Raw genomic sequence first — 57,671 nt, forward strand, 5'->3', positions numbered from 1 at the left:
TTTCGGAAGCATTATCCACATACTGTTAGTAATTGCCATTATTGCAGTACTTCTTAGACTTATTAAAGGTCGAGAAATTTAAAACTTTAAATCAACAAATTATAAATATTAATCCAATTTAAAATTAATTATTATGAAAACTAGCACAACAATTTTAGGAATTTTAGGAGCCGCAGCGGCGGGAGCAGCAATAGGTGTTTTATTTGCACCAGACAAAGGATCAAACACAAGAAAAAAAATCAAAGATAAATCGAAAGATTACGGAGATAACATTAAAACAAAATTTGATGGTATTGTTAGTACAATTAAATCAAACGGTAAAGAAATTATCGAAGATGGAAAATCTAAACTAGCTCAAGTAAAAGATGACTTTAACACGTTAAAAGACGATGCTAAAGCAGTAAAATCAAATTACTAAAAAGCTAATCAATTAGAATTTTTCAAACCATAAAACCCTATATCATGGAACCAAATGCAACAACAAACGAGAATCTTAATCTTTATGAAAAAGCTGAAAACTATGCTAAAACAAGTTTAGAATTACTAAAACTAAAAACAGTATGTTCAGTTGCTGACGGTGTGTCATCGTTGGCATCAAAGATAGCAATCGGGATTGTTGTTGCATTTTTTACCTTGTTTTTAAATATTGGGATCAGCTTATGGATTGGTAAAGAACTTGGAGAATATTACTATGGTTTTTTTGTAATGGCATTGTTCTATTTGATCGTTGTTATTGTTGTGGTAAAATCACACCATAAAATCATAAAAACACCAATTGGTAATACGATTATTTCAAGTATTCTGAAAGAAACTAAAAAGTAAGATTTAATTATTAATACAAAAAACTAACCTATGGAGGCTATTATCAATATTGATCAATTAAATCAAAAAATTAAAGAATTAGAAGTTCGTCAAGATACAGAATGGTGCGCTATAAAAGATCATATCGATGATTTGAAAGAGAATTTAAAGCCAATCAATTTAATTCGAAATACTGTTGAGGAAATTAATGAAACGGTAGGTTTTAAAAGTCATTTAGCACAATCTGCCATTAGTATCGGAATTGGTTATCTAGCAAAAAGATTCATAGTCGGAAAAGGCGATTCTATGTTCAAGGGAGTTTTAGGCTCAATTGTACAGCTTATTGTAACCAATCTGGTTTCTAAACCGCAAAACGAAACTTCGAATGAAACTTCTGAAGAAGAAGAATCATCACACTATTAAACATCTCAAGAGTAATTTGTCAAACTAAATTTATGTATTATGGAAAAGTTAAGCGAAATAGTATTAAAAAATGGTGTATACGTTTACTCGAACCTATATAAATGTTTTGAATACACAAGAGTATTTTTAGGTGTCTAACTTTCATTATACGCTTTTGGGGGAAGCGGTTAATGAAGACCAGAACTTCATATATATTTACAAAAAAGGCCAAATATACTTTGAGTATAATTGGCCTTTTTTTTTAGGTACAAAGTAACAGAGGCTGAAAGGGACATAGGTCCAAAAACTTTACAACTTTGTACCTTTGTTACTTTGTCACTTTGCACCTCTAATTATAATTCTGATAAATCGGTAATTTCAAACCAACGTACACATTTGCACCTTTGGAGTTGTTTGAAAACAAATTAGAAATCAAAGTTCCAGAACCGATAAAAATTGGACCAGCTCTAAAACCAGTTCCTATTTGAGTGCCACTATATTCCATATACGTTACTGGGAGATAAAAACTAAACTGTCTTGTTTCGTATCTTGGTGTAAATGTAACCGAATTAGCAATTGTAGTTCCGTTAACTTTATTCGCATCTACTAAACTGAAATCACCGCTCAGATTCAAGTAAAATCTATTGTCGATATTCCAGTCAAAATTAGTGTGCAACGCTGTTGGAAGATTGGCTTTAACCGCTTTTCTTGATGATGTTTTAGTATAATTTTGATCAAAAAACTCGAAAATGTCCTCTGCATCATCAATATCCTGTTGTGTTACTCTTCCGTTTAAGTTATACGTGTTCTCTGTAATGTTATTATAGTTTAGACTTCCAATATCCGTTACCGAAGCTGCTACTTTAAACTTATAACGGTTTCCAATACAAGTATGGCAATTTGTACGGTATTCATAAGTAAAACCTAAATCTACTCCTACTCCAGCAGATGACGGATCGAACTTCATCTTTTCTCCGTTTTCGTAATCATAACTTGCTGCAGTTCTTAAAGTTCCTGTCGAATAATATTCGCTCAACGCCGGATTTGCATTATTTTTATTAAAAGCGATGCTAATGTCATTTCCGTTAATATAACCGTTTGCACCTGCCATTAAATACTTTAAAGTGATTCCACCTTTTACAAAATGTTCGTCGCGGTCTAATAAAACGGTTCCGTAAGAAGCACCGATTTCTGCCCACGAATTCGTAACTCCGTTTGGATTGCCGCCTGAAATCATAAAACTGTTAGAAGCGTCAATATCTTTATTGACCTCATCGATTAATTCTCCGTTTACATTCACCATATTGGTAATGCTTCGCACGCGCGAAAAAAGCGCAATACTATGCACAGGCGTAATATTAAGCGTAAACGACGGTCCTAGGATATCTAGGTTTAGGTTTCCTCTGTTATTGCTTTTGAAGTTTTTGCTCGCATCTACATCCAGATCATAATCTCCATCTAAAGCGTCTAAAACGTTTATTCCGTACAAATCATTTTGACCTGTTCCGCTCATAGAAAAAATCGTAACATCCGATCTGTACTTAGAATCAACAACTGCCGACGGATTAAATAAAACTCCTTGAATTCCAGCATAATTGTCGTCCCGAAAACCAAAATAAGATTGCGATCGCGCATAAAAAAAGCTTCCAAAGAAGCAAAATAATAGTAAAGTTTTCTTCATAATTAGATTTTAAGGTTGGTTGGTTTACAAATATGAAACAAAAAATGTTAAAAAAAAACTCCTCGAATCTGACGATTCGTGAAGTTTTTTTTTAGGTACTGAGATGCTAAGACACTAAGAGACTAAGTTTTACTAAAAGTTCTTATAAATCTTACTGCTTAAATACTTGCTGTAGTATTGCCCTTAATTTAAAGCTGAAAAAAATCGGCAATATTGATTTTTAAGGATGTTAAACTTTACATTAATTTCTTGAAAAAATAACTTTTTTAGAGAGGTTCAAAGGAACAGAGTTACAAAGAGACAAAGGTTACTCCTTGTTTGTCATCTTGACGAAGGAAAGATCACACTAGAAATTTCACAAAGATTGGCAGTTTTTGTTTCCCGCAGATTGAGCAGATTACCAAAATATATACTCTAATACCACACTTTGCGTTCCAGTGGTTGAAATCACTGGCTATGTTTTTTTATAGATGCTAAGATTCTATCCCGACAGTTATAAGGACTGAGTTTTCCCCCATAAAAAAAGCCGAACAAAAGTTCGGCTTAAATATATATGCTCAAGAGAAAAAACTTAGTCCCTTAGTATCTTAGCATCTCAGAAACTCAGATTAATAAACTTCTGACGCTTCCTTCAATTTCTCCATATTGTTAACCAACTGAAGCTCAGAAACAATTTTTTGGATATCACCATTCATGATGTTTCCTAAATCGTAAAGCGTTAAACCAACACGGTGATCCGTTACACGACCTTGTGCGTAGTTGTACGTACGAATCTTAGCCGAACGGTCTCCAGAACTTACCTGAGAGCTACGTTTTTTAGCATCCTCTTCCTGCTTTTTGGCCAATTCCATTTCGTACAAACGAGAACGTAATACCATCAAAGCTTTATCTTTATTTTTGTGCTGTGATTTCTCATCCTGACATTGTGCTACCAATCCTGTTGGAATGTGCGTTAAACGTACAGCCGATTTCGTAGTATTTACCGACTGTCCACCAGGTCCAGACGAACAGAAGAAATCCACACGAACATCGTTCATGTCTACTTGTACATCAAATTCTTCCGCTTCTGGTAATACCATAACTGTTGCAGCCGATGTATGTACACGTCCTTGAGTTTCAGTCTGTGGTACACGCTGTACACGGTGAACACCAGCTTCAAACTTCAAAGTTCCGTACACATCTTCTCCTGTCACTTCAAAAATAACCTCTTTGAAACCTCCAGAAGTTCCTTCGTTCATATCTACAACAGATGTTCTCCATCCTTGTGTTTCACAGTATTTGGTGTACATTCTGAATAAATCTCCTGCAAAAATACTCGCTTCGTCCCCACCCGTTCCGGCGCGGATTTCCACCATAACGTTTTTCGCATCTTCAGGATCTTTAGGAATCAACATGAATTTGATTTCTTCCTCCAATTCTGGCAGGCGTTCTTTTGCTTCATCCAACTGCATTTTGGCCATTTCCACCATTTCAGCATCACTTCCGTCAGCAATAATTTCGTTTGCTTCGTCGATGTTGGCCAAAACTATGATGTACTCTTCTCTCTTTTCAACAAGCGCTTTAATACCTTTATATTCTTGGTTAAGCTGCTTATAACGTTTTTGATCAGAAATAACATCCGGCTGAATAATCAAATCCGAAATCTCATCAAAACGCTGCTTTACATATTGAAGTCTATCTAACATTTTCTAATTCCTTTTATTGGACGGCAAAATTACAAAATTTTTGTGGAAAATTCTAGTGGTTATTTTTTGAGGGATTTAAGTTGACTGTTTAGTGGAATTATGTTGGTTTTTAGGAGCTTTTTCCTGCTATCTGTTCCAATCTTTTGTGTCTCATTAAAAAAACGAGACACAAAAGAATTTTCGATTCTATCAGGGCTAGGGGGTTTCGTTTTTATAATTACGGATTTCCGTAAAACCATTGGTTTAAAACATTTTACATTTAACAAAACAAAAAAACAGGTATTTTTACGTGTTGAGCAAATTAAATTAAAAACGATGTTTGCTTATAAATGTAATTACCAATTTAAAATGTAAAATAAACTTAAATAAATCTTATGAGTGGATCAGGAGGAGGTTATGAACCACCACAACGAACAAAATTTGACTGTGAAACGAGCATTATTATTACTAATGTTTCTTCTGTAGATATGTTGGTGCTTGAAAAACACAAAAAAGGAAATACTTTGGAAGTTATACTTGGATCCAAAGAATCTTTATTACTCGAAGATGGAGACGGAGAAATACTCGGTGCAGTTCTTCATATAAATACTTCAGACATCATTGATTGTATAAAAAATGGAGCATCATATGAAGCTGAAATATTAGATATTAACTCGCCTGCATGCCGTGTGCGGATAAAAAGACCCGAAATATGATTAAAGTTATTGGTGGGACTTATAGAGAAATCGATTATGACGATATTTCAATTGAAATTTATGGCTCAGGTTTTCGTGCAGCAAAATTTCTTTTAGAAAATAATTGTATGGTAAATTTTAGTACAGTTGCAAATAATGACGTTATTGAATACCTAAAAGAAAATCAAAAAGTTTATAAAAATTTCACTTTTGAGAATAACGAGTATAATGAATTAATAACATTTAAATACAGCTTTTCTCTCGATTACCCAAGTATATTTCCAAATTTACTTAATATTTCAAAAGCGGAAGAAATAAATGTAAGTTCCGAAAATATTATTGCGTTTGGTATGCTTGAAGCAGATTTCGCATTATCTGGAAATAAAGTCGTTTACGATCCTCAAACACCAATAAAACCAAAGAAATTTAGTGAGTTCGGCAAAGCAGAAGAACTTGTTTATATCGTTAATAAAAATGAAGCGTTTTCAATTGCTTCATCTGAAAATATTGAAGAAATTAAAAATTACTTTTTTAATTCTGAACAAGCAAAGGCTTTTATAATAAAAGACGGTCCTTTTGGAGCAATTTTACATTTAAAAGATAAAGAAGTTAAAATTCCATCGTACATTACCAACAATGTATACAAAATTGGTTCTGGTGATATTTTCACCTCAAGTTTTGGTTTTTATTGGTTAGAAAAAGGTTTATCTCTAGAAAAGTCTGCAATATATGCATCAAGATCTACAGCGATTTATTGTGACAAAAAAGTTTATGTAGACACATCAATCCTTGATTCTTTTAATTATAGAGAATTTAACAATAAAACATTTTCCGAAAAACAGGTTTATTTAGCTTCTCCTTTTTTCTCTATTTCCGAATTGATTTTAATAGATAAGATACGTTCTGCTTTTTTATCATTTGGGATAAAAGTTTTTTCACCTTTTCATGATATTGGACTAGGTGATGAGATATCAATAGCAAAAAAAGACTTAGAAGGAATAGAAAAATCTGATGTGATTTTTTGTGTTTTAGATAATTTTGATTCTGGGACACTTATCGAATCAGGTTATTCATTAGCAAAAGGAAAAAAAATAGTTGGCTATCATAGAACCTGTAGTGATAGTGATCTGTTAATGCTTAAACCTGCTAATATTCTATTTTACCAACATCTAACAACTGCCATTTATCAAACAATATGGAATCTATAAAGAAAGCAATTTTATTATCAGGCGGAATTGATTCAATATGCTTAACATATTATCTTAAACCAGATATTGCGTACACAATTGATTATGGTCAAATACCAGCAGAGAGAGAAATTTATGTCTCTAATTTTATATGTCAAAAATTAGGGATTCGACACAAAGTTATTAGTGCTGATTGTAGAAGTTTAGGAAGTGGCACATTAGCTAATTCTGACAATTTAAGTATTTCTCCTTCCGAAGAATGGTGGCCATTCAGAAATCAGTTATTAATTACACTAGCTTCTATGCAAGCAATAAAAGACAGTATTTCTGAACTTTATTTAGCTTCAGTTAAATCTGATGATTTTCATCGAGATGGAACAAATAATTTTTATAAACTATCAAATGAACTTGTCTCGTTTCAAGAAGGGGGAATTCAAATATTATGTCCAACTTTGGAATATTTCAGCCATGAATTGGTAACTAAATTTAATGTTCCACTTGAATTATTAAGCATTGCCCATTCTTGCCACGTCTCAAATATCTCTTGCGGGAAATGTTCGGGCTGCTTAAAGCAACTTAGAGTCAGACATGAAATTAATATGTTCTAAAAACTTAAAATTATAAACCTTTTACTAGCTCGTGCCAACTTAACATTCAAGAGCGAAACGCTCACACTAGCAGATAGAAATCGCAAAAAAGAAAATCAAAAAACTTAAAATAAGAAATTATGTTTACAGTAACAATAAATTCGGAAAACAGAAAAAGTAGCTACGAACAATTCGAAAGTGAATTTTTAAAAATATGTGATGAACATAGGGAAAATGATAGAGCATTAGTTTTTGCTTTTATCTTGTACGATTTTGAAAATGAACACATTGGTAAAGTTTTAGAAGATCCACACTATTGGCTTAGTTTAAACTCAATTTCGGGTAACTATTTGACAGTCTTTAGTCTTCATTATAAGGCCGCAGATATGAAAGAAAAATTCATGGAAATGATAAAACAAAGAATGGATCAAGACGTACACAAGGAATTCAATATGATCCCAACAGATCAAAACCCATCTCTTGAAACAAATCAATTCATTCAAAAATATTTCGGTAAAGATTTTAAAATAAAATATCCCTCAGTTTTATTTTTTCAAGTAAAAAACGATGTTGTTTCAGATAGTCGATTAATTCAATTAGATCAAGAAGGAATTGAGGCTTCGTTTTTAGAATTAAAGAAGTATATCAAAATTGCAGCGGAAGCTTTACACAAAGTAAATCGAGAAAATAAATATAATGTAGATGAACTATTTAGTTTAGTTGAGCAAAGTGTTTCTGGACAAAGGCAAAAAATACAAATCAAAAAGGGAATCAAAACTGTAACATCAATAGCAGATTTAGCTGCAACGGTTACGGGACTAAATCCATCATGATCTCTAGCCATTTTACACATTAAACTTACGAAACACATGAAACATTTATTATCAATTCGTCACCGCTCCCCAAAGTGTTCAACTGAAAAGCTACGTAAATGTCTCTGACTTTGTATAATGTTTTATTTGTTGTAAATTCATAAACTTGCCAAAAGTCTCTCGACTTTGAACTATTATTTTAAAAACAAAAAATATGATCAAATTTTTCATAGAAAATAAAGAACTAATTACAGTTTTACTTGGTATTATCATTGGATTTATTCCAACAGTTTTTGAGATTAAAAATAAAACAGAAAAAAAATCTAAGTTGACTATTGCTGGATATTTTTTCATTCTATTTGTTGTTAGTCTTATTTCGCTTTCAATTTTTACAGTTGCATATGAAAATGGAAATTTAACACAAGATAAGATTTCAATTAATTTTAGTTTAAGAGCCAATAAAACAGATATAACTGAAGCAGAAATTAATAAACTTTTACCTAACCAAATACCAACATACAATATAAGATTTGGTGAAGCACAAACTTCCGGGATATTTAGACTCAAAAAAACCTTTGATGGTAAAAGTCATTCTTTTCCATCAAAGTTTGCAGAATATAATTGTGATAATTTATTGGTTACTGATATTGAAAATTTTCCTAAAAGAATTGAAGAGTTAGCTGGTACTAGTGTCACAATTAACTTTCCTATGAGTAATTTTTGGAAAGACTTTTCGATTAATAGTCAACCAACTCTTAAAATTGATGGAAAAGAATATAATGGAGAAATATATGAAGATAAAATATATTTTAACATTAAGTAGCCCTCCACTCTCTAAAGAGTTCCTCAAAACCACTGCGCAAATGTCTCTGACTTTGCGTTTTTTTGTTTCTTATAAATCGTAAAACCCGATCTTCGAAATTTTCAACTAAAAAGCTACGCAAATTTCTCCAACATTTGCTTTTCTCACAAATCTCCCTCCAAATAAACCTTATGTAAATCATCCAGCAATTCCATTTCTTCTTCGGGTAAGAGCTGCAGAGCGATTTCAAGTAAAGTCATTACATTAATATTTTGGTCTTTTGTAAAACTGGAAAAACTTTTGGTTTCAGGATTAAGCAGAATAATACTGGCTTTAAGCAAATCTGAAACCATCATGTTTAATTCGTTATACGAAGATACTTTTAGCGGTATCGTAAACGAATCGTCTTTTTTATGCTCTGGTTTTAGTTTGGTAAAATAGTTTGATTTTGTCATTAATTCTAGTAATGCTTCCCATTTTTCTTCATTTTGCACTTCCATTTTATATAAGATTTAATTTACAATTAAAAACAAATATATAAAATATCGGTTGAAAACAATCGATTTTTAACAATCATATCAAAACAATCCATTACTTGTAATTTCATTTCTATGAAAAGAGAAAGAAAAAGTGAAATTCCTCAAGTAGTAAAAGAACTTGGAGTAAAGATAAAAGATGTGATTAACAGCAATGAATTAAAGACAAGAGAAGTTGCTCATGATGCTGAAATGGATGTAGAAAATTTAAGGAAATACCTTAAAGGTTCTCAGGAAATGAAAATAGGAACTTTGTTTAAAATCGCTCAAGCTTTAAAAATTCATCCAAGTGAATTAATCAAGGATTTGTAAATCTTACATCAAAATTCAGAATTAATTATTAAACCGTTTAAATATGAACTTCATTTATTTTGTTGATTTAACAGACCCTCTTGTTTGTTATAACATTATCAATACTAATCAATTAATTTCTCCTTCAATTATCCATTTAGACACATTTAAAGAAATTTATCCCTTATATACAATAAGCCCTGATTTAATATTAAACAATTTAGAATCAGTCAGTATCGGTTTTATATCTCCAAGATTAAAAATTGTCACTCTCTCAAATTGGGCTAGAAATGGAATAAAGATTGGAATTGGTAATTATTATTATTCTCAAGAAGAAATTGATAGATTCCACAGAATTGCTGAACTAGAAATAGAATTTGAAAAGATACGTAGACAAATAAATAAAAATCATCCCAGTAGACTTTCTTGCATTTTTTTAGCCGAAGATAATCAAGACGGAAGGACAATGTTAAAAAACATGTTTCCATATAAATTAAATTTTCATATAGTTAATATTTCAATTACTTTAAGTACACAATTTCATAAAGCCGATTCGAAATGGATTGACAATTACATAGAAACTAACAATACAACATCAATAATTAATTATTGGAAAGGAATTCCATTTGATAATTTCCCAGAATATGAATATTTATTAGAAGGTAAAATAGAATTGGTAAATAAAAGTGACCAAAATTTTATAGAAACCAATTTTGATACTAGCAAATATGCTTAAAAATCAACAAAATTACCCTCCGGCTGACGCGAGCGTCTCGCTCGTGAACGCAATCTTTACAAATGGAATACAGTCATTAATAATGTACTAATGAAAATAGAAATTAATAAAAAGTACCTGTCAAGTTTAATTGCAAATACTGATATTCATGCTGGTGGTTTGTTTTTTTGTATAATCTACCAAAATCAACTTGAGTTCTTTGAGAATGGTAAAGTTGAACTAACAAAAAAGGTTGTTGATGCCTTTCGTTCTATGGATGAGCATGAAGTTAAAAATTTACAAAATTATAAGAGTGTCGGAGAGTACTCATTTAATGATAGAGGCTATTTGGTTTGTAAGTTTGAGGATTTGTTTTGGACATTTACCGGATTTTCTACCGAAAAAGATAGCTCAATTATTCCCTTTAACATTTATGATAGTCGCTTACTAAATAAATGGGGAGAAGTTTATAAACTTGAAGAAATTATTTAGTGACAACCAAATAGCGAGGATTTGCAGTTATGGTTCAGAAAATTTGACTAAAATTTGAATACTCACCTAAAACATTACAACTCCTATGAAAAAGAAGAAAAACTGGCTCAAAATATTTCTAGACAACTTACTTGATTTAATTTTAGGCTGAAAATAATATTTCCTAGCGAGCGTCTCACTTCTGAACGTAATCTAAATCAATTTTGAAAAACTATTGGTTTAGATATTGAACGAGCAAAAAGCATTCTTGAAAAGACAAACACAATCATAAACTTAAACTTAAAACCATAGTAGAAATTGCTAGATTCCGTAAAGAAATACACAGGCATCGACCTGACTAATAGAATAAATCTACTTTGGTTTGAATTAGAAAAACAATGCGCAGAATTCAACAGTAATGAATTTGAATATTCTTGGGAAATGTGGGGTGTAATGTGGATGCCTTGGTTTATAATGATTGATCACAAACTTTTAAATTTTTCAGCCAATGATATTTCAAGCAATGACCTAGAGATTTTAGTAAAACAAGGAAAAATCGAGGTAATTAAAATTTACGAAACACATGAGAGGAAAGAAGAATTTGAGAAAATAAGATATAGAATAATAAAATCCCAAACCACAAAACACCAATCAGAATTCCAGAAAAATTTGTAAGAATACGTTTTGTTTCTATCTTTAGTCTTTAGAAAACTAAAAATACATGAATAAACCCAACAGAATTTATTTTTTAGGAAATCCTTATCCAAACGGTCACGCTTTAGAAGAATTTGAATGGAGCGGCAGAATTGAAGAAAACGAATCTATTTGGTTTGATTTTCATTTAAAAACCGAAAATTATTACGCTGAAGACGACACAGACCTTGATGACGAAGAAGAGGAAGAAGACGTTGATAGCGACTGGGATTCTAAAGTAGTCTGGGGAAATTTCCATCGCTGCACGATGTCTTCGACTTTTTGGGGAGATAACGGAATTAAAATCAATACTTCATCTGAAAAAGTCTCTTTTAATGCTATTATAAAAGAAGCTTTACTCGTAGACACTTTCCCTCTTGATGACGATTATGATTACGATGATGTCGCATTCGGGATTTATTTATTAGGACACGACAGCTGTGCCAATCATCGTATTCAAATTACTCCAACAGCTTCCAACCAATTTGATATTGACTGGTCTGGAAAAATCGCTTTGACTTATGTTGGAGACGACGAATTTAGATATAATTTTAAACTGCATCTTCAAAACGTCGAATTCGATGGTTTTTATTATCCAAAAACTTGGTCGATAGAAAAAGCCAGCGAGTTCTTTAAAAGTCGTTTCGCAGATTTTGAAGATTACGAATTTGTAGATCTTAATCCAAAAAGTAACAAACGGGAATATAAGTTTAAGAAGAAGTAGTTTATGAAAAAGAATATTACACGTTCATTTTAACGAAGTAATAACTTTATAGCTCAAAATCTGGACCCTTTCAAACCATTTAGAAACTTTAAATATTCTTCAATTGAAAAAAATAATCTTCCTTCTGTTCATAGCTTTATTTTCATCCTGTAAATAAAACAGTGAAAGTCAAAAACTTATGTACAATCAACTCATAAACTATAGGGATGAATTAAAAACGAATTCAACTGCCTTAGATCAATATATCGATATTCGTTTAGAAAATGATAAAGCGTACAAAAACATGATTGGAGACAGAAAAAGAATTTTTCTCGAATATGAAAAATCTTTTGAGAAACTTAAATTTAAGGAAAGAGATAAGATTGTTAAGCTCCGTGATTCATTTAATGAGAAACATGAATTGTATCTACGTTTTGATGCTTCCAATTACGATGGCAATATATCGGATACGCTCTTTAACAGATTAATGGAAATTGACTTTTATCGTATAAAAACTAGATTTCAAAATAAATATTTACTCATACATGGATGTATTTAAAATTCAATTTCTAATTAATAAAAAATGGAAAACTTCGACTGGACTTCTTTAACCAAAAAAAAAGTCAAAATTAACAAACTTGAATATGTGTTTAACAAGAAGTAGTTTATGAAAAAAAATATCAAATCCCAAATCAGTTATTAATCAATAAACAATATCATTTTCCCTTATGATGAGCCCCATGCTAATTTTTGCATTATTTATCGTTTTAGTTCTTTTCTTGACGCATCAGGCAACCAAAAAATCTCCTGAATTTTTACAAAACGAAAAATTGCAGATGGAGGAAAAAGTCAAAAAATTAAAGAAAGATATTCTAAACTGGAAATCCGATTCTTTAAAAAACGTGACCAATGGAATGGATTATTCTTTCGTAAGAAGTATGACCAATAAACTAACCGGAGTACTAAACTCAAATGATGGCACACCGATTATTGCTTTTCAAAGAGTAGACAGAGGTATTTTTGTGAACAGCAGAATATTGGCAAGCTCTACCGATTTTAAAATTTATTGTGAGTTTAAAAATGAGGAAAAAATATTCTATTTTAATGATGTGTATCTAGGAAAAATAGTGAAGCACTTTGATATTCTAGATGCATCAAATAATAAAATTGGAAGATGTAACCGAAAAACGTCCCAACCTAGTTTTACTGTAGACTTTAGATTTGGAAAAGCAGCAGAGATACTCAAAAACTCCGATAGAAAATTCATGGTACAGAGACGTTATCGCAAACGAAATCAATGGGAATCTGAAATGGTTTTTCGCGATCTTCCGCCTCCTACCAATCTAATACTATCACTGAATACAACCGATCCTGAAGAATTAAAATGGGTTATTTCGCTGACAGTATTTGAAGCGGTTTATTATGGATTTAGTTTTGTTTCTTAATAAAAAACAGCCATTTGCAAGAGAATTATTAACTTTATTAAAATAATATTGTTCTGCTGTACAAATACTAAAAACCAACCCATGGAAAACTTTGACTGGACTTCTTTCACCAAAAAAATAGCCGTTAAAGCTAAAATCAGCGATATTTATAACGCTTGGACAATTGCGAATGAACTGGAAAAATGGTTTCTGGAAAAGGTTTCTTTTTTTGATGCCAATCAGGAACCAATTGTCAAAAACCAAAACATTACAGAAAATGGTTCGTACGAATGGCTTTGGTATTTGTATGATGATGCCATGAAAGGAAAAATTACTTCCACAAATGGAAAAGACTTTTTACAGTTTACATTTGAAGGAAATTGCTTGGTTGATATAAAACTGAGTGAAACAAATGGTTATACGATAGTTGAACTTCGTCATCATAATATTCCAACAGATGATAACTCAAAAAAATACATTAGACTAGGTTGTTCCAACGGCTGGCATTTTTATTTGACCAATTTAAAATCGGTTTACGAAGGTGGACTGGATTTGAGAAATAAAGATGAGAATTTGAATCCGATGATTAATAATTAAAAAATTAATAACTTCATAATGATCAATTCCATATTAAAAAGATTTCCTTCAAACAAAAGATTATATAAAAGTAGTAACTCTCCATACGAATCTTGGCTCAATAATTCATGCATATTTGGAATAGCACATCATAATAATCCGCTTTCTTCAATAGATATAATACCTTTCGATGTAACAAACTTTTATTCATTTTTTGGCGAAGCGAGCTATGACTTTTTAAATTATATGATTGAAAATGGCATTCATGAAAATTTAGAACACTTAACTATTGGCTTCGAGCATAGCAATTCAGAATATGGATATAAAGACTATTCTAAAATCTCCAGTCTTCTTTCAACTGCAAAATTTCCAAAATTAAAAACATTTGAATATGGGACTGATTTTCTAATAGTTAATGAAGAGCAATACTATCCTCATTTGGGTGATCTGACACAGGTTTTAAACAATATGCCTCTTCTTGAAGAACTTGATGTATCTGGTAGTTTCCAATTACAGAGCAAAGTAGATCTAAAGAATATCAAAAACCTTTACATAATGGACTATTATACTGAAATTACTAATGGTACTATCAGCAAAGACACAATTAATTTTTTGACGGATTCAAATTTGGAGAACCTAGAAATCTTTGAACTCTCTTTAGGTGCACAGAATGATTATGTTTATCAATTAAACAGTAAAATTTTTTTAAAGAATATTGACAAATTAAAGTTGTTAGCAATTGATGGTAAATTTGAAAAAGGGACAAAAGATAAACTTCAAACACTTTTAAACCCATATATAGAAAAACTATTTTTAAATGACACCGAAGAATAGAATCTGATTGTGAATAAAAAAACATCCCAAAAAAGCAAAACCTTTCTGGGATGTTTTTATTTATTCTAAAGCGGCAAACAATATTTAAGCCTCTACTTCTACCTTCAAAATTTCGAGTTTCAAATTTCCTTTTTTAGCCGGCCATTCTACAACATCGCCTACTTTGTAACCAATCATTGCAATACCTTCATCTGAGAGTACAGAAATTTTGTTTTTGCTTACTTTTACTTTTTCGGGACCAACCAAAAGAATTGTTTTTTCTTCATCTTTGATATGGTCTTTATAAGTTACTTTTCGGTTTACTGAAACGATGTTTTCTGGCAGATTTCTTCGTAATACCTGAGTGGCATGTTTTAGCTCACTTAATAAAAGTTCTTCTTCGTGCGGAGTTACTTTTTTTCTTCTTACGTGGTCTTTAATTAAATCGTATGTTCCTGTAGTTAAAATAATATTTTGTGACATGACTTTCTTGTTTGCTTCATTTCCACAGATAAAGACATTCAACTCTTCACTGAATATCCTACAGCCCAAAATATAATTCAATGATACCCTATCCTGAATGAAAATGAAAGTTTAATAAAAATGAGCTTTATACAAAAGAAGATTCCCTGTCTAGAGTTATGACAGGGCAAAAGGAATAAAGTCTTTTGAGCTTTTTAAGAAAGCATCGTCATGCAAATACAATAAGGTGTGCATTAAGCACATCAAACAGCTGTTTACTAAAAATAAATTGGCAGTTTCCATTATTGTAATAATTGTAATCTTTGGACAAGATACAGCTATTTTTTTAGTAAAAATTAAATTTAGCTAAAAATTAAGATTATTCCCATCAAGACACAGATCTTTAGTTTTTTAACATGAATTCAATACAAACTTTTAATTAAAATTTAATAAATACGGTTTTACGTAAGGATATTGATTCTAAAGAAGTTACTTTTGAAAAAAGCTTTCAAAAATACCAAAAAACAAAACCAATGAAACTTATATTAACCGCTTTACTTCTAATTTTCAATCTCATAACAGCAGTAGCTCAATCCAATCCGGTTGCGGGCGATTACACACGTTCACTTTCAGATACTGAAAGAAAACATATAATCGAATACAAACTAACTTTAAATCAAGATGGAACATTTGAATTTCATTCGTATTCTAAAGTGCAAGGCGGAATCCCGCCAGAAGGTAACAAATACGGAAAAGGAAAATGGACTGCAAAAGATAATCTAATTACTTTTTCATCAGACAAAAAAGAAGATCTAAATGAAAAATATACGTTAGATTTTAATAATTCTACTGCACGATTTGTAACTAAAAACCCAAGAGACAAAAGCGATAAAGTGGTTCAAACCAAACTACAATTTTTAGAATCTGGACTTTTTTGGATGAAGAGAATTGATATTTTTAAAATATAAAAAATAGTACTGTATAAATAATTGCCCAAATCTGTTTTTAAATCTTCTAATTAAACTGAAAAAGAGAATTTAAACTCATGAAAAAAATCATTTTTATAGTCTTAGTTTCCATTTTATTATCATCTTGTTTTGGTTTATACGATTACGGCAGTGATACCATTGTAGACGATTATGAAACACTGTGGATCGATATTTACGAATCCCGATCTTTAAAAAAAGGAGAAATTTTAGTTCCCGCTTATGTTTTTGCTGTTGGCTATGATTCGAAGTATATTTATTCGAAACAGCATCCGCTTGTAGAAAACTCAACTGATAAAATAAATCGAGATGTAATCAATTATTACATTATCGAAAGGACAGAAAGCGGTTTTCAGGATAAACCTATTTTTGGTCCTTTCAATAAAACTGGATTTGAAAAAAAATGCACCGAACTGACCATCAAAAACCCAGAATTTAAGTTAACTTTCCCAACAAAATGGCATTTTGACTGATTCTGTTTTTCTAAACTGTAACACACTTCATATTATTTTCTTCCATAATTCGCAAATCGATTATTTTTTGAGCAACAGTTCCTTTTTCAAATAACCGAATGAACTTGAAAATAGCGCTAACATAATATCCTGGATTTGAAACTAAACGTGCAATTTCTGTAATTCTCTTATCTCTTTCTTGTATGCAGGCTTGTGTTTTATTTTCGGGAAGCGCGACAAATTCATTTGCAAATTGCCAAGCGCCATTTCTAGCAGTTTCCATACTAAAATCAATAAAAAAATTATCGGCTTTACCTGCTAATTTTAGTAAAACAGTAAGAGTTGGCCAGATTTTGATTAAGCATTTTTCTACGCCTTTTACCAAACTGCTGAGTATTGAATTTATCTTGTCAAAATCCGCTTTTAAGTCTCCAATATTCTCGGCTGTACTTACCTGTGCGGCTGCTATTCCCAAATCCAGATTAATATGTGCATTCATTCCGAGCAGTAAATGCTGTATTACAATTGGCCAGAATTTTTCGGCCTGTTCAAAAGAAAACGCCCAGCATTCCGAAGGTTTTTCTTTGGCTTTATACAAATAATAAGCTTCAATGTAACGATTGGCAAAAATAACATCCAGTTTTTCCATTCGTTCTCCGTTTTGAAAAGAACCGTCTGCAATTCCCTGTTTTATTCTTACCGTGACTTCACGATATAACATGGCAAATAAACCAACTGGACTTTGTTCTAATTTTGAGGTTTCAATGATTTCATCCAATATCTGAATAACCTCATTTATCGTAGATGCTTGTCTTACACTCATTTTAATCGTTTTTGGTTAAACGAATATACTTATTTTAATCCTTTAAAAATCAACATTTTGAAGCAATTATCTTATATTTTTTCGCTTCTTGACAAATTAAACTCAACAACTCCGTAGAAACCTAATTTTACTAAGAAATAAAAAAACTTAGCATCTTAGTACCTTAGAATCTTAGCAACTTTCTCATAAAAATCCTAACTTCGCTCCTCAATAAGAAAAGGAAAAAATGAAGGTCTGTATTGCTGAGAAACCAAGTGTAGCACGCGAAATAGCATCCGTTTTGGGCGCCAATACCAAACATGACGGCTATTATGAAGGCAACGGTTATGCCGTGACCTACACTTTTGGGCATTTATGCACCTTAAAAGAACCCAATGATTACAAACCGCACTGGAAAAGCTGGGATTTAAACAATCTGCCTATGCTGCCTGAAAAATTCGAGACCAAAGTAGTTCAGAATTCCGGAATCCAAAAACAGTTTAAAATCATAAAAACCCTTTTCGAAAAAGCCGAAATGGTCATTAACTGCGGGGATGCCGGGCAGGAAGGAGAATTAATCCAGCGCTGGGTAATGAATGAAGCGCATTATAAAGGCGAAATCAAACGTTTATGGATTTCGTCACTTACTACAGAAGCCATCAAAGAAGGTTTTGACAATCTGAAACCTTCTGAAAACTACGATAATTTATTCTATGCCGGATTTTCGAGAGCAATTGGTGATTGGCTTTTAGGAATGAACGCTACTCGTTTGTACACCGTAAAACACGGCGGTTACAAACAGGTTTTGTCTATTGGACGCGTGCAGACACCAACGCTCGCAATGGTTGTGGAAAGATTTAAAGAAATTGAAAACTTTAAACCGCAGCCCTATTGGGAATTGCAGACTTTATATAGAGAAACGCTTTTTAGTTATGAAGAAGGCCGTTTTTTAAAAAAAGAAGATGGAGAAATTCTGGCCGAAAAAGTTAAAGAAAGTGATTTTGAAATTGTTTCTGTAGACAAAAAAAACGGAAACGAATATGCTCCAAAACTATTTGATTTAACAGGTTTGCAGGTTTATTGCAATCAAAAGTTTGGATTCTCGGCAGAAGAGACGCTTAAAATTGCACAGACTTTATATGAGCAGAAAGCCATCACGTATCCAAGAGTTGATACGACTTTCTTACCTGGAGATATTTATCCAAAAGTACCAGGAATTCTGCAAAAACTGACCAATTATTCTCATTTGACAGAACCGCTTTTAGGCAAAAAAATCAAAAAATCGCCAAAGGTTTTCAACGACAAAAAAGTAACCGATCACCACGCGATTATTCCAACAGGAATTGAAATCAATCTGCCTCATAATCAGCAGCAGGTTTATGACATTATTGTAAAACGTTTTATTGCTGTTTTTTATGATGACTGTCTTGTTGCCAATACGACAGTGATAGGAAAAGCAGCCGATGTAACTTTTAAAGCCACTGGAAAAGAAATCCTGAAGAAAGGTTTTAGAGTAGTTTTTGAAGATCCGAATGCGAAGGAAAAAGAACCAGATTTATTACCGAGTTTTGTTGTTGGCGAAAAAGGCCCGCATGAACCATCATTTCTTCAAAAAGAAACCAAACCACCCAACTATTATACCGAAGCTACTTTGCTTAGAGCAATGGAAACAGCAGGAAAACAAGTCGATGATGAGGATTTACGTGAATTGATGAAAGAAAACGGAATCGGTCGTCCGTCAACTCGTGCTAACATTATCGAAACGCTTTTTAAACGTCAATATATTGTTCGTAATAAAAAACAGATTTTACCAACCATTGCAGGAATTCAGCTAATTGATACGATTCAAAATGAATTGATTAAGTCGGCTGAACTTACGGGTTCTTGGGAAAAACAGTTAAAAGACATTGAAAAAGGTACTTTTACCGCTGCTGCTTTTATTCGGAACATGAAAAAAATGGTGGAAGCTTTAGTTTATGAAGTTCGAAGCGAGACTACTCGTGCTAATATTTCGTATGCAGCATCGGTTCAGAAACCTGTTGTTAAAGCAGAAAAAAAGAAAGCTTCGGGAATTTTAGCTGAAACTTGTCCAAAATGCCAGAAAGGGAATTTTATAAAAGGAAAATCGGCTTTTGGTTGCAGCGAGTATAAATCGGGTTGTGACTTTGTACTTCCATATGTTTTTCATGATAAAAAAATTACAGAACCGCAGTATTTGAGATTGCTTCAAAAAGGCTCAACAGTAAATATAAAAGGCTTTAAAACAGATGCAGGAACAGTTGAAGGTTTGATTCGTTTTGAAGAAAACTACAGACTCAAATTAGAACCTAAGAAAACAGCACCTAAAACAGCTGTAAAAGAAGAAACTTCAGATTCTTTAGTATGTCCAAAATGTAATAAAGGAACGATTTTGAAAGGCAAAACAGCTTACGGCTGTGCAGAATACAAATCGGGCTGTGATTTTAAAGTCACTTTTGATGAAGTAAGAGCCAAACTTCAGGATCAAAAACCTACCAAGGAATTGGTGTATTCAATTTTGAAAGAAAGTGTTTAAATTCTTTTTTTTAGCCACGAATTCACGAATTAATTAAAAAAATTCGTGAATTCGTGGCTAACATTTTTTTCATACATTAGTACAATCAAAACCTTACAAAATATGTTTCAGAAAATTACTCTTATTGCACTTATCATTGCTTTCGTTTCCTGCCAGAAAAAAGAATCTGTAGAAAAAGATAAAATCAAAGTCGCAGATTGGCTTATTGGCAACTGGGAAAATGCTTCTCCAGAAGGTGTTCTAAGTGAAAACTGGCAAAAACTAAACGATAGTATTTTTAGCGCTTCTTCTTATTTTATAAAAGGAAAAGACACACTTCATTTTGAAACTATTATCCTGGCACAGCTTGGCGAAACACTAACTTATAAAGCGACCGTAAAAGGACAAAACGACGATAAACCTGTTTTCTTCCCTTCTACTTTGGAATCGGATAAACAATTGGTTTTTGAAAATGTGAAACACGATTATCCGCAAAAAATTACGTACACAAAAGGTGCTAATAATACTTTGACAGCTGAGATTTCAGGGAATTTGAATGGAAAACCGAGTTCGGAGAAGTTTGTGATGACGAAGAAGTAGTGATATAAAATGTACCGTTCCTACGGAACTTTTGATTCGCCGTACGTTTATTCTTCAACGGATTAAAATCCGTTGCTACAAAATAATTCATTCCTAAGGAATTTTAAATACCAAAAAAGAACCATCGGTTCTACCAATTTTGTAGGGCCGGATTTTAATCCGGTTGTAACGAGATTATTCTAGTTTTTTAAAGAGCCGTAGGTTCGGTCAATTTACATGGAATAGAATTGTAAATATTGAGTTAGCAATCATCCAAAACCAATACAACAATCTAAAAAACAAACATTTAAATTACCTTTATAAATATTTTTTCTAATAAACAAATCATGAAAACAAAAGTTATTCTTTTTTCCTCAATTTTAACTTTAGTAGTTTTATCTTCTTGTAAAAAAGAAATCAAAACCGAAGCTTCTGTAAAAACATATCCAAATCTTGCCAAAGCAGAATGGTTTATTGGCGAATGGGGAAATAAATCGGCCGAAGGCGAACTTACCGAACGCTGGAAAAAAGAAAATGATTCCGTTTATCTTGGTGAATCCTATTTTGTTGTTGGTCAAAATGATACTGTTTTTGCAGAACAGGTTCGTTTGGAAGAAGCCAACGGAAAACTCTCTTACATCGTAACCGTTCCTAGACAGAATCAAGAATTACCTGTAAGTTTTGAAATGGCCTCTGCAACCGAAAATCAAATTGTTTTTGAAAATCCAAAACACGATTATCCAAACAAAATCATTTATAATCTTGTCGCAAAAGATTCATTAATCGCAGAAATCTCTGGTTTGAAAAAAGGCAAACCCAATACAGAGCGATTTGTCATGAAAAAGCGATGATTGTGGATTAAAAAATGGCGCATTTCCAAAGTTTTTTAGACTTTAAAATTTAAAAAAAACTTTGTGCCTTACTGCCTTTGTGGCAAAAAAACTTATCAACTCAGTATCTCAGAATCTCAGAACCTTAAAAATCACTCATTCTCCCCGATCTTATTCACCATAAAAATCATAAGTGTACCTAAGATTGCCATAACTAAAAATGCCCATTTCATACTTAGATATTCAGAAATAAAACCAACCATAGGCGGTACCAATAAAAATCCTAAATAACCAATTGTAGAAATAGAAGTTAAAGCAGAACCACTGCTTAATTTGGAAGATCTTCCAGCTATGCTAAACACTAACGGAACTACACAAGAAACTCCAAATCCGATTAGTACATATCCGAAAATAGTAGGATAAGCATAAGGCAGAATAAAACAAATTCCAAAACCTACAGTAATTAAAATCCCGCTGTATAGGAGGATTTTTTTAGTTCCAAACTTCATCACACCATAATCTCCAAAAATACGTCCTAAAGTAACTGCTGAAGCAAAAAATACAAATGCTGCACTGGTTAATTTCGGTGAAGCTTTTAAAATATTTTCAAAATAGATCCCGCTCCAATCGTACATCGTATTTTCGCAGGCCATAGAGACAAAACAAATCAAGGCAAACTTAACCAAGTTTTTTTCCGGCATCGAAAAGAATTTCTTTTTGACTGGTACTGGTTCATTATGAATACTCATTGGATAAAAACAAGCTGTCAGCGCCAGCATAAAAACACTCACTCCTAATAAGTGATGAGAGGGTGCTATTTTCTGCGTTACCATTACATACCCCAAACCTGCTCCTGAAAAAACCGCAATACTCCAAACCGCATGAAAACGAGTAATAATCGATTTTGGATATAATTTCTGTACTTCTAAAGACTGCGCATTAATCGATAAATTGAAAATATTACGAGAAGCACCAAAAATTAAAAGCACAATCACCAACTGCCAGACAAAAGCGACTAGTCCGGGCAGAGACAATACAATATTAAACATGATTGCTCCCAACAGCATAATATAACGACTGCTGTATTTATTTAAAAGCTTTCCTGTAAATGGCATTGTCAGCATTAATCCGATTGGAAAAGCAAATAAAACAGCTCCGAATTGAGCTTCTGATAAATGCAATTGAGCTTGAATATGTGGAATTCTCGATACCCACGAAGAATATCCAAAACCTGAAAGAAAGAAAAAAACTGTATTGGCAATACGATATCCTCTAGGTGTATTTTGAATTTTTTTAAAGAAAGATAAAATCATGAAATTGTGTTTCTGACTGCAAAATTAAGGCTTTTTTAGGGGGAAGCATTCTACTTTCTTCTTTTTTCACAAAAACTTGAATCTCTCTTCCAATTAAGACCTAAAGAATATTCTTTCTTTTCTTAAAATAATCTTAACAAATGCTTAGTGAATCCTTAAAAATAATATTTGGCAAAAAAAATATTATATCTACATTTGTATTATTTTTATTTATTCTAAATAAAATATATTTATAAACCAATTTTACAAACCAATGAAATATTTTAATCCGAAGAAATTACGTCTTCTATTTACAATTAGTTTTGTCTTTTCGTTCTTAATCGTATCTGCCCAACAAAATGGAAAAATTAAAGGAACCATCACTACTTCAGACGGCGAGTTAGCAGCTGGAGTTAATGTGATCTTAAAAAACTCAAAATATTGGACTGTTTCTGATGAAAACGGAAACTTCGAATTCAACAGAGTTAAACCAAGCACCTATACTTTACAAGTTTCCTTAACGGGTTACGAAACTTCAGAAAGTGAAGTAATTGTAGCAGAAAGTGAAACATCAAATATTAATTTACAGCTAAAAGTTTCCAACAAAGAATTAAAAGAAGTTGTTGTAAATGGCAAAAAAAGCATATTATCTAAAAAAACAGATTATGTTGCCAGAATGCCTTTAACCAACATTGAAAACCCGCAGGTCTACAGTGTAATCCAAAAAGAACTTTTATTACAGCAGGTTGCCGTAGATATCAAAGGCGCTGTTATGAACGCACCTGGAGTTGTATCAATCAGTTATCCTTCTGGTGGAGTTGGAATGATTTTTAGAGGATTTTCTATTGGAGTTAATGCTCGTAACGGAATGGAAACAGTTTCTGGACGTTCTTCTGTTGATCTTGGTAACGTAGAGCGTATTGAAATCTTAAAAGGTCCTTCTGGAACTTTATTCGGTTCTTCAGTATCTTCTTTTGGAGGTGTTGTGAATCTTGTTACGAAAAAACCTTTTGAAACTTCTGCTGCCGAAGTATCTTATACAACCGGAAGCTACAATTTAAACCGATTAACAGTAGACGTTAATACCCCTTTAAATCAAGAAAAAACAGTTTTATTCAGAATCAATATGGGAGTTCACAGGGAAAAAAGCTTTCTTGATTATGGTTTCAACAATACGCTTCTTTTCGCTCCTAGCTTAACTTACAAAGCATCGGACAAACTTACTTTTAACTTCGATGCGGAACTTTATAATGTAAACAACACCAGACGTACATATAATACTTATGACGCAAATTCTGGGATAACAAACCCTAGCCAACTTCAAATCGATTACAAAAAGTCTATGTTCCATGATGATAACGATGCCAAATCAACGGCTACAAAATTCTTTGGGCAAGCTGAATATCAAATCTCTGAAAACTGGAAATCGACAACTGTATTCTCTTTTGTAGGTGAAGATGTAGAACGCAGTTATCAAAGTTATGCAGTATGGAGCTCACCAACACAAGTTGCCCGAAGAGTTGGACTTTGGGGACCTATCTTTAATAACTATACTAATATTCAGGAAAACATTAACGGACAGTTTTCAACTGGAAGCATCAAACATAAATTCCTTGCTGGTGTAAACTACAGACTTTACACTTCAAACTTCTCAGGCGGATCAACTTTTACACTTGATAATATCGATATTACAACTCCTTTTGCTCCTATCAGAAGAAAAGCAGTTGATGCTGGTCTTAACCTAACAACTTCTGCTGTTGCTGACCAAAAAACAATTAGTGCTTATGCTTGCGACGTAGTGAATTTCACAGACAAGTTCTCTGCAATGTTAAGTTTACGCCTGGATAATTTTGAAAGAGCTAAAGTGGGAACTGTTGAAGGTTACAGCCAAACAGCACTTTCTCCAAAATTTGGTTTAGTGTATGAATTCGTAAAAGATCAGGTTGCTGTATTTACAAATTACATGAACGGTTTCCAGAATATGGCACCTGTAACACAACCCGATCAGACTTTATTAGTTTTAGATCCAATTTATGCGGTACAATATGAAGGAGGTTTAAAAGCAGAAACGTCTAATAAAAAATTAAGCGGTTCTATTAGTTACTACAACATTACTATTGATAATGCTACAAGAGTTGATGCTGGATATACTATCCAAGATGGTAAACAAGTCAGTAAAGGTGTTGATTTTGAATTAATGGCAACTCCATTTAACGGACTTAGCATTGTAAGTGGATATGCTTATAATGACAACCGAATTGTACGAGCATCTGATCCAAGTATTGAAGGAAAAAAAGCGACAAGTTCTCCTGAGAATGTAGTTAACTTCTGGACGACCTATACTTTCCAAAATAAATTGAAAGGATTAGGTATTGGTGCAGGTGCAAACTATATCGACAAAAACTACTTTACAGCAAATAATTTAGTTTACATGCCATCTTATACCGTGTATAATGCAACTGTATATTACGAAAAACCAACATGGAGATTAGGTTTAAAATTCAACAATATTACAAACGAAAAATACTGGGATTTCTGGGGTTCATCAATGGCACCAGCCAACTTGTTAGCAAACCTGACAATCAAATTTTAAGACCTAAAACAATTAAACTGACGCCTCAATTTATAAAATTGAGGCGCTTTTAATTATAACAATCAGAATTACTTTTATGACTTTTAAAAAACTCATTCTTAAAATTCACTTATGGCTGGGATTAGCATCTGGCTTAATTGTAGTTATATTGGGTATTACGGGATGCTTGTACTCTTTTGAGGAGGAATTACGCCCCATTGTTCATGATTATTATTACGTAGATCAGGTAAAAGAAAAAAAACTGCCTCTGAGCCAGATCATAGAAATTGCAAAAAAAGCCAACAAAAATCCAAAAGAATCTATTTCAGGATGCCGAATACTGAATGAAGATGACCGCACCATAATTATCTGGTTTTATGAAGAATTAAATCCAGATGCCTTTTGGTATTGGAACCAGTACCAAAGCACTTATCTTTATGTAGATCCTTACAGTGGAGTGGTTAAAAAACAGGAAAATGTCAATTTTGAGTTTTTTGTTTTTGTCCGAATGCTGCATCAGACATTATGCCTTAACAGCAAAATTGGAGATCCTATTACTGGAACGGCTACGATTATCTTTATCATTTCCTTAATTACTGGGCTTATTCTTTGGTGGCCAAAAAACAAACAGGCTGCTAAACAACGTTTTTGGTTTCAATGGAAAGACAGCACGAAATGGAAACGAAAAAACTACGATTTACATAATATTCTTGGATTTTATTCCATGCTTTTCGCCTTACTAATTGCACTTACAGGATTGGTTTGGGCATTTCAATCTTATGATAAGGGCGTTCAATGGTTACTTAATGGAGGAAAAACATTTAAAAGAGAAAGAGTAGTTTCAGATACTACTCAATACAGCAAAAACAGACCGCTTGATAAAATTTACGCTTCTGTAAAACAATCACATCCAAAAGCAAAAAGTTATTATCTATTTCTTCCAAAAGAGAATGATTCGCTTGCGACTTACAATACATTTATCAGATACAAAAGTCGCTTTGATGATACCGCTACAGATTATGATCAATATACAGCCAAACCTCTTAGATCAATAAAATATAAAGACAAAAACAATGGCGAGAAATTTAGATTCCTAAATTACGATCTGCATGTTGGCAGCATACTAGGTTTTCCAGGTAAAGTACTTGCCTTTTTTGCCAGTTTGATTTGTGCTAGTTTACCGATTTCAGGCTTTCTAATTTGGTGGGGAAGAAATAATAAAAAAAAGAATGTAACAACTAGTAAATAATGATTGCTGAAAAAATTATAATTTCTATTTTTGCCCTGTTTTGATTTATTCTAAATAACAAACAAGTCCAAAAAAAAAGAAATACCATGAATTATTCAAATTTTGGCTTTAAACAGGTCCTTACCAAAATCTGTTTATTGCTGTTTTTCTCTTGCAATGTATTTGCACAACAAAACTTAGGAAAAATTAAAGGAGTAATTACAACATCAGAAGGCGAATTGGCTGTTGGAGTGAATATCATCCTTAAAAATTCAAAATATAGCACTATCAGTAATGAAGATGGTGCTTTTGAATTTAACCGTTTAAAATCAAACCGTTATACTTTACAAGTTTCATTAACTGGATATGAAACAGTAGAAAAACAAATAACGGTTACAGCTGATGAAACCACCATAATCAATTTAAAATTGACTGTTTCGAATAAAGAGCTAAAAGAAGTTTTTATTAATGCGAATAGAGGAAAATCTTTTCCGAAACAAAGCAACTACGTTTCAAAAATGCCTCTCAAAAACATTGAAAATCCTCAAGTTTACAACATCGTTTCATCTGAATTGATGAAAGAGCAAGCCATTACGAATTATGAAGATGCTCTGAAAAATGTTCCTGGAATCCAGAAATTATGGGAATCGACGGGACGCGGAGGCGACGGAGGCTCCTATTATTCGCTCCGCGGATTTGAAGTTCAGGCAAACATGGTAAATGGTCTACCAGGACTTACCAGCGGAACATTAGACCCTGCCAATATTGAAAGAATTGAAGTGATCAAAGGACCATCTGGAACTTTATTTGGAAGCAGTCTAGTTAGTTACGGGGGACTTATTAATACTGTTACTAAAAAACCTTACAGCGGTTTTGGAGGCGAAGTTTCCTATCTAACAGGAAGCTTCGGTTTAAATCGAGCTACAGTAGATTTGAATACTTCTTTAGATAAAACCAATTCTCTTTTGTTTAGAATTAATTCTTCATTTCAAACAGAGAACAGTTTTCAGGATGCTGGTTTTAGAACTTCTTATTTTATTGCTCCAAGTTTATCCTATAAAGTAAATGAAAGACTTTCTTTTTTAGTCAATACAGAATTTATGACAGAAGAAAAAACAACACCGTCAATGTTGTTTTTAGGAAGAGATGCTCCTTTGCAATTTGCCAATTTAGCTGAACTGAACTATAATACCAATTTATCTTTTTATAGTAATGACCTGCCTATAAAAAATCCTCGATTTAATTTACAAGCCCATATGAATTATAAAATTTCTTCAAAATGGACTTCGCAAACTGTTTATTCCAGAGGAACTTCTAAGTCAAAAGGATATTACTCTTATATTTATGATAATGAAGACGGAAACGGAGATTTTGCTTTATGGATTACCAATGAAAATTCGCAAACGGCAACTACAGACATACAGCAGAATTTTATAGGAGACGTTAAAATCGGTCCCATGCGAAATCGAATTGTTGCTGGTCTTGATTATTTCAAAAGAGATGTCACTTTTAGAGGTACAGGCTATGGAAAACTTTATAATCTGACACCACAAGGAGAAATTAGGCAATTTGATAATCTTAATCCAAATTACCTGACTGTTGCTTCTGTCGATAATTTACTTGCAGCAGAACCTGGACCAGATTATCAATCTAAAGATGCTACTTACAGCGCTTATGTTTCAGATGTACTTAATATATTTCCCACTTTTATGGTAATGGCCAGTTTAAGAGTCGATTATTTTGATACAGAAGGAAACGTTAAAACAGATAATGATAATTATACACAAACAGCTTTGTCACCAAAATTTGGAGTAGTCTATCAACCAATTAAAGACCAATTGTCTGTTTTTGCTAATTATATGAATGGTTTTAAAAATATAGCACCTAGTGCAATCTACGATAATAATGGAAATTTCATTGGTTCACAAACTTTTAAACCTGAGCATGCGAATCAACTAGAAGCAGGAGTAAAAACTGATTTATTTTCAGATAAATTGACTACAACAATAAGCTATTATACTATTAATGTAGCTAATTTGGTAACGAGTAATCCAATGTATAGCGCTCAAGGCGGAGAAGCAAGAAGCAACGGTTTTGAAGTCGACTTAAATGCTTCACCAATAAAAGGTCTAAGCATTATTGCAGGCTACAGTTATAATGACAGCAAAATTACCAAAGGAGACGAAAACAATGTTTGGCTAGATCAAGGAAAAAGACCGTTTTGGGCTGGTCCTAAAAACTTAATAAACTTTTGGACAAGTTATAAATTTGACGAAGGTTTATTAGAGAATTTTGGTCTTGGTTTTGGAGGAAATTATGCCAGTGATAATGCCATTTTAGACAGTGAAGTGACAGGGAAATTTATTCTTCCTTCTTATACTGTCCTTAATAGTTCGGTTTTTTACAATGCAACTAAATTCCGCATAAGCTTAAATGTCAATAATATTACAAACAAAGATTATTTTAACGGAGGCTGGTCAACAGTAAATCCTCAAAAACCTAGAAATGTCGTAGCAAGTTTTGCCTACAAATTCTAAATAAAATTTAAATCACAAAAAAGCCTCAAAGCCATTTAATATTTTATGGATTTTGAGACTTTTTATGCTTTTTAATTTTTAATTATTCTAAATAAGGTTTATGTTTGTAAAAAATATCATTCTACTAATTTTAAACTTGATCGTATGAAATCAAATACACTAAAAACATTAACTTTTTTATTTTTAATGCTTTTTGCTGCACCTCAAATCTTTGCTCACGCACTTTGGATCGAAACTAAAGCAACTGGAACAAAGGGAAAAGCTCAGGAAATTTCTATTTACTTTGGAGAATTCTCTGATAACGACATTACAAAAGCCGATAAATGGTTTTCAGATTTAAAAGATTTCACTTTAGTAGTTATTTCTCCTTCAAAAAAAGAAACTAAACTTACTTCTAAAGCTTTAGACAATAAATATCAAGCTTTCTTTACTCCAACAGAAGATGGAGTTTACACTATTGTAATGCAGCATACTGTAAAAGATATTTATGGCACAATGAAATTAGATTATAACTCAAGTGCAACTGTAGTTGTCGGAAACAAAGCTTCAGGAAACAATATTACAGCCAATACAAACAAAATTGCTGTTTTCTCAGAAAATGCAGATTTAGCTAAAAAAGACACAAAAGTTACCGGAGTAGCTTCTTACGAAGGTGCTATTGCCAAGGAAGCAAAAATTAAAGTTATCGCTCCAAACGGATGGGAAAAAGAATTATGGACAAACGATAAAGGAGAATTCTCTTTTACACCAATCTGGTCTGGAAACTACATGGTAGAATATGCTCATACTGACAAAGCTTCTGGAGAACATAATGGTAAAAAGTACGATGAAATCTGGAAAATGGCTACTTACCAAATCGTTGTAAAATAATTCCATTAAAATATATTCTTAGATTTAATTTCGATTGAAAAAACCTTGCTTCACGGCAAGGTTTTTTTTAAACATTAATACAAAATTAAAATATCATTAGAAAATTCTTAAGCAAATCTTAAGAAAGAACTAAGCAAGGTTTAAGTAAGAAAACCACTTCATAATTTCCTGTTAAAGAAGATGTGTATTTATATTTGCACTCGATAATTTTTATTGAATCTAAATAAATACCATGAAATATAATTTACTATTAGCACTAGGATTATTGAGTTTTGTCTCTTACGGTCAGGATTATTCAGGTAGGGAAACTACTTCATCAGTCACCGATACTGTAAAAAATAAAAAAGGAGAAACTCTTAATGAAGTTTTAATCACCGCAAATAAACCTAAAAAACCAATTGAAGCTGCCCGTTCCGGAATTAAAGTAATGGACTTGCCACAAAGTGTTCAAATCGTTGGCAGCGAAATTATAGAACAACAGCAAGCTATCAGATTAAGTGAAGTAGTAAAGAACTTAAATGGTGTTTATGTTGGATCTGCTCGTGGTGGCGCGCAGGAATCTTTCTTTTCAAGAGGATATGATATGAGTACCAATAACATGTTTAAAAACGGTTTCCGCTATAATGCGGGTTCAATTCCTGAAGTTTCTTCTTTAGAGAAGGTAGAATTCTTAAAAGGAGGTTCTGCTTTATTGTATGGAAATGTAGCTCCGGGGGGAATCATGAATTTGGTTACTAAAACACCAAAATTTACTCAGGGTGGTGAAGTATCTATGCAATTAGGAAGTTACGCTTATTACAAACCTTCTATTGATTTTTATGGTCCTTTAAATAAATCTATTGCATACCGTTTTACAGGATCTTATGAAAACTCTGAAAGCTTCAGAGATTATGTTAAAAACGAACGTATTTATGTAAATCCTTCATTTTTATTTCATCTGTCAGATAAAACCCAAATTACTTTACAAGGAGATTATTTAAGTGCCGACTGGACTCCGGATTTTGGTACCGGAATTTATGGAAAGACTATTTTAGACCTTCCTCGTAACGAATTTTACGGAGCACTTTGGTCAACTGCAAATACTAAATCTTCCAGTGCATCTATGTTATTTAATCATGAGTTTAATAAAAACTGGAAATTAAATTTTAATTCTTCTTATCAATACTATAGAAGAGCACAAACTTCTACTGCACAATTAAGTACAATTGACGCTAACGGAAACTGGAAACGCGGTTTAACAAAATCAGATGCTGCTGAAAACATTTTTGGTGATCAATTAAGTCTTCAGGGAACTTTTAATACAGGATCAATCAAACATCAGATATTTACCGGGGTTGATTATGAAGATTCTATTGCTCCTAGTTATACTTTTGGATTCTATGCTCCTGGAAAACCTGCAGACCTTTTAACAACAGAAGCTACCGCTATAAACTTATATAATTACGATTATAGCACGCAAAGTACTGTTATTCCTTATCCAACAAGAACTACTCAATTAACGAATACAGAAACTCAACGTTTTGGAGCCTATTTTCAAGATTTAGTTTCAATAAATAAATACATAAAAGTTCTGGCAGGATTACGCTGGTCATGGCAAGAAAGCGAAGCTACCACTACAAAAGAAGTTATAGAGAAAAAGAATAATGTAAATGTCATTACAACTACTTACGAAAATGCAATACCTGTAACAGGAGCAAAAGCAATAAATAAAGCTTTTTCACCAAAAGCTGGATTGGTTGTACAGCCTACTAAAGACTTATCTTTATTTGCAAGTTATTCTAATTCTTTTACTCCAAACACAGGAACAACAGTTGATGCAAAACCTTTAGATCCATCTATTATAGATCAATATGAAGCAGGTGTAAAAAAAGATTTCTGGGGAGGTCTTTTGAGTACAAACGTTACAGTTTATCAAATTACAAATAACAATTTAGCACAAACTGCTCCTTTTTTAGCAGATGGTGTTACACAAAATGCTAACACTTCTATTAAAGAGTTAGTAGGAGCTACAAAAGGAAAAGGTGTTGAGATTGATATTACAGCCTATCCTGTAGAAGGATTAAATATTATCGCTGGTTATAGTTTTAACGAAACTAAAGTATCAAAATCATCAGGAACAAATGGAAGTCTTGTTGTTGGAGATGTTTTAGCAAGAACTCCAAGAAATACTGCTAATTTGAGCTTTTTCTATAAATTGCCTAGCGGTTTATTTAAAGGATTAACTTTTGGAGCTATTGGTAACTATATTGGTGATCGTACTGGAGGATGGAATGATGATTATCTTTGGACAGCAGTTACTCCTACTCCAACGAATCCAAAGCCAGATCCAGCTTACACTATAACTATTAGAGATCGTGATATTCCGTTAGAAGGATACGTTACTGTGGATGCTTCTCTTGGTTATGAATGGAGAAAGTTCTCAATCTTATGCCGATTATCAAACATTACAAACGAGTTAAACTATACAGTTCACGAAAATTATAGTGTAAACCCCATAGCACCACGTCAGGTTATGACAAGTCTTCGTTATAAATTCTAAAATATTGAATTAGATTTTTGATTAATCCCAAGATTTTCTGTAAAAAAAGAAAATCTTGGGATTTCTTTTTAAACAAAATAATACTTCAATTAATACTACTACTTTTACTGAAATTAATATTCAGATGTCAGATTCCACACAAAACCAATTAAAGAAAACATTAGGTCTAAGTTTTAATATTGCCGTATTAATTGGCGGAACAATTGGAGTTGGGATTTTACGTACTCCAGGTTCCATAGCAGGATTATTAGATAATTACTGGCTAATTCTTGCTTCTTGGCTTTTTGGCGGTTTATATGTTTTATTGGGAGCGAATTCTTATTCTGAACTGGCAACAATGTTACCAAAAGCCGGCGGTTCTTATAATTACATCAAAAGAGCTTTGGGTGATTATGCAGGTTTTCTTTCGGGTTGGTACGATTATATCGTCAATGCTATTCCGCCCGCATTTTACTGTATTGTGATTAGTGAATATACTATTATTTTATTTCCAGAATTGACTAATTATTCTACGGTAATATCAATTTCTTTACTCGTTGCATTTATTTTATTACACTTAAGCGGAGTGAAAAACGGAAGCGTAATTCAGCAGATTACCAGTTTTTTAAAAGTGATTTGTTTTGTGGCTTTGGTAATTGCTTGTTTTATGTATTCAGGAGTTGAAGTTCCAAAAATCAAAACCAATAGTTCCTTCTTTCAAATCGGAATTATTTTTGGCTTTTTTAAGTCATTACAGCTTATTATAGGAACTTATAACGGCTGGAACGCCGTTTGTTTTTTGCTGAAGAAAATGATGATCCAAGCAAAAACATTCCGAAATCTTTATGTAGCGGAGTTTTGCTCGTTGTCGTAATTTATATTCTAGTAAATGCTGCCTTTTTTCATGTTTTACCAATCGAAACTTTAGCCAAATCAAATTTGGCAGCAGCCGATGTTGCTAAAATACTTTTTGGAGAAAATGGTGCTAAAATCGTTACTATAATTTCTATTTTCTCTTTAATAAGTATTCTGAATGCTTTTATGATGATTCCACCAAGAATTCTTTACGGATTGAGCCGAGACGGATTTTTCATCAAAGAGGGAACACAAGTCAATAAAGGCGGAACACCAATTGTAGCGCTTTTGGTTTCATCTCTTTTCAGCTTGTTTTTAATCTGTATTGGTTCTTTTGAAGTATTGTTTTCTTTCGCCGCTTTTATCTCTATAATTGTTTGGGGACTGGCCTATTATTCACTTTTAAGACTAAGAACAACTGAACCAGATTTACCAAGGCCTTATCGTTCTTTTTTGTACCCTTGGACCACTATAATAGCGATTATTATTTCGATTGGATTATTATTAGGCTTTATTTATAGCGATCCTATTGCTTTTGCTCTAATTATTGGAATTACATTGATTTCTTATCCTTTGTTTTTGGTTTTGAAGAGAAAAAAATAGCCACGAATTCACGAATTTTTATTTTTATAATCTATGTGTTTAGAAATTCACGAATTACAAAGATTGAAAAAACATGATACGTCACCCGAGCGATAGCGATATACGAACTAATTTGTGGTGGAACAGCTTAAAACCATAAATTCAACAAGTTTCTTTCGATTTATTTTTCTTTTCAAAAAGAAAAATATGACATTTACAATTCAGAAAAACACATAAGACAAGAACTTATCCTACTATTCAAATAATAAACTTAATGAAAAAACTAATTCCATTTATTGGGGCTATACTACTAATTTTAACATCTTGCTCAAATAATGAAACGACAGATGAAACTGATGTACCCAACGAAAGTACTAATACTCCCAAAGAAAACACTAGAGCTTTAATTAAAACAATTCAAGAAGTAAGCTCTTCTCCAGATTCACCAACGAAGTTTAGTTACGATGGTTTTAAAATCACTGAGGCAAGCGCTGATAAGCTTTATGTTGGCATTTATAAAATTAAATACACATATACAGGAGATTTAATTACCAAAGAGGAGGGATACGTTAATGATGACTTGCGTGTTAATAATGAATATTCATATGAAGACAATAAACTAAAAACTGCAATATTTAAAAACGGTAATGGACTTTACGCTCCTCTTAATGAAACCAAATTAGTTTATAATTACGTTTCTGAGAATATTGTAGATATTGATATTTATTCTTATAGCTTAGCTCTTAACGTCTGGTATTTGAGCGATCCATTTCCAAAAGCAAGACTTTATTTTAAGGACGGTAATATAATAAAAAGAGAGAAGTTTACTGCAGACGGAAAAATATATTCTACTATTACACAAGAGTATGATAAAAATCCTAATATTTATAAAAACATCACAGGGTTTGATAAATTATTTTTTGCTTATACTTTTCAAAACGTTTTTAACAGACATCTTGACATTTTTGACATTAGCAATTCTAATAATGTAATTTTTTTCAGCGAACAAATAAATGGATTCTTTACTGAAGTTTATCGATATAGTTATGATCTTAATATAGATGGTTACCCAAAAGAGCAGCGCGATCATTATAGTACTAACCAAATGCTATATCTTATCAAAAAAAATTATACTTATTATTAATTTTTCATAATCCAATAAAAAACAAAAAATCCCAATACTATAATTTCAGTATTGGGATTTATGTTATAAAGAAACTCTTATTTCAATCCAGCTAAACTCTGCTCGATCGTGGCAATTTTTGCCAAAGCATCAGCTTGTTTTTGTTTTTCTATGTTTAAAACTTTTTCAGGAGCTCCGTTTACGAATTTCTCGTTTGAAAGTTTTGCTTCTACTGATTTCAAGAATCCTTTTGTATAATTCAATTCTTCTGTCAGTTTTGCGATTTCAGCTTCAACGTCTATATTTCCTGTAATCGGAATGAAATATTCATTTGATTTTACACGGAAAGATAAAGCGCCATCTACTTTTTCAGAAACATATTCGAAAGCAGAAACGTTTCCTAATTTCGTAATGATTGAATCAAAATAAGTCGAAACATTTTCGCTGTTGATTCCTTTTAATTCGATTGCATCTTTAAACGGAATATTTTTATCTTTTCTAATGGTTCTAATTCCAGAAATCACTTCAATTGAATTTTCAAAATCAGCAATTAATTTAGCGTCAAAAGGTTTTAACTCTGGCCAAGTCGAAACGATTAAAGCTTCCTCTGGAGTTCTTTCTGCAATCAATTGCCAAATTTCCTCAGTTAAGAAAGGCATAAATGGATGAAGTAATTTCAAATTACTTTCTAACATTTCGATCGCTTTCGCGAAAGTTACGCTGTCAATTGGTTGTTGATACGCTGGCTTGATCATTTCTAAGAACCAAGAACAGAAATCATCCCAAACCAATTTATAAATTGCCATTAGAGAATCTGAAATTCTGTATTTCTCAAAATTATCTTCGATGTCAACTAAAGTCTGCTGTAATTTCGCTTCGTACCATTCGATTGCTACTTTTGATGATTCTGGCTGCGCGATAGTTTCTGAAACCTCCCAACCTTTAATCAATTTGAATGCATTCCAAATCTTGTTTGAGAACGCTTTTCCTTGATTACACAATTCTTCGTCAAACATGATATCGTTTCCTGCAGAAGCGCTTAAAAGCAATCCTACACGAACACCATCAGCACCAAATTTATCGATCAAATCTAGAGGATCAGGAGAATTTCCTAATGATTTAGACATTTTACGACGTTGTTTATCACGAACTAAACCTGTCAAATATACATTTGTAAATGGTTTTTCGCCAGCATATTCATAACCTGCAATAATCATTCTTGCAACCCAGAAAAATAAAATATCCGGACCTGTAACCAAGTCATTTGTTGGATAGTAATATTTGAAATCTGGACTTTCTGGATCCATAATTCCACCAAAAACAGACATTGGCCATAACCATGATGAAAACCACGTGTCTAACGCATCAACATCTTGTTTAAGGTTGTCGGTTGTTAGTTGTTGGTTGTTGGTTTTTTCTTTTGCTAAAGCTAATGCATCTTCAATATTTTCTGCTACTACGAAATCTTCTTTTCCGTCTCCATAATAGTATGCTGGAATTTGTTGTCCCCACCATAACTGACGAGAAATATTCCAATCGCGAATGTTGTTTAACCAATGTGCATACGTGTTTTCAAAACGTTTTGGATGTAATTTAATATCTCCTGTTTCTAAAACCGATTTAATTGCTGGTTTTACCAAATCGTCCATTTTAAGAAACCATTGATCTGATAATCTTGGTTCGATTACGGCTTTAGTTCTTTCAGAAGTTCCTACTTTATTTAAGTGAATTTCTGTTTTTGCTAAAGCTCCGATTTCTTGAAGTTCTTTTTCGATTTCTTTACGAACCACAAAACGATCTTTTCCTTGATAATGTAATCCGAAGCTGTTTAAAGTCGCGTCTTCATTAAAAATATCAACGATTTCAAGATTGTGCTTTTCACCTAAAGTTTTATCATTCATATCGTGCGCAGGCGTTACTTTCAAACATCCTGTACCGAATTCTACATCTACATATTCATCTTCAATAATTGGAATTACTCTTCCGCAGATTGGAACAATCGCTTTCTTCCCTTTTAAATATGTAAAACGCTCATCGTTTGGATTAATACAGATAGCAGTATCTCCAAAGATAGTCTCAGGACGTGTCGTTGCAATGGTCAAGAAATCTTCTGAACCTTCGATTTTATATTTTAAGAAAAATAATTTTCCTTGTTGTTCTTCGTAAATTACTTCTTCGTCAGATAAAGTTGTTTTAGCTTCCGGATCCCAGTTAACCATACGGTATCCTCTGTAGATTAATCCTTTGTTATATAAATCAACAAACGATTTAATTACAGATGCCGACATATCCGGATCCATTGTAAATTTAGTGCGTTCCCAATCGCAAGAAGCTCCTAATTTCTTAAGTTGTTCCAAGATTGTTCCACCATATTTATCTGTCCATTCCCAAGCGTGTTTTAGGAATTCTTCACGAGTTAAATCATTTTTATTGATCCCTTCTGCTTTTAATTTTGCCACCACTTTTGCTTCAGTAGCGATAGAAGCGTGATCCGTTCCCGGAACCCAACAAGCGTTAAATCCTTTAAGACGCGCGCGACGAATTAAAACATCCTGAATCGTATTATTCAACATATGTCCCATGTGAAGGACTCCAGTGACGTTTGGCGGCGGGATTACAATTGTATAAGGTGTTCTATGATCAGGTTCTGAATGAAAATAGTTATTTTTCATCCAATACTCATACCATTTGTTCTCAATCGCTTTAGCGTCAAATTGTGCTGGAATTGTCATTTATATATGTTTAATCGTTTATTTGTTTAACCGTTTAACGGTTTTGATTATTAAAATGCAAAATTGAATTATTTAATTATTTTTCTGTTCTAAAAGCATCATTTATAATTCAATCCCAACGATCAAACAAATAAACGATTAAACAGTTAAACAAAAATTTGGTTCAATTTTTGTAATTATAATTGACAGCAAAAGTAAATAATTAAGTAGACTATAAAAAGAGAAATAATAATTTGTGTGTTAATTAAAAGAATGTATATTTACTTACAATTAAAAAACGATTTCATATGAAAAATGCAGCCTCTTTTATTGCAGTCTTATTGTTTAGCGCAATAAGTTATGCACAAAATGGCCCAAAAATTGAATTTGCAGCCCCAGACAATACAATTGATTATGGAAAAATTTCTAAAACTGATAACGGACTGCGCTCCTTTGAATTTACTAATACTGGAGACGCTCCTTTATTAATTACAGGCGCAGAATCAACTGTAAGTTCTATTGTGGTTACAAAACCATCGGTAGCAATTCAGCCGGGCAAAAAAGGAAAAATAGATGTTAAATACAATATGGCTTCAGGACCAATTCGTAAAACAATTACTGTTGAAACAAATGCAGTAAACTATCCTGACGGGCGCGTAGCTCTTAAAATTAAAGGTGAAGTTTTATAAAAAACTTAAATTATAAATTACAAAAGCCGTTTCTTTAATTAGAAACGGCTTTTTATTTTAATATCAAGTTTATTTAGTCCCTGTTCCGCATTGTGCTAAGTCAAACTTATATTTCACACGATCAAAATCGATTGGTTTGTCTTTTACCAAATAGGTAACCCCCATTGTAGTCTGCATGGTTCCGTTTCCTAAAATAAGCTGCTTATCACGTTTTAACAATGCCATTGGATTTTTAAAAGTTTTGTCTTTACTGGCTGATTCTCTAAAAGTATAATCGACAAACAAGGTATCTCCATGAAACTCACCAGCCACCTCACCAGTTCTAACAGTTACAGGAGCAACTTTCATCACCATTTGTCCCGACACTTTACCATTTTTTAAAGTATTCAGTTTTAAATCGATTGTATCTTGTTCGTATATCGCTTTATAGCATTCTGTACTTACAATTGTTTCTGCATCTGCTTTTGCAGCAGCGGCTTCTTTTTGTTTTTCTTCATTTTTACAACTTTGAAATCCGATGCAGATTACAAGAAGACAAGGTAAAACTAGATTTTTCATATTTTCGTTATTTATGTTTCAAGGTTATTCTATAAAATTAAAGAAAAAAGAAATCAACAAAAAGATTTTAGCAAAATTTTCTTAAAAAAATGAAACCCGACAGTCCCAAAAATTCGGGATAAAAACCTGTCGGGTTTACTTGAAAAATTATAAATTCTTAATTACGAATTCGGATCTTCTGTTTAGCTCATGATCTTCTTCAGAACAAGCCTCATCCGTTTTGCATTTTATAATTGGAACCGATTCTCCGTATCCTTTTGCAGCAACTCTTTTAGCCTCTATTCCAGATTGAATGATAAACTCTCGGGTTGAATTGGCTCTTTTTTGAGATAAATCTTCATTGAATTTTGCATTTCCTCTCGAATCGGTATGCGATCCAATTTCGATTATCATTCCTGGATATTTCTTCATCAAATCTACTACTCTTCCTAAAACCACTTTTGACTCCTTACGGATATACCACATATTATAATCAAAATAAATTGGATCTGTTTTGATAATTAATCGGTCTTTATCTTTTATCACATCTTTTTCCTGTGCTAAAATCTCTTTTACTTTTTCCTGTTTTTTAACCTCTGCAGCAGCAATTTCTTGTTCTTTAGCTTTTTTCTCTTTTTGTTTTAATTCGATTGCAACAAGTTCAGCTTTTTTCTTGTTTTCTTCTTCTATAATAATTTCCTGCTGTCTTTTCTTTTCCGCTTTTTCCTTCTCTTCCAGTTTGATAGCTTCTAAAGATTTTAAAGCTAATGAAGCATCATTTGTTTTATCTCTTGTTTTATCTAAAGTCAATGCTTTTGACTCATTTGTATATTTTTCTTTAAAAGCCGAAACTTTATAAGAAGCTTCGCAGGCAACGGTAAAACTGAATTTTCCATCGGCAGCAGTTGTAATGGTGTTCAAAGTTTTATTTTCTGAATCTTGTAAAATTACAGTTGCATTTTCTAGTGCCAATTTGGTATCAACATCAGTAATCGTTCCTGCAATAAATTGTTTGCAATCTTCTACAATTAAGTCTTTGATTTCTTTGAATTGATAAATATCATCGCCTCCTTTTCCTCCTTCTCTATTGGATGCAAAAAAGCCTTCTTTCGTATTCGAATCAATATTAAAAGCAAAATCGTCTGAATTAGAGTTTAAAGGCAATCCAATATTTACTGGTTTTGAATATTCATTTCCGTTTATTTCAGAAACAAAAACATCCAAAGATCCATAGCCTAAATGTCCATCTGAAGAAAAATAAAGTTTATTATCCTCAGAAGCAAAAGGAAACTGCTCTCTTTTACTTGTATTAATTTCTGGCCCTAAATTCTTTGGCGTATCAAATGCTCCTCTATTGACATTGACCGAATAAATATCAAAAGACCCTAAAGAACCCGGCATATCTGAAGCAAAATACAAGATTCTTTCGTCAGCGCTTAAAGCTGGATGTTCCGTTGAATAATTCGGACTATTGAATGGCAATGATGTTACATTTGCCCATTTTCCATTTACCAATTCGGCTTTAAAAATCTGAAGGTTTGAGATTTTCTTATCGTCTCTCTTTTTTCTTCCATTTTTAGAATTGTTGCGGGTAAAGTACATCGTTTTGCCATCCTTTGTAAAAACAGCATTCGATTCATGCATTCCAGTTTTTAGTTCTTTAGCAAAATAATGTACAATCGAATCTGATGCATTGATATTTTTCAAGGGAATTTTTACAAGATTCAAATAAGTTTCATTACCCCATTTGTACTTTTTATCAAATAGATTCGGTTTCAATTTAACTCCCGCAAAAACCAAATTATCCTTGTATTTTACTGCACCAAATTCAGAATTTGGTGTATTTATAGCTAAATTTTTAATATCAAAACGCTTTCCAATTGCCGAAACATTTTCCAGTGTTTTTAAATCTTTTTCAAAATTAACAAGATCTTCTGAATTGGATGATTTTGAATAATATTCTTTTAAAGCAGCGTTGGCATCATCATAGCTATTGGTTGCTTTTAAAGTTTGTGCATATCTAAAATAATATTCTCGATCTAAATTATTGCCATAATTATTAACCAAAAGTCGATAGTAACGCTGTGCTTTAACCAAATTGTTAGTATAGAAATAAGAATCTGCTAAGTTTTTTATTATTTCCTGCGAAGGTTTTTCTTCTGCAAGTCTTTCGTATAAAACAATTGCTTCGGTATAATAAGTTCTATCAAAGAATTTCTTTGCTCTAGCTAAATCTTGATTCTGAGCATTTATAAACTGTATTGAAAATACGAATATAATAACGAGTAGTTTTTTCATATTTTTCATTTTAGAAGAATCTTGGTGATTTATCAAAACCTTTTCCTAATAGATCTAAATCAAACAACAACATGATTTCATGTGTTCCTGAATTAAACTGACCAAAATTTGTCAGCGTATAATCATAAGCATAACCCACTCTCAAAGTAGGTGTTACATTGATATTAAATAATGTACTTACAGAATCGTCGATTCGATAGGCTGCACCAAACTCAAACTTTTCGTTGTACAAAACATTGGCCGTAACATCCAAAGTTATCGGAGCTCCTTTTACAAATTTTGACATAAAGGCAGGCTTCAATTTCAACATATCATTCAGTTGAAAAACATAACCTGCAGTTAAAAAAGTATGTATTTCTTCTGAGCCAAAAGCATTAACTCCTGATTTTTCTTGGATATATTTTGATTTCAGTAAATTCGGAACTGATAATCCAACATAAAGATTATCCCTGAAATAATAAGCTCCGACTCCAATATTAGGTTTGGTCGCGTTTATATTTTCTGAAAAAGCAAAATCAGTCTGTGGATCTGTAAAACGAAAACCATTAAAGTTGCTTGTCATAGAGGAAAATCCTGCTTTTAAACCCAGCGATAATTTATTTTGACCACCTAATTTCAAAACATAAGCAAAATCAGCGTAGACATTGTTTTCTTTTTTAGCACCATCACCAATATCATCTGAGATGAACGAGATTCCTGCTTCTATTTTTTCTGTAATGGCACTATGTCCAAAAAAGGTAAAGGTTTTTGGAGCTCCTACCGCCCCAACCCATTGTGTCCTGTATAGTCCTCCAAAATTCATCATGGCAGGTACTCCTGTTGCGTAGGCTGGATTGACTATGCTCATATTATACATATAATGAGTGTACTCCGGATCTTGCTGCGCAGCAACTGATAAGTAAAAAAGGAAATTTATAAAGAGTAGTATTTTTTTCATTTAAAAATTATATTAGAATATAATAAAGAGATTTAGCGGTTCAAATAAAGACGGCCTTGTTTTGGCGGTTTATTGTCTTTATTAAAATGCAATACATAAAAATAAACTCCGTTGGGTGCAATTCCGCCAGCTATACCGCTCCTTTCGTAATTCATGCCATCCCAGGCTGGTTTATTTTTATCTCCTTTATACATACCATTTCCGTATCTATTATAAATTTCAAGAGTATAATTTGGGTATAAAAATTCAATATCTTTTATCACAAACGAATCATTAACACCATCTCCATTTGGCGAAAATCCATCGGGAACAAAAAAGTCATTTGGTGTATCATCACAAGATGTTAAGGTTACTGTGACTTCGACATATTCTGACGAAAAGCAATCTGTACTTGGGAAATTAAATCCGTAATATTTTCCTTGTTCAATTAATGGAGTTGTTGCTGATAAGAGATTTCCATTTGGAGCATCATACCAGACTACAGTTGAAGGTACATTGGTATTATTGGACAAATCGGCAATAGTTGGATTATTTAGTCCACAGAAATTTTGTCCATCTGAATTTAATACCGGAACTGGCGAATCGTTTATGGTAACGACAACCAATGCAGGTTCTGAAGTACAGCCTGCAACGGAAGTTTCTCTCACATAATAATTACCCGATTGTAACAATACTGTACTTGCAAGTGGAGTTACTGCTGTCTGAGAATTATACCATTTATATTGATTCCCGTTTGGAACTAAATTTGCAACTGCAGCTTCATCTACTTTACAAAATGATTGTGGATTTACAGTTGGCGCAACTGGAATTGGATGTATAATAAAACTATCTAATACATTGCTCAAACTTACATCGCATCCAGTAATGTTATTTTTTAAATTGGCTAAGGAAATAATTGTTGATCCCGTATTTAAAAGCAGATTTGCAGGAATTTGAAATTCAGCTTTTCCTCCAGCTGGCGTAAGATTTATTATTTCGGAAGCTAAATTATCCCCTAAAAGCATATAGGAAATTGTTATATCGGTAAGGTTGCCTAACCCAGAAATTACGGCTGTAACAGGGTCATTAAGACATTGATCATTTACCACAACACTAACAGTTGCAGCATTTTGAAGAGGATTTATAACTAAATTCCCTCTTACATTTGCTGAATTTGTACATCCTGTTACTGTATTTGTAATACTTGTAATTACAATAGTTGATGCACCACTGTTTCTATTTAAATTTCCTGGAATTATAAAATCTGATTTTCCTCCCGAAACTGTAATATTCTGACTTTGTCCTAATGCAAAATTATCTCCTGTAACATTATAAGTAATATTATAATTACCATCTGGCAGCAAAGCGGCATTTGTCAAATGTGCTTGGGCATCTTTATTCTGACAGGTGGGATCTAAGTTTAAAGTTGCACCATCAAGTCTTGGAATTGCATGTATTTCTAGTACATCAAATAAATTATTTATAATATTTGCACAGGCTCCTTTACTTGAAGTTGCTTTGATTTTTATAATCGTCAAAGTAAATTTTCCAACTTGTCTAAAATAAGAGGAAGAAACTGGAAAATTAAAGACTCCATTCACAAAACTAGATGTTACACTTTCTGTTCCTCCATTTGGTCCAGATACATTAAATGTTACTTCATATTGTCCATTTGGTATAGCTTGTGTCCCCTGAGTCAATATGGCAGCATAGGTTGCTGTTGGTATTTCTGGCTCGCAAATATCTTTGACGACATCAACTTTTGCACCAGTAAAATCAAGTTGTTTTTCTATGGTAACATTTACCACTGCTGTTTTATCAGGACAGACTTTATTATTAGGAACAGAAACAGTATAACTATATTTATACTCCCCTGGCCCACGCTGCTTATATAATTCTTCTAAATTTACAATAGAATCAGATGCAGTTGCCAATCCTGGACCAGACCATTCGCCTCCTTTATCCTGACCAGAAAGTCTTGTATTTAAATCTAAAGCTGTGTACTGTGAAATTTGAGTTTCGGCACAAATTAATAAATCACTGGGAGTTCCTTCCTTTGGTGCTTTAACTACCGCAATAATTACCTTTACGGATTGAGAAGGTTCACTACAACCTGGTACAGGTGGTACAGTATAAGTATATTCATAAGCTCCATCTTTATCAGTTATAGGAATCGAAGACGTGGGTACAGGTTTTCCATCGCTGTCAGTCCAGTTTCCATTTGTATGTGGTGCCATAACTGTACCATTAAAAGCAGTGAAAAGATTGAAAAAATTTTCATCACTACACACTGTCGCGTATGGAGCAGGAACACCTGCATACGGACCAATAGTTATGGTTACTCTTGCCGTATTGTTTGTACAGCCAGCTGTAGCGGGAGCGGTATAAGTATATACATAAGTTCCACCGCTGTTTATAAGCTGGGCATTCAACTTTCCGTTTACAGCATCTAAACCGCGAGAAGTAGTTCCTGTCCAAGTCCCCCCTGGCACTGGTGATCCACCCAATAGAGAAAACAATGAAATAGACTGATTTGCCAGATCTGTAATAGTGGCACACAAATCCAATTGTCCATTAGTTCCTGCGCATTGAGCAGTTACTTTTACGGGTAAAATCAATAAAAAAGTAAAAACAAATAATATTTGTAAGAAATTAATGTAGTTTTTTACCATAGATTAAATTTTTGTTAAACATAGTAAAATATCTAAGTACAAAACTAGTTTTAACAAACATTTTTTCACAAAAAAATATCCAAAAGTAATAAATTATAACCCTAAAAAAAAAATTCTAATTATTTAAGATTTTGAAGCTCATCCACCAATTTTACTCTGTATTTTAAAACTAAACTGTTGCGTTCCACTTCTAAATCTATCCAAATATCTTCTTCAGATTTTAAAAGATTATTAATTTGTTCCAGTGTATATACGTAAGGACGTTTTTTATTTATGCTTACAATAATGTCTCCTTTAAGTAATCCCGCTTTTTCCGCTGCAGAATTTTTACGCACATTGACAATTTCATAAACAGGTTTAAGAGCAAACTTATATCTAAAATTGTTATCGTTTTCCCTGCTGCTAACTTCTCCCATTGATGAAGCGACCTGCACCGTTTCTAAATGAACCGTTTCCTGAACCCACTGTAATCCGTTGTGCTGAATTGTAATTCCGCTTTTATTATACGTAAAAGGTTCAGAAAATCTGCCGTTTTTCCTTAAATACAGCTCTTTATCTTGATAGTTGATAACCAAAGTAAATCTTTTAAGAACCTCGCCTCCTACTGAACCTATGCGTCCTGGAACCATTCTTACATTTCGAATAGAAAGCGAATCAGGAAATGAGACGATAGGTTTCTTAAAATCAAATTCATCTATAGAAAATTTGTCAATCCTTGCTCGGTGTCCTTCTATATCACCACTGAATCCCTTTCCTAAAAAATCTGGGAAATTCCTTTCTGGAAGTTGAATTTTATCATTTTTAAAAATCCAAAATGCATCACTGTTTCCAATGTCGATAAGAAGTTTCGCTGGAATTTCTACATTATCTACTGTGGCAGTAGTTATCAAATAAGGTTTTGATCTTTCAATGGTTATTGGAATTTTCTTAAACTTTCTGTCCAGCTTTTCTTGAAACTTTTTATTCGGAACATGCACTATAATTTTCTTTTTCTGATAATTAATTTCCACCAAATTATTCTTAAAGAATTTATGTCCAATAATTCCGTTTACAGGAATTCCAATATGAGAAGACAAATTAAAGTTTTGATCTAAAATAATATAAACAAGATGGTCATTAGATTTCAGACCGTGCGTTTCTAAAATATTTTTTGTCGACTTCAATCCTTCTATTTCTTCTTCGCTGCCCAATCCACGAAGTTTGATTTTTTGTACATTGTTGAAACTTACTTCTTGTTTTTCTTCCATGCTGAATAAAATGGTTTCTTCGACACCCGAATCCAACAGAAAATTAAGCTCAATTCCGTTTACTTTTATAGGAATAAAAATGAGATTATTAATCAGTTTAAAAGGTATTACAGCCTTTGTTGCATTGTTCTCTAATAAAAAATCGCCTTGTCCAAAAAGCCAAAAAGGTAAGAATAACCCAAAAAACAATACTAGATATTTTTTCATTGACAATATTTTATTATAAAATTAGTAAATATTTCGATAATTGTTACATTTCTCTAAGTACCCGTATTGTTTACGTTAAATTCGAAAAAAAAATGCAAATTTGCACTTCAATAATTTATACTCATGCCAACAATTTCACACAAGGGAAGAAACATGCCCGAATCTCCGATACGCAAGCTGGCTCCTTTTGCTGATTTAGCAAAACAAAAAGGACACAAGGTGTATCACTTAAACATTGGTCAACCGGATATCAAGACACCGGAAGTGGCCATCGAGGCGGTAAAAAGTATTGATTTAACTCTTATAGAATACAGTCCGTCTGCCGGATATGAAAGCTATAGAAAAAAATTAGCTCATTTTTACCAGCGTCAAAACGTAAACGTTAACACAGAAGACATCATTGTAACTACTGGTGGCTCTGAAGCCTTACTATTTGCGCTGGCCACAATTACAGATCCAGGAGATGAAATCATTATCCCGGAGCCTTTTTATGCTAATTATCATGCGTTTGCATCTTCTACAAGTGCGACTGTAGTGCCTTTAGTTTCTTCTATTGAAACTGCATTTGCACTGCCAAGCATTGAAGAAGTTGAAAAACTAATTACACCAAAAACAAAAGCCATTCTGATTTGCAATCCTGGAAATCCGACTGGATATTTATATTCTGAAGCCGAAATTAAACAGTTAGCGAGTTTAATTAAAAAACACGATTTATATTTAATCGCCGACGAAGTATATCGTGAATTTTTATACGATGGAGACGAAGTGCATTTTTCTGTAATGAATTTGGAAGATGTACAACAAAACGTAATCATGGTAGATTCTGTTTCTAAACGTTACAGTATGTGCGGAGCAAGAATTGGTTGTTTAGTAACTAAAAACAAAGAAGTTTTAGCAACGGTAATGAAATTTGCTCAGGCGCGCTTGAGCCCGCCGACAATCGAACAAATTGCTTGTGAAGCTGCGATAGATACGCCTCAAAGCTATTTTGACGAAGTGATTTCTGAATACAAAGAGCGACGCGATACACTAATTGCTGAACTTAATAAAATTGATGGAGTTATAGTAACAAAACCTAAAGGAGCTTTTTACTGTATTGCACAGCTTCCAATAGAAGATTCTGATGATTTTGCGCAATGGCTTTTAGAAAGTTATAATCTAAACGGCGAAACGGTAATGATTGCTCCTGCCAAAGGTTTTTACTCAACACCTGGAATGGGATTAAATCAAGTTCGTATTGCTTATGTTCTAAATAAAAAAGATCTGATTACTGCTGTAAATATTTTAAAAGAAGCTTTACAAGTTTACAACAACAGATAAAAAACAATAAAACTTAAACACTCAAAAGACAATAACCATTTTCGTTATTGTCTTTTATTTTTTGATTCAATTTTAAATTATATCCAAAAAGGAGTAATTAAATCGTAAAAACCATAGAAAAGGTTTCCCATTTATTAATTATCTTTACCGCCTTAAAAAGATATACCCATTATAATAGTAGTTTTTAATGATAAATAACGAAGATTTTTTAGACGAAATTGGTGACAGTCACTTCAGCAGTAATGCAAAAAACCCTTTAAGAGCAGATGCTTTTGATATCACTGACGAAGAAAAAATAGAAAAAATAAAAAAAGATGTTGAAAACATTCTGCAAACTCTTGGAATGGATTTAACTGATGACAGTATTAAAGGCACTCCAAACCGAGTGGCTAAAATGTTTGTAAAAGAGATTTTTGGAGGCTTAAATCCTGCAAAACAGCCAAAAGCTTCTACTTTTGACAACAATTATAAATATGGCGAAATGCTGGTAGAAAAAAACATCACTGTTTATTCTACTTGCGAACACCACTTATTGCCAATCATCGGGCGCGCACATGTAGCTTACATTTCAAGCGGAAGAGTTATTGGTTTATCCAAAATGAATCGTATTGTCGAGTATTATGCAAAAAGACCTCAGGTTCAAGAGCGTTTAACAATGCAGATTGTTCAAGAACTTCAAAAAGCTTTAGGAACTGAAGATGTTGCCTGCGTTATCGATGCAAAACACCTTTGTGTAAATTCACGCGGTATTAAAGATATCGAAAGCAGTACGGTGACTTCTGAATTTGGAGGAAAATTCAAAGATCCACAAACAAAAAGAGAATTTCTTGATTACATTAAACTAGATACTCAGTTTTAAAAAGTTTATTGTTTTTTGTTAATAGTTTATTGTTCTGATGGCGAAAATAGAAAGATTTGAAGATTTGGAAATTTGGAGACTGGCACGAGAAATCTGTCAGCAAATCGAATTTTTAATTCAAAAAACAAACTTAAAAACAAACTATTCTCTAAAAGATCAAATCGACAGAAGTTCAGGTTCAGTTATGGATAATATTGCTGAGGGTTTTGAACGAAATGGAAATAGAGAATTCATCAATTTTTTAAGTATGGCAAAAGGTTCCGCTGGCGAGGTTAAATCGCAATCTTACAGAGCTTTTGACAAAAAACTGATTTCTGAAGAACAACATTTAAAACTAAATGAAAGTGTTGAACTAGTAAAAAACAAAATTGGAGCAATGATGAACTACCTTAATAATTGCGAAATCAAAGGATTAAAGTTTAAATAACATTTTCAACCAAAAACAATAAACCATAAACAACAAACCATAAACAACAAACATTTAAGTTAAAAATATGCCACTATATAGCAGTCAACCCTTAAAAATATACAATTCACTATCTGGTGAAAAAGAAGATTTCAAACCCATCCATGATGGAAATGTTGGAATGTATGTTTGTGGACCTACAGTATATAGTAATGTTCACTTAGGAAATGTTAGAACTTTTATGTCTTTTGATGTAATCTTTAGATATTTTCTTCATCTGGATTATAAAGTTCGTTATGTTCGTAATATTACTGACGTGGGGCATATCGTAGATGACGTTGATGAAGGTGAAGATAAAATTGCTAAAAAAGCACGTTTAGAGCAATTGGAACCCATGGAAGTAGTACAGCGTTATACTGTAGATTTTCATAATATTCTTAAAGCTTTCAACTTCTTGCCTCCAAGTATTGAACCAACTGCGACTGGACATATTATTGAACAGATTGAAATCATCAAAAAAATAATTGATAAAGGCATTGGATATGTTGCTAACGGATCTGTGTATTTTGATGTTGTAAAATACAACGAAACTAATAATTATGGCATCCTAAGCGGTAGAAATATCGATGATATGCTTGCCAACACACGTGATCTTGACGGACAATCTGACAAAAGAAACCCACAGGATTTTGCACTTTGGAAAAAAGCCGAGCCAGAACACATTATGAGATGGCCTTCACCTTGGAGTGATGGTTTTCCTGGATGGCATTTAGAGTGTACCGCTATGAGTACCAAATATCTTGGTAACCATTTTGACATTCATGGAGGCGGAATGGATTTAAAATTCCCTCATCACGAATGTGAAATTGCTCAAAATGAAGCCTGTACAGGTCAGGCCCCGGTAAATTACTGGATGCATGCCAATATGCTGACTTTAAACGGAAAGAAAATGGCTAAATCGACTGGAAACAATATTCTTCCAGGCGAAATTCTTAGTGGCGATAATAATATCTTAAGCAAACCATTTTCTGCGTCTGTAACCCGTTTCTTTATGCTTCAGGCACATTACAGAAGTATTTTAGATTTTTCTGACGATGCCATTGTTGCCGCTGAAAAAGGATATAAAAGATTAATGGAAGCAGTTGATGCTTTACCAAATCTTACAGCAGGAAATTCAAGTTCTATCGATTTTGCAGCTTGGAAACAGCTTTGCTACGATGCCATGAATGATGACTTTAACACGCCAATTTTAATTGCGCAGTTATTTGAAGCTGTTCGTTATGTCAATTTAATAAAAGATGGTAAAGAAACTATTTCTGCAACTGATTTAGCAGATTTTACTACAGCTGTAAATGCTTTTGTATTTGATGTTTTAGGACTTAGCGACGAGAAAAATGCTGATGGTGATAATGACAAATTAGAAGGTGTAGTTAATATGCTTATTGGAATGAGAAACCAAGCTAGAGCAGATAAAAACTTTGCACTTTCTGATCAAATTAGAGATCAATTAATTGCTTTAGGAATTCAGCTAAAAGACGGAAAAGAAGGAACTTCCTTTAGTATACAATAAAACAAGTGTTCAGTATTCAGTTTTTTAGTGTTCAGGTTTAAACTTTTGAGCCAAACAAACACCAAGTACTGAATACTGATAAACTTAACACTGAACACTAAAAAAAAAATGTTATCCAAAATCCTTATATACCCATTTGTATTGCTGGTGCGTTTTTATCAAACTGCAATTTCCCCGTTTACTCCGGCATCTTGTAGATTTGAACCTACCTGCTCTACTTATATGATTCAGGCTTTACAAACGCATGGATTGTTTTATGGTGGATTTCTAGGAATAAAGCGTATTTTAAGTTGTCATCCATGGGGAAGAAGCGGTTATGATCCTGTACCGGAAAAGAAATGCAATCACAAACATTAACCTTTTATAAAACGGTACTTTACATTAAATATCTATTTTTACAATATATAAAACATTTTACATGACACACGCCTTAAATTTTGTTTGGAATCCTTCAGAAGGAATCAATTTAGGATTTTTTATGATTCGCTTTTACAGCTTAATGTTTGTAATTGCCTTTCTTTTGGGATGGTTTTTAATGAAAAAGATTTTCGAAAGAGAAAATGAATCATTAGAAAAACTGGATTCTTTATTTGTATGGACGGTTCTTGCCACTTTAATTGGGGCACGTTTAGGTCATGTTTTCTTTTATGATTGGGAATATTTCAGAAATCACTTATTAGAAATCTTCCTTCCATTTCGATTTGAACCAAAATTTGAGTTTACTGGATTCCAAGGATTAGCAAGCCACGGAGCGGCAATTTCTATTATTGTTGCAATGTATTACTACAGCAAAAAGATTTTAAAGCGTCCGCTTTTATGGATTCTAGACCGTATTGTTATTCCGGTTGCCAGCGGTGCTATTTTTGTGCGTTTGGGGAATTTCTTTAATTCAGAAATTATTGGTAACGAAACGACATCTTCATTTGGAATTCGTTTTTTACATGATGCATTCAGCAAAAATGAAGCCGTACAAAAAACCGGGATTGCTGACCCAAAAGAAGCTTATAATGCAATTGCAACCAATCCAAAATTTGCAAGTTTATTAGCAGAAGTTCCTGCGAGACATCCTGCACAATTGTATGAAGCATTCTCTTATATTTTTGTGTTTGCTATTTTATATTTCTTATACTGGAAAACAAATACCAGACTTAAATCTGGTTACTTATTCGGATTATTTTTAGTTCTTTTATTTGTAGTACGATTTATTGTTGAATTTGTAAAGCAAAGCCAAGGAGGTATTGAAGAGAACTTAGGTTATTTCTCTACAGGACAATGGTTGAGCATTCCATTTATCATCATCGGATTATTCTTTATCATTAGAGCACAAAGAAATCCTTTAGCAGAATCATAAAAATACTTTACTCAATATAAAAACGCCCAATATCTTTAATATTGGGCGTTTTCTTTTTATAACTGATCGAGATACCAAACTCTACATTTCTTGTATTATAACCCGCATTTGAGCTCCCTAAGCCTGCATTAGAAACATGCCTTACATTCGGGCGGACATCAAATCGAAATTTATTATAATCTATTGTAAGACCAAACGCAAAAACATCAGCAAAAGCAAACCCTTTTGACATTCTTTCGGTTTCAGTGTCGGTAATCATTGGACCAATACTTCCTAAGACATAGCAAGAATAAATATTTCCAATTGGCTTTCTCACTATAAAACCAAGATTAAGAACATATTCATGTATATTTTTTAACCGCAAAAATTCGATACGTTTCTGTTCAAAATTAGGCGTTTCGGGTTTTACAAAATACAAATTCAAAAGCTGGTGTTTACCAAAATTAATCTCGGGCTCGATTAAAATTTCATATTGAAATTTTTTGGTTTCATTAATCTTCCAATAGAATTGCGCTTTATAAAAATGGTTAGTAAAAGTATAATCTGTATTATTAAATTCACTTCCAAAACCATAACTGGCACCCAATCTGTAGTTATCATTTTTCTCTTGCGCTTGAAGCTGAAAGAATGTGGACAATAGAAGAATAAAGAATATTCGTTTTGGAATCATAAATCGTTTTTGAGGTAATAAAAACATAAAAAAAAGATCCAGTTTTCACTGGATCTTTTTAGTAATAAAAATAAGGTTTAATTATGCCTTATTGTGTTTGTCTTCAATTGTGTGTTTCTCATCATTTGAAATCGTATCAACCAATACTGGCGTAGCGATAAATAATGAAGAATAAGTACCTACAATAATACCGATTAACATCGCGAAGATAAATCCTCTAATAGATTCTCCACCGAAGATAAACATTGTTAATAATACAATGATCATCATTAATGAAGTATTCAACGTTCTTGATAATGTAGTATTAATAGAAGCATTTACGATATCTTCGAAACTTCCTTTACGGTTTCCGATGATAAACTCTCTCACCCTGTCAAATACAATTACTGTATCGTTCATTGAGTAACCAATTACAGTTAAGATCGCAGCAATAAAGTGCTGATCCATTTCCATGTGGAAAGGCATGAATTTGTAGCATAATGAATAAACTCCTAATACGAAGATTACGTCATGCGCAACAGCCGCAATCGCACCTAATGAATATTGCCATTTACGGAAAGATACCATTAAGTATAAGAAAATAACCGCCATTGCACCAAGTACTGCCCAGTATGAGTTTGTCTTGATATCCTCAGAGATAGAAGCTCCTACTTTAGAAGCCTGTAATACTCCAACAGTTTTACCATTGTAAGAGTTGATGAATTTATCGTAAGTAGTATTTGGGAAATATTTCTGCAAAGCAGCATATAATTTTTGGTTTACTTCCTCATCGATAGCTACACCATCTTCTTTAATTTTATATTTAGTTGTGATTTTTAATTGATCATCATCACCTAAAATTTTAGCCTCAACTGGAGTACCAAAAGCTGCAGACAATTCATCTGAAACTGCAGTAGCATCTACTGCTTTCTCAAATTTAACCTGGAAAGTTCTTCCTCCAACAAAATCCACACCTTCATCTAATCCGTTAACGAAGAAGATAGAAACTAAACTTACTACAGTTACAATAGAAGAGAAGATATAAGTGAATTTTTTAACTTTAATAAAGTCAAAGTGGAAATTAGTAAACCAGTTTTTAGTAATGCTTGTAGAGAAAGTTAAATCTGCTTTTCCTAAAATATTTCTGTCGATAAAAATTCTAGCGATAAAGATAGAAGTAAACAATGAAGTTACGATACCGATTAATAACGTTAATGCAAAACCTTTAATTGGCCCTGTTCCAAAGATAAACAAGATAGCTCCAGTTAAAACGTGAGTAACGTTAGCATCAATAATAGAACGCATTGCACCGTGCCATCCGTAAGAAGCTTGAACAGCTTCAGAAAGAGATTTTCCTTCACGCAATTCCTCTTTTGCTCTTTCGTAAATAATAATGTTAGCATCTACCGCAGTACCTAATGTAAGTACGATACCTGCAATACCTGGTAATGTTAATACAAAACCAAAACTTGCCATAATTCCGAATAAGAATAGTAAGTTCAATAATAACGCAAGGTTTGCATACCAACCAGCTTTACCATAATAGAACACCATCCAAACACAAACTAATAAGAATCCTAATACAGAAGAAATTGTACCTGCATCAATAGCAGCTTGTCCTAAAGATGGACCAACAACTGTTGATTGAATAATATCTGCAGAAGCTGGTAATTTACCTGCATTTAATACGTTTGCTAAATCTTTAGTTTCAGCAACATCAAAAGAACCTGTAATTTCAGATCTTCCTCCAGCGATTGGACCACTTGTAACACCAGGTGCAGAATATACGATGTCATCAAGAACAATAGCGATATAGCTTTTCTGAGCAAATGCTCTTCCAGTCAATTCTTCCCAAACTTTAGCACCTTGGCTATTCATCTGCATAGAAACTGCAGGTTTACCCATTTGGTCAAAAGTATCTTTTGCATCAGTAACAACACCACCGCTCATTGCTGGGTTATTATCTCTGTTTCCTTTTAAAGCATATAATTCAACAACTTCAATATCTTTAGCACTTGCTAAATCTTTTGCTTTTTGATCTTTTATTGTAGTTGGTTTACTCCAAACAAATTTTGCATAATGTTGGTCAGCAGCCAATAAAACTCTAATGTCTGGTCTTTTAAAATAAGCATTGATTGCTGCTGTATCTTTTGGTGCAAAATAACCCAAAACTGGTCCACCACCATTACCAATAATTTTGTCAAATAAAGGATTGTTTCCTTTTTTAGCTGCAGTAGAATCTTTAGTTTCATCTGTCAATAAAGCGTTCAATGAATCTTTAGCAACAGTTTTAGTTTCTACTTTCTTAACTTCAGTTTTCTTTAATGCTTCGTTAGCCGCAACTAAGAAGTTTCCAATTTCTTCAATTTTATAAGTTTCCCAGAACTCTAATTGAGCTTTTCCACCTAATAATTTTTTAATTCTATCTACATCCTTAGCACCTGGAAGCTCTACTAAGATTCTTCCTGTTTCTCCTAATTTCTGGATGTTTGGTTGTGTAACACCAAATTTGTCAATACGCTCTCTTAATACTTTAAAAGCACTTTCTACAGACTCATCAACTTTTCTTTTGATTACTTTTTGAACTTGAGCATCAGACATTTGGAAATCTACTCCACCATCTCCTTGAAGACTTCTGTTAGCAAAAATATCTGGCGATGCCAATTTCACAGTTCCTTTTGAATTTGCCTCAAAAGCTTCAAAGAACTTATTTAAATATGTTTTGTTTCCTTCTAAATTTGCAGATGCATCAGCTAATGATTTATTAAAAACTGGATTTTTAGAATTATTAGCCAAACCTTTTAATACATCTTTAATAGAAATTTGAAGAATAACATTGATTCCTCCTTCTAAGTCAAGACCTTTATTAAGCTGTTTGTTTTTCACTTCATTATAAGTGAAATCAGTAAAACCAAGATTTAATACTTTTTCTTTACCAATAGAATCTAAATATTTCAGCTCTTTATCTGGATTGTCTCCTGCAAAAGCTTTGGCTTCACTTTTGACGCCATTTGCCACAAAAGTGAATGATAGTTGGTAAATACTTACCAATGCAAATAGAATTGCGAAAAATTTAATAAGTCCTTTATTCTGCATTATTACTAAAAATTAATTATGTTTTATTTTTGTTTTTGTTTTAAAGTCCCATAAAATAAGCCCTGACATGATTTTTTAAAACAAAAATACGAGATCACGAATTACCAATTTTTTTTTAAACCGAGCAAATATATAATTAACGAAAATATTAACCAATTTATTTATTAATTAATCTCAAAAAAAAAGCTGCAAAAGTGCAGCCTTTTCTCTTTTTTGCGGTTTTTATTATACTAAAATCGTTTTTAGAGCATCATTCATGCTGCGAACTGCATCTGCACTTTTCGCAAATAATGCTTTTTCCTGATCGTTTAAGTTAATATCTAAAATTTCTTCCACACCATTTTTGCCAATTATACATGGAACTCCTATACAAATATCATTTTGACCATATTCTCCTTCCACAAAGACAGAACAAGCAATCATTTTCTTTTGATCGTTCAAAATACTATCAACTAAATAAGCTACTGAAGCTCCAGGAGCATACCAAGCAGAAGTCCCAAGCAATCCTGTAAGTGTCGCTCCTCCTACCATAGTATCTGCTGCTACTTTTTGAAGCACGTCTTCTGAAAGAAACTCTGAAACTGGAATTCCATTATAAGATGCTAAACGAGTTAACGGAATCATAGTTGTATCTCCATGACCTCCAATTACCATAGCTGAAATATCATTTGCAGGTTTATCTAAAGCCAGAGAAAGATAAGTTCTAAAACGTGAGCTGTCTAAAGCGCCACCCATACCTATAATTCTATTCTTTGGAAGACCTGTTGCTTTTAAAGCCAAATACGTCATCGTATCCATTGGATTTGACACTACGACAATAATTGTATCTGGAGAATATTTTAATACATTTTCAGCAACTGCTTTTACAATTCCTGCATTTATACCTATTAATTCTTCTCTTGTCATTCCGGGCTTTCTTGGAATACCTGATGTAATTACAACTACATCGCTTCCTGCAGTTTTAGAATAATCGTTGGTGACACCTGATACTTTGGTATTAAAACCAGTATTTGTAGCACACTGTGTAATATCCAGTGCTTTTCCTTCTGCAAAACCTTCTTTAATATCCAACAATACTACTTCGCTTGCAATTCCTCTATAAGAAATAACATCTGCACATGTAGCTCCAACATTTCCTGCTCCTACAATGGTAACTTTCATATTTTATACTTTATCGGTTATTAATACTGCCTATTCTTTAAAAAGGCAATTCGTTTAATTGTCTAGTAAATTTAAACAATTAAACGAATTGAAATTATTAATTTTTCATTTTATGCATCAATATTTGCATAAACTGCATTTTTCTCGATAAACTCTCTACGAGGCGGTACTTCATCACCCATCAACATAGAGAAAACTTGGTCAGCTTCTGCCAAACTATCAATATTTACCTGACGTAAAGTTCTGAAATTTGGATCCATTGTAGTTTCCCATAATTGCTCCGCGTTCATCTCTCCAAGACCTTTATAACGTTGAATGTTTGCACTTCCTCCCATTCTTTCGTTAGCTTGATCACGCTGTACATCATTCCAAGCATATTCTTTTTTGTTTCCTTTTTTAACTAAGTACAAAGGCGGCGCTGCAATGTAGACGTGGCCTTCTTCAATAAGCTCTTTCATGAAACGGAAGAAGAACGTTAATATTAAGGTAGAAATGTGACTACCATCGACATCGGCATCACACATGATGATTACCTTATGATATCTTAGTTTTTCAAGATTTAACGCCTTACTATCTTCAGCAGTTCCAACTGTTACTCCTAAAGCTGTAAAAATATTTCTGATCTCTTCGTTTTCGAATACTTTATGATGCATCGCTTTTTCAACGTTCAAAATCTTACCACGTAATGGCAAAATCGCTTGAAAGTTACGATCACGTCCTTGTTTCGCTGTTCCACCAGCCGAATCTCCCTCGACAAGGTAAACCTCACATCTTGCTGGATCTTGTTCTGAACAGTCAGATAATTTTCCTGGCAATCCTCCGCCACCCATAACGGTTTTACGCTGTACCATTTCACGTGCTTTTTTCGCTGCGTGACGTGCTTGGGCTGCTAAGATTACTTTCTGGAT

The 57,671-nt window shown here is 32.8% G+C and carries 52 protein-coding genes and 1 pseudogene (2 of these 53 cut by a window edge); 37 read left to right on the forward strand and 16 right to left on the reverse strand.

The features are described from left to right. The 4 genes in view from GSY47_RS13830 to GSY47_RS13845 are tightly spaced (at most 51 nt apart) and all read left to right on the forward strand, a layout consistent with a single transcriptional unit that may run on beyond the window. Positions 1-82: the 3' portion of a lmo0937 family membrane protein gene (locus GSY47_RS13830; protein WP_109192514.1), read on the forward strand. It extends 71 nt beyond the left edge of the window; the window shows 82 of its 153 coding nt (coding positions 72-153); its start codon lies beyond the left edge, outside the window; the stop codon is at positions 80-82. A gap of 51 nt (positions 83-133) precedes the next feature. After that, the gene (locus tag GSY47_RS13835) at positions 134-418 is read left to right on the forward strand and encodes a YtxH domain-containing protein (protein ID WP_091491518.1); all 285 of its coding nucleotides are present in this window, start codon (positions 134-136) and stop codon (positions 416-418) included. Between the two features lie 44 nt (positions 419-462). Further along, positions 463-822 (forward strand): hypothetical protein, encoded by a 360-nt coding sequence (locus GSY47_RS13840; RefSeq protein WP_179007229.1) that lies wholly within the window; start codon positions 463-465, stop codon positions 820-822. Between the two features lie 30 nt (positions 823-852). Continuing rightward, positions 853-1,224 (forward strand): hypothetical protein, encoded by a 372-nt coding sequence (locus tag GSY47_RS13845; RefSeq protein WP_179007226.1) that lies wholly within the window; start codon positions 853-855, stop codon positions 1,222-1,224. Positions 1,225-1,552: 328 nt separating this feature from the next. Here the strand turns inward: GSY47_RS13845 and GSY47_RS13850 are convergent, their stop codons facing one another. Continuing rightward, positions 1,553-2,884 (reverse strand): DUF5723 family protein, encoded by a 1,332-nt coding sequence (locus GSY47_RS13850; protein WP_179007223.1) that lies wholly within the window; start codon positions 2,882-2,884, stop codon positions 1,553-1,555. Positions 2,885-3,492: 608 nt separating this feature from the next. Beyond that, on the reverse strand, positions 3,493-4,569 hold the full coding sequence (gene prfA, locus GSY47_RS13855; RefSeq protein WP_179007220.1) for a peptide chain release factor 1: 1,077 nt from the start codon (positions 4,567-4,569) through the stop codon (positions 3,493-3,495). Between the two features lie 374 nt (positions 4,570-4,943). Between prfA and GSY47_RS13860 the strand changes: the two genes are divergently transcribed. From GSY47_RS13860 to GSY47_RS13880, 5 genes are all read left to right on the forward strand, one after another. Next, positions 4,944-5,264 (forward strand): hypothetical protein, encoded by a 321-nt coding sequence (locus GSY47_RS13860; protein ID WP_179007217.1) that lies wholly within the window; start codon positions 4,944-4,946, stop codon positions 5,262-5,264. Further along, positions 5,261-6,451, forward strand: coding sequence for a PfkB family carbohydrate kinase (locus GSY47_RS13865; protein WP_179007214.1), 1,191 nt, complete (start codon positions 5,261-5,263; stop codon positions 6,449-6,451). Before GSY47_RS13860 ends, GSY47_RS13865 begins: the two co-directional genes overlap by 4 nt. Beyond that, entirely contained in the window at positions 6,439-7,038 is a 600-nt protein-coding gene (locus GSY47_RS13870; protein WP_218651451.1) for a 7-cyano-7-deazaguanine synthase, read from the forward strand. The genes GSY47_RS13865 and GSY47_RS13870 overlap by 13 nt, the downstream gene beginning before the upstream one ends. A gap of 119 nt (positions 7,039-7,157) precedes the next feature. After that, positions 7,158-7,850, forward strand: coding sequence for a hypothetical protein (locus GSY47_RS13875; protein WP_179007211.1), 693 nt, complete (start codon positions 7,158-7,160; stop codon positions 7,848-7,850). Between the two features lie 193 nt (positions 7,851-8,043). Then, positions 8,044-8,652, forward strand: coding sequence for a hypothetical protein (locus GSY47_RS13880; protein WP_179007208.1), 609 nt, complete (start codon positions 8,044-8,046; stop codon positions 8,650-8,652). A 143-nt stretch (positions 8,653-8,795) separates the two neighbouring features. Here GSY47_RS13880 and GSY47_RS13885 read toward each other — a convergent pair whose 3' ends face one another. Beyond that, the gene (locus GSY47_RS13885; protein ID WP_179007206.1) at positions 8,796-9,131 is read right to left on the reverse strand and encodes a hypothetical protein; all 336 of its coding nucleotides are present in this window, start codon (positions 9,129-9,131) and stop codon (positions 8,796-8,798) included. Positions 9,132-9,242: 111 nt separating this feature from the next. Between GSY47_RS13885 and GSY47_RS13890 the strand changes: the two genes are divergently transcribed. The 9 genes from GSY47_RS13890 to GSY47_RS13930 all read left to right on the forward strand — a co-directional run bounded on the left by GSY47_RS13890 (position 9,243) and on the right by GSY47_RS13930 (position 14,874). Next, complete coding sequence (locus tag GSY47_RS13890; protein ID WP_179007203.1) at positions 9,243-9,479, forward strand: helix-turn-helix domain-containing protein; 237 nt, start codon at positions 9,243-9,245, stop codon at positions 9,477-9,479. A 43-nt stretch (positions 9,480-9,522) separates the two neighbouring features. After that, positions 9,523-10,194 carry a hypothetical protein gene (locus tag GSY47_RS13895; RefSeq protein WP_179007199.1) on the forward strand — a complete coding sequence of 224 codons (672 nt, stop codon included), beginning with the start codon at positions 9,523-9,525 and terminating at the stop codon, positions 10,192-10,194. Positions 10,195-10,284: 90 nt separating this feature from the next. Next, positions 10,285-10,665: a hypothetical protein gene (locus tag GSY47_RS13900; protein WP_179007196.1), complete on the forward strand. Its 381-nt coding sequence runs from the start codon at positions 10,285-10,287 to the stop codon at positions 10,663-10,665. A gap of 297 nt (positions 10,666-10,962) precedes the next feature. After that, positions 10,963-11,319, forward strand: coding sequence for a hypothetical protein (locus tag GSY47_RS13905; RefSeq protein ID WP_179007192.1), 357 nt, complete (start codon positions 10,963-10,965; stop codon positions 11,317-11,319). Between the two features lie 46 nt (positions 11,320-11,365). Further along, positions 11,366-12,061, forward strand: a complete 696-nt coding sequence (locus GSY47_RS13910) for a hypothetical protein (RefSeq protein WP_179007189.1) — start codon at positions 11,366-11,368, stop codon at positions 12,059-12,061. A 178-nt stretch (positions 12,062-12,239) separates the two neighbouring features. Continuing rightward, positions 12,240-12,599, forward strand: a complete 360-nt coding sequence (locus GSY47_RS13915) for a hypothetical protein (RefSeq protein ID WP_179007186.1) — start codon at positions 12,240-12,242, stop codon at positions 12,597-12,599. Positions 12,600-12,768: 169 nt separating this feature from the next. Continuing rightward, a complete protein-coding gene (locus tag GSY47_RS13920) occupies positions 12,769-13,485 on the forward strand; it encodes a hypothetical protein (RefSeq protein WP_219071410.1) in 717 nt (238 codons plus the stop codon). Between the two features lie 81 nt (positions 13,486-13,566). Beyond that, positions 13,567-14,061 (forward strand): SRPBCC family protein, encoded by a 495-nt coding sequence (locus GSY47_RS13925; RefSeq protein WP_179007180.1) that lies wholly within the window; start codon positions 13,567-13,569, stop codon positions 14,059-14,061. An 18-nt stretch (positions 14,062-14,079) separates the two neighbouring features. Beyond that, entirely contained in the window at positions 14,080-14,874 is a 795-nt protein-coding gene (locus tag GSY47_RS13930; protein WP_179007177.1) for a hypothetical protein, read from the forward strand. 84 nt (positions 14,875-14,958) lie between these two features. Here the strand turns inward: GSY47_RS13930 and GSY47_RS13935 are convergent, their stop codons facing one another. Beyond that, positions 14,959-15,336 (reverse strand): GreA/GreB family elongation factor, encoded by a 378-nt coding sequence (locus GSY47_RS13935; RefSeq protein WP_179007174.1) that lies wholly within the window; start codon positions 15,334-15,336, stop codon positions 14,959-14,961. 512 nt (positions 15,337-15,848) lie between these two features. Here GSY47_RS13935 and GSY47_RS13940 point away from each other — a divergent pair. Next, the gene (locus GSY47_RS13940; protein ID WP_179007171.1) at positions 15,849-16,283 is read left to right on the forward strand and encodes a copper resistance protein NlpE N-terminal domain-containing protein; all 435 of its coding nucleotides are present in this window, start codon (positions 15,849-15,851) and stop codon (positions 16,281-16,283) included. A gap of 77 nt (positions 16,284-16,360) precedes the next feature. Then, positions 16,361-16,774 carry a DUF3997 domain-containing protein gene (locus GSY47_RS13945; protein WP_179007168.1) on the forward strand — a complete coding sequence of 138 codons (414 nt, stop codon included), beginning with the start codon at positions 16,361-16,363 and terminating at the stop codon, positions 16,772-16,774. Positions 16,775-16,784: 10 nt separating this feature from the next. Here GSY47_RS13945 and GSY47_RS13950 read toward each other — a convergent pair whose 3' ends face one another. Continuing rightward, complete coding sequence (locus tag GSY47_RS13950) at positions 16,785-17,576, reverse strand: DUF5995 family protein (protein ID WP_219071411.1); 792 nt, start codon at positions 17,574-17,576, stop codon at positions 16,785-16,787. A 226-nt stretch (positions 17,577-17,802) separates the two neighbouring features. On the opposite strand from GSY47_RS13950, the gene GSY47_RS13955 reads away from it, so the two are divergent. The 3 genes from GSY47_RS13955 to GSY47_RS13965 all read left to right on the forward strand — a co-directional run bounded on the left by GSY47_RS13955 (position 17,803) and on the right by GSY47_RS13965 (position 21,518). Next, positions 17,803-20,109 (forward strand): type IA DNA topoisomerase, encoded by a 2,307-nt coding sequence (locus tag GSY47_RS13955; RefSeq protein ID WP_179007161.1) that lies wholly within the window; start codon positions 17,803-17,805, stop codon positions 20,107-20,109. A gap of 102 nt (positions 20,110-20,211) precedes the next feature. Continuing rightward, positions 20,212-20,688, forward strand: a complete 477-nt coding sequence (locus GSY47_RS13960; RefSeq protein ID WP_179007158.1) for a DUF6265 family protein — start codon at positions 20,212-20,214, stop codon at positions 20,686-20,688. Positions 20,689-21,014: 326 nt separating this feature from the next. Next, positions 21,015-21,518, forward strand: coding sequence for a DUF6265 family protein (locus GSY47_RS13965; RefSeq protein ID WP_179007155.1), 504 nt, complete (start codon positions 21,015-21,017; stop codon positions 21,516-21,518). A 131-nt stretch (positions 21,519-21,649) separates the two neighbouring features. Here GSY47_RS13965 and GSY47_RS13970 read toward each other — a convergent pair whose 3' ends face one another. Next, positions 21,650-22,810, reverse strand: coding sequence for an MFS transporter (locus GSY47_RS13970; protein ID WP_179007152.1), 1,161 nt, complete (start codon positions 22,808-22,810; stop codon positions 21,650-21,652). A gap of 253 nt (positions 22,811-23,063) precedes the next feature. Here GSY47_RS13970 and GSY47_RS13975 point away from each other — a divergent pair, with 253 nt between their 5' ends. The 7 genes and pseudogenes from GSY47_RS13975 to GSY47_RS14005 all read left to right on the forward strand — a co-directional run bounded on the left by GSY47_RS13975 (position 23,064) and on the right by GSY47_RS14005 (position 35,095). After that, positions 23,064-25,382 (forward strand): TonB-dependent receptor, encoded by a 2,319-nt coding sequence (locus tag GSY47_RS13975; protein ID WP_179007148.1) that lies wholly within the window; start codon positions 23,064-23,066, stop codon positions 25,380-25,382. Positions 25,383-25,458: 76 nt separating this feature from the next. After that, on the forward strand, positions 25,459-26,610 hold the full coding sequence (locus GSY47_RS13980; RefSeq protein ID WP_179007144.1) for a PepSY-associated TM helix domain-containing protein: 1,152 nt from the start codon (positions 25,459-25,461) through the stop codon (positions 26,608-26,610). A gap of 86 nt (positions 26,611-26,696) precedes the next feature. Next, positions 26,697-29,126 (forward strand): TonB-dependent receptor, encoded by a 2,430-nt coding sequence (locus GSY47_RS13985; RefSeq protein ID WP_179007141.1) that lies wholly within the window; start codon positions 26,697-26,699, stop codon positions 29,124-29,126. A gap of 144 nt (positions 29,127-29,270) precedes the next feature. Further along, positions 29,271-29,996, forward strand: coding sequence for a DUF4198 domain-containing protein (locus tag GSY47_RS13990; RefSeq protein ID WP_179007138.1), 726 nt, complete (start codon positions 29,271-29,273; stop codon positions 29,994-29,996). A gap of 232 nt (positions 29,997-30,228) precedes the next feature. Next, positions 30,229-32,535: a TonB-dependent siderophore receptor gene (locus GSY47_RS13995; protein WP_179007134.1), complete on the forward strand. Its 2,307-nt coding sequence runs from the start codon at positions 30,229-30,231 to the stop codon at positions 32,533-32,535. A 124-nt stretch (positions 32,536-32,659) separates the two neighbouring features. Further along, a pseudogene (locus GSY47_RS14000) lies at positions 32,660-33,972 on the forward strand (APC family permease). 253 nt (positions 33,973-34,225) lie between these two features. Continuing rightward, entirely contained in the window at positions 34,226-35,095 is an 870-nt protein-coding gene (locus GSY47_RS14005) for a hypothetical protein (protein WP_179007130.1), read from the forward strand. Between the two features lie 77 nt (positions 35,096-35,172). Here GSY47_RS14005 and GSY47_RS14010 read toward each other — a convergent pair whose 3' ends face one another. Continuing rightward, positions 35,173-37,806, reverse strand: a complete 2,634-nt coding sequence (locus GSY47_RS14010) for a valine--tRNA ligase (protein WP_179007127.1) — start codon at positions 37,804-37,806, stop codon at positions 35,173-35,175. Between the two features lie 287 nt (positions 37,807-38,093). Here GSY47_RS14010 and GSY47_RS14015 point away from each other — a divergent pair, with 287 nt between their 5' ends. Then, the gene (locus tag GSY47_RS14015) at positions 38,094-38,474 is read left to right on the forward strand and encodes a DUF1573 domain-containing protein (RefSeq protein WP_179007103.1); all 381 of its coding nucleotides are present in this window, start codon (positions 38,094-38,096) and stop codon (positions 38,472-38,474) included. 69 nt (positions 38,475-38,543) lie between these two features. Here the strand turns inward: GSY47_RS14015 and GSY47_RS14020 are convergent, their stop codons facing one another. The 5 genes from GSY47_RS14020 to GSY47_RS14040 all read right to left on the reverse strand — a co-directional run bounded on the left by GSY47_RS14020 (position 38,544) and on the right by GSY47_RS14040 (position 46,351). Then, a complete protein-coding gene (locus GSY47_RS14020) occupies positions 38,544-39,032 on the reverse strand; it encodes a hypothetical protein (RefSeq protein WP_219071412.1) in 489 nt (162 codons plus the stop codon). 147 nt (positions 39,033-39,179) lie between these two features. After that, positions 39,180-41,309: an OmpA family protein gene (locus tag GSY47_RS14025; protein ID WP_179007096.1), complete on the reverse strand. Its 2,130-nt coding sequence runs from the start codon at positions 41,307-41,309 to the stop codon at positions 39,180-39,182. 10 nt (positions 41,310-41,319) lie between these two features. Further along, complete coding sequence (locus tag GSY47_RS14030) at positions 41,320-42,246, reverse strand: PorP/SprF family type IX secretion system membrane protein (protein WP_219071413.1); 927 nt, start codon at positions 42,244-42,246, stop codon at positions 41,320-41,322. A 32-nt stretch (positions 42,247-42,278) separates the two neighbouring features. After that, a complete protein-coding gene (locus GSY47_RS14035) occupies positions 42,279-44,897 on the reverse strand; it encodes a gliding motility-associated C-terminal domain-containing protein (RefSeq protein WP_219071414.1) in 2,619 nt (872 codons plus the stop codon). Positions 44,898-45,016: 119 nt separating this feature from the next. Then, positions 45,017-46,351: a PDZ domain-containing protein gene (locus GSY47_RS14040; protein WP_179007086.1), complete on the reverse strand. Its 1,335-nt coding sequence runs from the start codon at positions 46,349-46,351 to the stop codon at positions 45,017-45,019. Positions 46,352-46,474: 123 nt separating this feature from the next. Between GSY47_RS14040 and GSY47_RS14045 the strand changes: the two genes are divergently transcribed. The 6 genes from GSY47_RS14045 to lgt all read left to right on the forward strand — a co-directional run bounded on the left by GSY47_RS14045 (position 46,475) and on the right by lgt (position 51,857). Continuing rightward, a complete protein-coding gene (locus tag GSY47_RS14045) occupies positions 46,475-47,671 on the forward strand; it encodes a pyridoxal phosphate-dependent aminotransferase (protein ID WP_179007083.1) in 1,197 nt (398 codons plus the stop codon). 187 nt (positions 47,672-47,858) lie between these two features. Then, complete coding sequence (folE, locus tag GSY47_RS14050; protein ID WP_091495932.1) at positions 47,859-48,530, forward strand: GTP cyclohydrolase I FolE; 672 nt, start codon at positions 47,859-47,861, stop codon at positions 48,528-48,530. Between the two features lie 37 nt (positions 48,531-48,567). Then, positions 48,568-48,957 (forward strand): four helix bundle protein, encoded by a 390-nt coding sequence (locus GSY47_RS14055; RefSeq protein WP_179007080.1) that lies wholly within the window; start codon positions 48,568-48,570, stop codon positions 48,955-48,957. A gap of 67 nt (positions 48,958-49,024) precedes the next feature. Then, a complete protein-coding gene (gene cysS / locus GSY47_RS14060) occupies positions 49,025-50,506 on the forward strand; it encodes a cysteine--tRNA ligase (protein ID WP_179007077.1) in 1,482 nt (493 codons plus the stop codon). A 108-nt stretch (positions 50,507-50,614) separates the two neighbouring features. Further along, complete coding sequence (yidD, locus tag GSY47_RS14065) at positions 50,615-50,863, forward strand: membrane protein insertion efficiency factor YidD (protein WP_109192474.1); 249 nt, start codon at positions 50,615-50,617, stop codon at positions 50,861-50,863. A 61-nt stretch (positions 50,864-50,924) separates the two neighbouring features. Continuing rightward, a complete protein-coding gene (gene lgt / locus GSY47_RS14070) occupies positions 50,925-51,857 on the forward strand; it encodes a prolipoprotein diacylglyceryl transferase (RefSeq protein WP_179007074.1) in 933 nt (310 codons plus the stop codon). A gap of 7 nt (positions 51,858-51,864) precedes the next feature. Here the strand turns inward: lgt and GSY47_RS14075 are convergent, their stop codons facing one another. The 4 genes from GSY47_RS14075 to gyrB form a co-directional block, all read right to left on the reverse strand. Continuing rightward, positions 51,865-52,527 carry an acyloxyacyl hydrolase gene (locus GSY47_RS14075; protein WP_179007071.1) on the reverse strand — a complete coding sequence of 221 codons (663 nt, stop codon included), beginning with the start codon at positions 52,525-52,527 and terminating at the stop codon, positions 51,865-51,867. A gap of 81 nt (positions 52,528-52,608) precedes the next feature. After that, positions 52,609-55,602, reverse strand: a complete 2,994-nt coding sequence (gene secDF / locus GSY47_RS14080; RefSeq protein ID WP_219071415.1) for a protein translocase subunit SecDF — start codon at positions 55,600-55,602, stop codon at positions 52,609-52,611. Between the two features lie 225 nt (positions 55,603-55,827). Continuing rightward, positions 55,828-56,763, reverse strand: coding sequence for a malate dehydrogenase (gene mdh / locus GSY47_RS14085; RefSeq protein WP_179007063.1), 936 nt, complete (start codon positions 56,761-56,763; stop codon positions 55,828-55,830). Between the two features lie 110 nt (positions 56,764-56,873). After that, positions 56,874-57,671 carry the 3' end of a DNA topoisomerase (ATP-hydrolyzing) subunit B gene (gene gyrB, locus GSY47_RS14090; RefSeq protein ID WP_179007060.1) on the reverse strand. Its footprint extends 1,143 nt past the window's final position, so 798 of the gene's 1,941 nt are visible here — the last part of the coding sequence; its start codon lies off the right edge, out of view; its stop codon occupies positions 56,874-56,876.

Source organism: Flavobacterium quisquiliarum (assembly GCF_019308285.1).
GTDB classification, from domain to species: Bacteria; Bacteroidota; Bacteroidia; order Flavobacteriales; family Flavobacteriaceae; genus Flavobacterium; species Flavobacterium quisquiliarum.

Coding starts and splice junctions, on each gene's coding strand:
- GSY47_RS13835 (WP_091491518.1), top strand. CDS start 134: ATGAAAACTAGCACAACAATTTTAGGAATTTTAGGAGCCGCAGCGGCG.
- GSY47_RS13840 (WP_179007229.1), top strand. CDS start 463: ATGGAACCAAATGCAACAACAAACGAGAATCTTAATCTTTATGAAAAA.
- GSY47_RS13845 (WP_179007226.1), top strand. CDS start 853: ATGGAGGCTATTATCAATATTGATCAATTAAATCAAAAAATTAAAGAA.
- GSY47_RS13850 (WP_179007223.1), bottom strand. CDS start 2,884: ATGAAGAAAACTTTACTATTATTTTGCTTCTTTGGAAGCTTTTTTTAT.
- prfA (WP_179007220.1), bottom strand. CDS start 4,569: ATGTTAGATAGACTTCAATATGTAAAGCAGCGTTTTGATGAGATTTCG.
- GSY47_RS13860 (WP_179007217.1), top strand. CDS start 4,944: ATGAGTGGATCAGGAGGAGGTTATGAACCACCACAACGAACAAAATTT.
- GSY47_RS13865 (WP_179007214.1), top strand. CDS start 5,261: ATGATTAAAGTTATTGGTGGGACTTATAGAGAAATCGATTATGACGAT.
- GSY47_RS13870 (WP_218651451.1), top strand. CDS start 6,439: ATGGAATCTATAAAGAAAGCAATTTTATTATCAGGCGGAATTGATTCA.
- GSY47_RS13875 (WP_179007211.1), top strand. CDS start 7,158: ATGTTTACAGTAACAATAAATTCGGAAAACAGAAAAAGTAGCTACGAA.
- GSY47_RS13880 (WP_179007208.1), top strand. CDS start 8,044: ATGATCAAATTTTTCATAGAAAATAAAGAACTAATTACAGTTTTACTT.
- GSY47_RS13885 (WP_179007206.1), bottom strand. CDS start 9,131: ATGGAAGTGCAAAATGAAGAAAAATGGGAAGCATTACTAGAATTAATG.
- GSY47_RS13890 (WP_179007203.1), top strand. CDS start 9,243: ATGAAAAGAGAAAGAAAAAGTGAAATTCCTCAAGTAGTAAAAGAACTT.
- GSY47_RS13895 (WP_179007199.1), top strand. CDS start 9,523: ATGAACTTCATTTATTTTGTTGATTTAACAGACCCTCTTGTTTGTTAT.
- GSY47_RS13900 (WP_179007196.1), top strand. CDS start 10,285: ATGAAAATAGAAATTAATAAAAAGTACCTGTCAAGTTTAATTGCAAAT.
- GSY47_RS13910 (WP_179007189.1), top strand. CDS start 11,366: ATGAATAAACCCAACAGAATTTATTTTTTAGGAAATCCTTATCCAAAC.
- GSY47_RS13915 (WP_179007186.1), top strand. CDS start 12,240: ATGTACAATCAACTCATAAACTATAGGGATGAATTAAAAACGAATTCA.
- GSY47_RS13920 (WP_219071410.1), top strand. CDS start 12,769: ATGATGAGCCCCATGCTAATTTTTGCATTATTTATCGTTTTAGTTCTT.
- GSY47_RS13925 (WP_179007180.1), top strand. CDS start 13,567: ATGGAAAACTTTGACTGGACTTCTTTCACCAAAAAAATAGCCGTTAAA.
- GSY47_RS13930 (WP_179007177.1), top strand. CDS start 14,080: ATGATCAATTCCATATTAAAAAGATTTCCTTCAAACAAAAGATTATAT.
- GSY47_RS13935 (WP_179007174.1), bottom strand. CDS start 15,336: ATGTCACAAAATATTATTTTAACTACAGGAACATACGATTTAATTAAA.
- GSY47_RS13940 (WP_179007171.1), top strand. CDS start 15,849: ATGAAACTTATATTAACCGCTTTACTTCTAATTTTCAATCTCATAACA.
- GSY47_RS13945 (WP_179007168.1), top strand. CDS start 16,361: ATGAAAAAAATCATTTTTATAGTCTTAGTTTCCATTTTATTATCATCT.
- GSY47_RS13950 (WP_219071411.1), bottom strand. CDS start 17,576: ATGAGTGTAAGACAAGCATCTACGATAAATGAGGTTATTCAGATATTG.
- GSY47_RS13955 (WP_179007161.1), top strand. CDS start 17,803: ATGAAGGTCTGTATTGCTGAGAAACCAAGTGTAGCACGCGAAATAGCA.
- GSY47_RS13960 (WP_179007158.1), top strand. CDS start 20,212: ATGTTTCAGAAAATTACTCTTATTGCACTTATCATTGCTTTCGTTTCC.
- GSY47_RS13965 (WP_179007155.1), top strand. CDS start 21,015: ATGAAAACAAAAGTTATTCTTTTTTCCTCAATTTTAACTTTAGTAGTT.
- GSY47_RS13970 (WP_179007152.1), bottom strand. CDS start 22,810: ATGATTTTATCTTTCTTTAAAAAAATTCAAAATACACCTAGAGGATAT.
- GSY47_RS13975 (WP_179007148.1), top strand. CDS start 23,064: ATGAAATATTTTAATCCGAAGAAATTACGTCTTCTATTTACAATTAGT.
- GSY47_RS13980 (WP_179007144.1), top strand. CDS start 25,459: ATGACTTTTAAAAAACTCATTCTTAAAATTCACTTATGGCTGGGATTA.
- GSY47_RS13985 (WP_179007141.1), top strand. CDS start 26,697: ATGAATTATTCAAATTTTGGCTTTAAACAGGTCCTTACCAAAATCTGT.
- GSY47_RS13990 (WP_179007138.1), top strand. CDS start 29,271: ATGAAATCAAATACACTAAAAACATTAACTTTTTTATTTTTAATGCTT.
- GSY47_RS13995 (WP_179007134.1), top strand. CDS start 30,229: ATGAAATATAATTTACTATTAGCACTAGGATTATTGAGTTTTGTCTCT.
- GSY47_RS14005 (WP_179007130.1), top strand. CDS start 34,226: ATGAAAAAACTAATTCCATTTATTGGGGCTATACTACTAATTTTAACA.
- GSY47_RS14010 (WP_179007127.1), bottom strand. CDS start 37,806: ATGACAATTCCAGCACAATTTGACGCTAAAGCGATTGAGAACAAATGG.
- GSY47_RS14015 (WP_179007103.1), top strand. CDS start 38,094: ATGAAAAATGCAGCCTCTTTTATTGCAGTCTTATTGTTTAGCGCAATA.
- GSY47_RS14020 (WP_219071412.1), bottom strand. CDS start 39,032: ATGAAAAATCTAGTTTTACCTTGTCTTCTTGTAATCTGCATCGGATTT.
- GSY47_RS14025 (WP_179007096.1), bottom strand. CDS start 41,309: ATGAAAAAACTACTCGTTATTATATTCGTATTTTCAATACAGTTTATA.
- GSY47_RS14030 (WP_219071413.1), bottom strand. CDS start 42,246: ATGAAAAAAATACTACTCTTTATAAATTTCCTTTTTTACTTATCAGTT.
- GSY47_RS14035 (WP_219071414.1), bottom strand. CDS start 44,897: ATGGTAAAAAACTACATTAATTTCTTACAAATATTATTTGTTTTTACT.
- GSY47_RS14040 (WP_179007086.1), bottom strand. CDS start 46,351: ATGAAAAAATATCTAGTATTGTTTTTTGGGTTATTCTTACCTTTTTGG.
- GSY47_RS14045 (WP_179007083.1), top strand. CDS start 46,475: ATGCCAACAATTTCACACAAGGGAAGAAACATGCCCGAATCTCCGATA.
- folE (WP_091495932.1), top strand. CDS start 47,859: ATGATAAATAACGAAGATTTTTTAGACGAAATTGGTGACAGTCACTTC.
- GSY47_RS14055 (WP_179007080.1), top strand. CDS start 48,568: ATGGCGAAAATAGAAAGATTTGAAGATTTGGAAATTTGGAGACTGGCA.
- cysS (WP_179007077.1), top strand. CDS start 49,025: ATGCCACTATATAGCAGTCAACCCTTAAAAATATACAATTCACTATCT.
- yidD (WP_109192474.1), top strand. CDS start 50,615: ATGTTATCCAAAATCCTTATATACCCATTTGTATTGCTGGTGCGTTTT.
- lgt (WP_179007074.1), top strand. CDS start 50,925: ATGACACACGCCTTAAATTTTGTTTGGAATCCTTCAGAAGGAATCAAT.
- GSY47_RS14075 (WP_179007071.1), bottom strand. CDS start 52,527: ATGATTCCAAAACGAATATTCTTTATTCTTCTATTGTCCACATTCTTT.
- secDF (WP_219071415.1), bottom strand. CDS start 55,602: ATGCAGAATAAAGGACTTATTAAATTTTTCGCAATTCTATTTGCATTG.
- mdh (WP_179007063.1), bottom strand. CDS start 56,763: ATGAAAGTTACCATTGTAGGAGCAGGAAATGTTGGAGCTACATGTGCA.